We start from the raw sequence: 57,438 nt of genomic DNA on the forward strand, positions 1-57,438 counted from the left end.
TTTAATTTTAGCTCTAAATTCCTGAGAGAAAAAATCAGACTTGACACCATTATTTGGTTTAATAGTCAAAGTAACACCCTCATCTACCCACACATCGCCAAAGTTATATAAATATTACGTGGATTTTAGGTTTTTGCCAATTTTTTTACTTTTTCTGTAAGTTCGGAAAAGGCAGAGTGGTCCTCATTAGCAAGTAATGCTAACTCTTTACGATTAATTTTTATGTTTAATTTCTTAAGTCCATTCATAAATTGGCTATAGGGAATACCCTCTTCCCTACATTTTGCATTTATTTGAATGATGGCAAGCTGGCGTTGTTTCCTTTTTTTCTTCTTTCTATCTCTATATGCATGGGAAAGTGACTTCATAACTTGCAACCTTGCTGAGCGATATGAAGTACCCCTCTTACCCCAGTATCCCTTGGCAAGTTTAAGCCACTTCTTCCTACGCCGCCTTGTCTTTGGTCCACCTTTTGCCCTCGGCATTATACCTCCTACAAGTAAGGAAGACGCCTTCTAATCCTCTTCTCATCCCCTATACTTACAACTCCATGTCCCCTTAACCGGCGCTTCCTTTTCTTAGTCTTTCCAGTTAGTAAATGTGAATGAAACGCCCTTCTCCTCTTTATCTTCCCATGAGCGAACTGTTTAAACCTCTTTTTTGCTGTGCTACTTGTCTTTAACTTTGGCATCTCTACTCCTTTTGGGGACTAATAAAGCAGTTGCTATCTTGCCATCAATCGTTGGAGCCTGTTCTATAGTTGAGATTGAATCAAGAGATTTAGCAAAGTTCCATATCAACTCTTTGCCACGTTCAGCGTACATTATTTCTCTTCCCCTAAACTTAAGTCTTATTCTAACTTTATCGCCACGGGTAAGAAATTTTTCTGCATGCTTTAATTTTACTCTTATGTCTGCTTCTTGTGTTTCAAGTCCTAATTTTATTTCCTTTGTTTGCATCACCCTATGTTTATGCTTTTCACTCTTACTTTGTTCATATTTATACTTCCCATAATCCATTATCTTGCATACAGGTGGATATACATTTGGGACAAGCTCAACAAGGTCAAGTCCCTTTTCTGCTGCTATCCTTAGAGCTTCATCACGCGATACTACTCCAAGTTGCTTGCCGTCAGAATCTACAAGCCGTAACTTTGGAATCCGGATGCTTTCGTTTATCCTTAAATCTTTCAGTCTATAAAGTCTTGGCTTCAATTTTTTTATTTAATAAGTCAATAAAATTGCTGAGTTTAAATGAACCAATATCGCCTTCCACTCTTGCCCTTACTGAAACACTATTGGTAGACTCTTCTTTCTCACCTATTATCAAAATATAAGGAACCTTGTTTATAATTGCCTCCCTTATCTTATGTCCTATTTTATTAGGTCCTATATCAAGTTCAACTCTTATCTTATGCGCTTCAAGTTGTGCTAATACATTTTTAGCATAAGCTTCTACACCTTTGCTAACAGTTGCCACTACTACTTGTACAGGTGATAGCCATACTGGGAAAGCTCCTTTATAATGCTCAATTAGACAACCAAGAAATCTTTCAAGTGACCCAAGAACAGCTCTATGAATCATAATGACAGGATGTGGTTTGTTATCTTCACCTATATAACTTAAACCAAATCTTTGTGGTAAATTGAAGTCAAATTGAATTGTAGTCCCCTGCCACGGTCTCCCTAATGCATCTAAAAGCTTTATGTCTATTTTAGGACCGTAAAATACTGCCTCACCTTCAGCTCTTTTATAATTTAATCCTTTTAGTTTAAGCACTTTAGCTAATACTCTTTCTGCATGCTCCCAATCTTTATTTGAGCCGGCGTATTTTTTATCCATACCTTGCTCACCAACTGATAAATCAACTTGGTATTCACTAAATCCAAATGTCTTCATCATATACTGGGCGAGTTCTAAAACACCAATAAGTTCATCCATCACTTGGTCTTCTCTACAGAAAATATGAGCATCATCTTGTGTAAATCCTCTTACCCTTACTAATCCATGTAGGACACCAGACCTCTCATATCTATAAACAGTGCCTAATTCAGCATATCTTATTGGTAGCTCTTTATAGCTACGAATTTTAGACTTGTAAATTAATATATGATAAATACAGTTCATAGGTTTTAAAACATAATCTTCGTCACCAAATTTTAGGTTTGTCATATGTTCATAAAATTCATAATGACCAGAAGTATGCCATAAATTTGATTTTGCAATGTGTGGAGTAGAGACAAATTTGTATCCCCGTTTAATATGCTCCTCTTTCCAAAAATCTTCAATTACCCTTTTTACTATAGCGCCATTTGGATGCCAGCAGACAAGACCAGGACCTGCTTCATCAAAAATACTAAATAAATCAAGCTCTTTACCTAATTTCCTATGGTCTCTTAATTTTGCTTCCTCAATTCTTTTAATATGATTATCAAGCTCAGCTTGAGTTGGATAACTTACTCCGTATATACGCTGAAGCATTGGATTATTTTCATCCCCTCTCCAATATGCACCTGCTACTTTAAGCAACTTAAACGCCTTAATCTTACCAGTCGACGAAATATGCGGCCCAAGACAGAGGTCAGTAAAAGCACCATTAGAATAAATGGAGACGGTCCCGGATAACTCATTAATGAGCTCAATCTTGTAACTCTCACCTTGTGCCTTGAAGTAATCAATAGCCTCCGTTTTATTTAGCTCTTTCCTTGTAAATTTGTAATCAGCCTTTATTAGCTCTTTCATCTTTTTTTCAATTTTGTCTATATCTTCTGGAGTAAAAGGACGAGGAGCGTCAAAATCGTAATAAAAACCGTCCTCTATAGCCGGTCCTATACCTAATTTAACTTTAGGAAATAAGTCTTTAACTGCCTGTGCCATTATATGGGCAGTAGAGTGCCAATAAATTTTCTTACCCTCTTCATCTTTAAAAGTGACTGGCTTAACTACACTATTCTTATTAAGCATGTACGAGAGGTCTTTTAGCTCACCGTTTACATATGCAGCAATAGCATCGCTATCAGCTATCGCATCTGCTACTTTTGTACCCTTAGGATATTTTTTATCTTTCACCATCTTTAATTTATCCATGATGATGTTCTCGTTGTCTATCAAGGTATGCCTTTATCAATCTTAACACCACGTATTTTTGAGATAAACTCCCTCACCTCTTTTATCAAGCTCTCTACAATAAAAACATCTGCAGATTTAAAGTCTTCTCTTGCTTGTTTCAATGTATTTTCTATCTCTTTTCTCATTTATATGGGCACTAGAGGAGTTGAACCTCTGACCTCTACCATGTCAAGGTAGCGCGCTAACCTACTGCGCCAAGTGCCCAAAGCGGGCAACGGGACTTGAACCCGCGACCTCGAGCTTGGGAAGCTCGCACTCTACCAACTGAGTTATGCCCGCATATTCAATTTTCAATCTGCACTCAATATAATTAAAATCTACTTAATTGTCAAGAAATAATTTAGCTCATCACAAAAAGTATAGCAAATATAAGCTAATAGCTAATTAGGTGAAAGATAAAAAAAAGATAAAAACTTGACAAGGCGAAGAAGTAGTAGTAAATAATAGGTACATGAGAATTTGTCTTGTTTATACGAGCCTCATAGCATTGCTTGTTTTGGGATTTGTAGGACATGGGGTGGCGGGTCAACTTACTATAGGGGCAAAGGCTTCTATATACGACCCACCAGGGGAGGCTGGACCTACTCCTATGCTCGGAGCGTATGTAAGCTACAGTATTACTCAATATCTGAGTGCAGAAGGAGCAGTAGAATGGACGCAATATGATAATACTACTCTTATACCTATGACTGTTAATATGATGTATCATCCATTAGGCAAAAAAGTATTTGACCCATATATTGGGGGCGGAGGTGGATATTATTATGAAAAAACTGGTGATGATATAGAATCTACTATTGGGTGCCAGTCACTTATTGGACTTAAGTGGAACCCAACTCAGGACTTTGGGGTTAGTTTTGAAGCAAAGTATATTATACCAGATGTCAAAAAGCCAAGTAAAGGTGGCTTTTCTTATGGTGGAGCAATAACAGGGACAATGACAACGAGGCTTTAAGAGCTTGAATTCATACAAAGTAGTTCTACCCTATATCTTATCTCAATAAAATCATTATGCAAATTACAAAGATTGAAATCCAAAAAAGGAATCCAAACAGGCGCTCAATATATGTAGATGGTAAATTTGTAGCCGGTGTTGACATGGAAGTTATCATATCTCATAGACTAAAAGAGGGGATGGAAATTACAAAGAGTGAACTTGAGCGTATAATTTATGGAGAATCAAAAAGGAAAGGTAAAGAATATGCACTGAATTTACTCTCCTACAGGGCAAGGTCAAGTAAGGAGATTAAAGATAGACTGAAGAAAAAGGGATATGAACAGAGGTGTATAAGTGAAGTTATGGATGAGCTTGAGAAAGTTGGGCTTGTTAACGATATTGAATTTGCAAGAACATGGATTAGGGAACGCGGTAAATCAAGGGGTACTTTTAAGCTGATAAGTGAGCTAACAACAAAGGGAATTGCAAAAGAAGTAATAGACGAGGTATTATTAGAACGCAAGACTACAGACACTGAAGTTGCACAGAACTTAACTAAACACTGGATTAAGTCGCATAAATATTTAGATGAAAAAATACTTAAACGTAGATTATTTAATTTCTTATTAAGACGTGGTATAAGTTATGATACAATAAAAGAACTTGATATATTCAACCGCTAAAGACTTACTTCTACGATTCTATCTTTTAGAAAGTATAAATAGGATAATGTCTGCAACAAGGACTTGACTTTTTTTGATAAATTGAGATAATGTAATTATAGGAATCTAATTTGTAATCTGTAATTTGTAATTTGAAATTTATGAGATATGGGTACATATAGTAAGTTTGAAGAATTACCAGTATGGCAGAAGGCAAATGAACTGGTGACAGAAATTTACAAGGTTACTAATAATGAGGCTTTCAAAGTAGACTATGGCTTAAAAGAACAAATACGGAGAGCAGCTGTATCAATCTCCAGCAATATTGCTGAAGGTTTTGAGAGAGAGTCAAAGGAAGAATTTATCTACTTCCTTTATGTAGCGAGAGGGTCTGCAGGTGAAGTCCGTTCTCAACTATATGTGGCAAAAAATCTGGGTTATCTATTAGAAGAGGAGTTTAAACGAGTAAATACTCTATGTGAGTCAGTTTCAAAACAGATAAGTGGATTTATTGATTATTTAAAAAAGACCAGTATAAAAGGGCAGAAGTTTATTAGCCCAGGTGCAAAGGAGAGACAAAAGTTTTGGGAAGAGCTAAAAAAATACAGTAAAAAATGATTACATATTACAAATTACAGATTTACGGATTGGGATGTAAGGAATAGCAATCTAATTTGTAATCTGTAATTTGAAATTTATTACATATATGAACCGTAGATACGCTCCATATTATCTATCTTTCTTTGCCACGAAGCTTAGATAATTTGGTGGAAAAATACACAAAGTGACACAAGGATGTCAATTGAATTGTCTCGTGGAAGGATTTTCTGTATGGACTCATGCCCGTGTTCTTAAGGAGATTGGAAGAGATGAAGAAGGGAAGAAGATTGAGATTTTAATCGGTGCATTAGCAATGGAAGAATGGGGTATAGTACCTATTCCTAAAGAAAGGAGTTTGTTGAGTATTGAGTGGGTAAAATAGGGTGGGTATTATGGAAATTATCGTATATTTTACGGGTAGCATTTTCTTCATAGCTGCACTTCTGTTTGTATATTACACTTTCCGCAATGCATATATATTCAAAAAGGGGCTTGGTCATAAGGCAATGGCTGTGGGTGCTATTACTTCCATACTTTCACTTGTTCCATTCACTATAAACTACTTTAGCCCTACGAATTTGCCTATTATGGGCTTTTCTGGACTCTCTCTATGGGTAGCTGCTGCTTTTTTAATTACTGTTGGTGGCATTATAAGGGGGAGAGATATACAAAAAGTGCATAAGGCTCCTTTGTTGAATATAGTATTTATAATACTACCGAATAGTAAATTTTATTTTATAGGTATAGTTGCGCTTGTATTTATTGGGCTACCATTCAATGTAGTAAGTACATTTTTTGGTGCTGTCCAACTTGATTGGATGGATGTAGTCAATGTGAGTAGTTGGGCGTTTTGTTTTGTAAATTTAGTAATTGGTGAAGCAATACTTTATTATATTACAAGCCCAATAGAAATAGAAAAGACAATGAAAAGGGAGCGGCTTCCTCTTAAAGATGACATAGTTGCTACATTGATATATACTGATTTGATAAATAATTTTATATCAGCTTCTATGACAAGATGGAGTAGCCATATTGTTAATGATGTCTTAAGTGAATGGGTTATTAAGCATCCAGTGCTTTTTGACGGCTGTCATATAGATAATAAAATAGATGTATCCACTGTTCTAAAAAATTGTGGTAGAATTGATGGAACTGATAGATTAAATACAGTCTTAAAAGAGTTTTCATCTCTTTTATCTCATTTTGTTAAAATTTACAGTGCAGCCACATCGGCTACTTATGCCAATAAAGTGTTAGAAGATACCTTCATATCTATAAGAGAGTCGTACGGCAGGACCTCAGTAATCTTTGACATTCTGCGGTCGCTGCCTGATGGTGTTTTAGAAACTCATAAACTTGCCCTTTTAAGCAAAGAGGAATTAGAGTCAAAAGTTGAATCCCGCACCATAGAATTAAGGAATGCATTAGAAAAGTTGAGTAAAGAGAGGGAGACAGCTAAAAAATTAGCTGAATTGGAGCACCAAAGAGCAATGGAATTAAAGAAAGCAAATGAAGAAATTGAAAAGCAGAGGGAGTACTCAGATAGTATTATCAGGTCTATGATTGATACCCTGATTGTAGTAACTCCGGATGGTAAAATAAGGACAATTAACCGGGCGACTGAGGACCTTTTAGGGTATAAAGCTGATGAACTGGTTGGTAAACCAGTTGCTACTATTTTTGAAGAAGAAGAAATACCATTTAAGGGAACAAGGTTGAAGAAGTTATTAGAAAATGGGGCTATCACACAATATGCTATGACTTATAAAGCAAAGGATGGTGAAAAGATTCCAGTCAGTTTTTCTGGTTCAGTGATGCGAGATAAACAAGGTAATTTATTGGGCATTATTGGTATAGCACGAGATACACGTGAACTTAAGCGTTTTACAGAAAAGCTAATAGAGACGAGCAAGATGACTGCTTTAGGTCAATTTGTAGCTGGTGCTGCACATGAGATAAATAATCCGTTGAGTATAATAACTATGGCTACACAGAACTTACTCTCTAAGTTTAAAAAGGCATCACCTGAAGCACTTACCCAAAAAGAGCTCAATAACTTGATAGAGCACTTGGAAATGATAAACAGGCAGTGTATGAGATGCAGTGACATAACTCATAGCTTACTCACTTTTGCAGGTAGAGGAGAACAGATAGAAAAAGTTCCTATGAGTGTAAATAAAGTTATAGGAGAAGCACTCCGTATAATGGGTCATCAGTTACAACTCTCTAAAATTAAAATAATAGATAAAAGAAAGCCTCTGCCTAAGGTATTAGGTAATAGTTCACGATTAACTCAGGTTTTTATGAATTTAATCTTGAATGCACGTCAGTCTATGCCTAAGGGAGGAAACCTAATTATCAGGACATTTAAGATAGGAGATAAAATAAGGATTGAAATTACTGATACTGGTGAAGGTATTTCTAAAGAAAACTTAGATAGAGTATTTGAGCCATTTTTTACTACAAGGAAGACAGGAGAGGGGACTGGCCTTGGTCTATCCATTGCCTATTCTATCATTAAAGAGCATGGCGGTGATATAGAGATAGAAAGTAAATTAGGGAAGGGGACTAAAGTTATCATCACCTTACCAGTAATTCAGCCATAAAAATACGAATAGGATATTAATAGTTGATGATGAAGTTGACATTTTAAAGATGCTGTCTAACTACTTGAGAGATAAGGGCTATACAGTAACCACTTGTAGTAGTGGTCGTAAAGCCATTAATAGGGTAAAGAATGAATCACCCGACCTTGTCCTGATAGATATAAGGATGATAGGTCTGAGTGGTGTAGATACAATTAAGCAAATTGAGCGCATCTGCCCTAAAACGCAATTTATCATTATAACTGGCTATGCAATTACTGAAGATGTTGCCTCTCTATTAGAACAAAATAAAAGAGTGCATGGGTATCTGTTTAAGCCATTTGATTTAAATGAGCTGCTAAGCAGAATAAAAAATATACTATAAATTTTTGGGAAACTCCAGACATTTTCTCATTGACAACTATTATTAAGTGGGCTAACATAGTAATGTGAGGTAAAAACAGATGAATGAATTTACTGGTAAGGTACACAGTGACCCAAAGATTTGTAGTGGTAAGCCCTGTATTAAGGGGACACGCATTCCTGTCCATCTTATTCTTGACTTATTGGCTGCTGGTGAAAATTATGAAGGTATAAAGAGAGCATATCCTAATCTTAAAGATGATGACATTGAGGCCTGTATAAAATATGCTGCCTTCTTAGCCGATGAGGAAGCGGGTGTGATTGTATGAATATTATCGCTAACAAGAATGTATTTGAACCAATTATTGAGTTTCTAAAAACTGAGGGTCATAATGTAATAAATGTCAGGGGTACATCTCTTTCAGGTGCTTCAGATGACGAGATATATAAATTAGCTGTCAAAGATAAGCTTATTATTCTCACTATGGATAAAGACTTTGAGCGCATTGTTAGATTTTCGCCTGAGTGCTGTGGTAATAGTAGTTAAGCTTTACAGGATGTTAGTAGATAAAGCTACAGATATATTTAAACGATACTTTAAATCTATGAGTGAGGATGAGATAACTGGGCGGCTTGTGATTATAACCAAGGACGGTATACGATTTAGGACTTTAAAAGAAATAACGGAATAAGAACATAAATAGAATACAGGAAACAGAATCCTCTTGTCCACTGTATCTTAAATTTTGGGCTTCGAACTTGACATTTGGATTTGTAGAATTTATTTACAATTTTTGTCACTATTGTGAATAATACAAGATACTAATTACTACTTAAAACTACATCACACTGTCCCAATAATCCTATAATTTACTGACAAAATTTGTCACTTTCAGGGTGTAGGGGTTTGATTAATCAGACCCATACAAAATTAAAATTTTTGTTTGTAGGAATAGAGTTACGAAATTTTCTAAACTTACTGACACAAGATTTGCTGTAATATTTGATAAAGGAGGTGAATAGAGATGGCTGTAGAGAAGGCAATAGCGTCTTCGAGCTTAGTCGAGGTTGTCGACAGAATCCTGGATAAGGGTATAGTCATCGATGCCTGGGTCAGGATTTCATTAGTAGGTATCGAGCTACTTGCCATTGAAGCCAGGGTAGTAATAGCTTCTGTTGAGACCTGGCTAAAGTATGCTGAAGCAGTAGGTCTATTACCAGCAGAGGCAGCATAAGAGGTATCACCTCAAGCTCGAGACAAGCGGAATTTGGCAACCTCTCTACTGACAGGTAGAGATGCCCTTTGAGTGTACAAAAGTGCTTGTGCCCTTTTGTAGACCCAAGTGTGGTAAGAGCTTAAAGTGCATCTTCTGCCAAATATATAATATAAGCTAAAGCAAATGAGAAAGATACTAAAAAGTTCCTCCGATGAATCGGAGGTAGGGGTTGGTCATCCGACCCGTATGGCCGAGGAAGGTATCCCTGCCATAAGGAGGTAAAAATGGATAGGAGGGCGGATGATATAAGGAATCTTGCTTCAGAGATGGCGGCTTCATATGAGGAGCGAAAGAAGGGGGTTGCCGATCTTATACAGGGGTTTAGGGCTGATAATGAAGCAGCGGCTAAGGAGTGGAGGAATCTGAGAACTCTCATGGCAAGAACGAAAGCAGGTAAGGTTGTAGGGGTGAAGCCAAAGGTAGCGAAGCCACCTGTCCCGGAAGCTGTCGGGATAGAAGATAGGATTTTGGATGTAGTTAAAAATAGACCCGGAATAACACTCAAAGAGATAGGCGATGCTTTAGGATTACACTTTGTAAGGATAGCAGCTGATACTAAGTCACTTGTTGAATCAGGCAAGCTTAGGAAGGAAGGCAAGTTATACTATTTGAGGAAGTAAAAAGATAATGGGGAGACAAAGATAAATTGGTCCGCTTTTATCTTTGTTTCCCCTATTTAGGCTAGGAGGAGTGTGTCCAAAAACTTAAAAATCACCGCCAGGAGGGTGTTTTCAGATAGTCGGCTAGTTAGATAGGTGGGGAGATAATTATTTATGGCTCAAGACATACGCAGTGTAGTTGATGATATAATTACAACTTATGAACTAAGGATAAAGGAGATAGGTGATAAATTAAAAGAAAAGGGAACTCAACTTATTGACTACTTTAGAAACGAGCGTACTAATCTAACTCATGAGTTAGAATCTATATTAGCAAAAAAAATCATTTACGTAAAAAAGACTTTAGATTAATGATGCAAGATATTGAATCATATCAAATGGAGAGAGAAGCTAAACTAAAGCAACTTATTGGAAGCATTAAGGGAGATGAAGTTAGACGAATTCAACGTCTAAGGGAAGCGATTGCAATAAACCCGAACCCTAAAGCTATTGATATAATAGCATCTCCAGGAAAAGAGAAGTTAGTTAAAGAGGAGCTTGGCGAGTTTGAGAAAGAGAGAGAAGAGCTTTGCCTTAATTTAAAGCGACTGTTAGAAAAGGCTGATTCCTTAAATATAAAGGATTTTAAAAAGACATTGAAGAAACTGAAAGCTAAAAAGAATGAAACTGAGTTTAAAGAAATGACCAAGAGCATTTTATTTGAACAGCAAAAATTGCAAAAAAAGGTATCTATTATTTTATTGATAAACCATTTGGGGTAGAAAAAATAACAAAGGCTATAAAAAGGTACCTTAATAAGAGAGCAAGATTTTTTAGTTAACCCGCCTACGCAGGTAAATTGATAAGTGAGAAAACTAATCTATGTCCCTATCATTCATAGTGAGGATGATATGGGCTCATTAGCTGAGTTTATGAAGAAAGAATATAAGAGAAAGTATAGCCGACAAAAATGGGAAGAACATACTAAAGCTATAAAAGAGATATGGAATAAGATTAGAGAAAAAGTTATTGGGCTTGACTTAGAATGGCAGAAAGTTAGAATATATCAAGATGGTTTACCTGTGAATGGTAAAGAGCAGTTTATTGTTAAGACATTAGCTGAAAAGGGTAATCTGAACTACAAACTTATTTTGGAGTTAGTCAAAAAGGGTGCTAGAATAGAAGGGACAGAAGATATGGAGCTTCTTAAGGCTGAATACGCTAATATATTAAGAATTGCACAAGCTAAAAATATAACTGAGAGAGATAGATTAATTGAACAATGTAATCAGGTAGCTAGTGATTTACTGGTGAAGAGAGACAGATTTATTGCAAACAGGATAAACGAAACTTTAAAAGAAGGTGAGACAGGCATACTATTTTTGGGTATGATGCATCAGGTGCATAAGTTAATTCCGAGAGACATTGTTCTTACATATCCATTAAGTGGATGACAGAGATTTTTTCTGGCGGCACCGGGATTTGAACCCGGGTCTTATGGCTGAGAACCATATGTCCTAGACCGGACTAGACGATGCCGCCGTTATCATTGATGTAAACTGAAATCAGTCTCAGCCAGATTCAGTCTATCTCAATGATTAAATATCAAAAATGGCCTCAACAAAGCCTAAATCTGTGTTAATCTGTGGCTCCACTCTTTTTTATTCTTTTCTTAATTTCCTGTTCAAAGCCTAAATCCCCAGGAGTGTAATATTTACTACCCTTAAGTTTTTCTGGTAAATAGCTTTCCTTAACCCAGTGATTTTTGTAACTATGTGGATACTTGTACCCTTTACCATAACCTATGTTACGCATAAGTTTGGTTACAGGATTCCTTAAATGTAAAGGAACTGGGAGTGAGCCGTATTTTTTCACATCCTCTAATGCATGTCTGTAGGCAATGAGTGCAGTATTGCTTTTTGGTGCAGTTGCAAGATAGATTGTTGACTGTGCCAAAGGTAAAAAGCCTTCTGGCATACCTACAAGTTCAATTGCTGACTTACATGAAGTAGCAACCACAAGTGCTTGCGGGTCTGCATTTCCTATGTCCTCAGATGCAAAAATTACTAACCTACGTACAATAAATATAGGGTCTTCACCGGACTCTATCATCCTTGCTAACCAGTAAAGGGCAGCGTCGGGATCACTACCACGTAAGCTTTTTATGAATGCAGATATTAAATTATAATGCTCTTCACCCTTTTTGTCATAAAGTAAAGGACATTCTTGGATAGCTCTCTTAATTGCAGATAAGGTTACATTCTTTTTTCCATTCTTTGGGGCAGTTGTGAGTGCGACAAATTCAAGAATGTTTAATGCAACACGTGTATCACCATCGGCTACACGAGATAAGTATTCTTTTGTTGATTCTTTAATTTCTAAGTTATGTTCTTTTAGCCCCTCATCAAGTTTAATAGCTCTATTAATAATTTTGATTATCTCATGCTCACTTAGCTTTTTAAATATGTATACAGTGGTACGGGATAGAAGTGGTGGTATTAGTTCAAATGATGGGTTCTCTGTAGTTGCCCCTATTAAAATGATTGTCCCATCCTCAACATATGGCAGGAAAGCATCTTGTTGCGCTTTATTGAAGCGATGTATCTCGTCAATAAATAATATTGTCCGCTTCCCCTGACCTCTATAAAGTTTTGCCTCACGTGATACTCTTCGCACATCGTCTATACCAGAGAGAACAGCGCTGAAGCTTACAAATCTGTAATCTCTCAATTTTGCAATAATTCGTGCAAGAGTAGTCTTGCCACTTCCGGGTGGACCCCAGAAAACCATACTCGGTATCTCACCTCTCTCAATTGCTTTTCTTATAGGACCATTTGGGCCTACAAGATGGGATTGACCAACAAATTCAGTTAGAGTCTGTGGTCTTACGCGGTCAGCTAATGGGGAGCCAACAGATTGGAATTTTTCAAAAAGGTTCATTAGATTATTCGCTTAGCTCAGAATGACAGTGTATGTATTTTATACGAATGGCTCTCTTACATGCTTTATTTGGGACCAGGTCAAGACTGGCCCATCTTTACACACATATAGCTCACCTACACGACAGTGGTTACATTGACCTAATCCACATGACATATTTCTTTCCATTGATAAATATAAATCAGCACCTGAAAAGCCAGCCTCAAGTAATCTTTTAGTTACAAATTTCATCATTATTGGTGGCCCGCATACTATAGCAACTGAGTTATTAAAATCAACTGGTATCTCATCAAGAATTACGGTTACAACACCAACCCTACCATTCCAAGTTTCATCCCCTACATCCACTGTGAGTAAGATGTCAACATTTTCAAGTTTATCCCATTTGGGTAAAAATTGTTTATATACAATATCTTTAGGACTCCTCGCCCCATATCTTATATATATTTTTTTGTAGTCATTAATATTATGTACAAGTGCTAAAAATAGCGACCTTAGTGGCGCAAATCCTACACCACCACCTACAATAAATACTTCTTTTCCTCTAAACTTTTCAAGTGGATACCTTTTTCCATAAGGACCACGAATGCCAACTAAATCACCTGGTTTCAAGTTAAAAAGTGCAGTAGTTACCCTACCAACTTTCATAATAGTGAATTCCAATTTATCGTTATCAAATGGTGATGATGAAGGTGTAAACGGAGCCTCACCAACTCCAGGGACAGTGAGTTCAGCAAATTGACCTGCCTCAAAATTTATCGGCTTCGGAGATATAGTAAAAGTTTTTATCCCCGGACTCTCTTCTACAATCTCAGTTAATCTACAGGGCAGTGATTCGTAAGGATTTATAATAGTCATAATTTTACAACTTTAATAGTATTTTCCTTATATCTATTTTCCCCATACAGCCTGAGATACATCTACCACACCCTGTGCAAGCAAAGAAGCCGTGATACTTATAAAAATAATTAAATTTGCACTCAAATCTGTTCTTAAACCTTGAAGTAAAGTCTGGCATCGGATTAGCTCCACCTCCAACTCTTGCATAAGCAGCATAGTAGCAAGCATCCCAGATTCGGACACGCTCATTCGACGGTTCATCGTAAAGTAGGAAGCAGTAACAGGTAGGACAACACATTAAACAGCCACAACATTCAACACAACCAGAAGCCTCAGATAGGCAGAATTTTTGCTCATTGACATTGACTCTTTCATATAAGTCTTCTTTAAACCTATCTGGATTAATTTCTTTCAACTTATCAAGTGCTTTTTTTCGAGAAGCTTCCCTTTGTTCCAAATCTTCAGGAGATGTGTTTTCAAACCATATTTTGTTTTCCTCTATAATGGCTTCACCTTTTGGTGAAAGTGGTTCAATCACATATCCACTTCTAACAGGAGTTACGTTTAAATCAGCACCTTCATCAACCCATGGATTAAGTCCTAACAAGTTACAAAAACAAGTAGGCTCTGGTTGTGGGCAATCTGCTGAAATTAGGATTGTAGTTTCCCTCCTTTTCTTATAGAATGGGTCAACAAATTCAGAATCAAGGAAGACTTTATCGTATACCTCAATAGCTTTCAAGTCGCAACGCTTAATTCCTACAATTGCCTGTGGCTTTATTCCCTTTTCCAATGGCTTATCAAATGAGGCTACAGACTCTATTGGTTTAAATAGAAAGTGCTTCACTGGCTCTACTGTCCGAATATGCTCGAAGCTAATTGTAGAAGTATCCTCTGAACTAAACCTGTGAAAGTGTGGTCTTTCCTGTTCAATAGTAGGGATAAAGACTTCATACTTTTCTATAAGCCGCAAGAGGAGGGGTACAAATTTATCCAGAGGCAAGAAATACGTCTCCATATTATTTTAAATGCCTCATTTTAATTTGAGTGCAGGTGTGTTTAAAACAATTTCTTTTAGATTTTGTGCAAAGTTAGTCTTTGAAAGTTTACCTACATTTCCTATTGAGGCTTCAAGTCCTTCATCAAAATCTATCTCACCAAGTAGAGGGATATTGAATTTTTTTATTTGTAGGGATAATTCATGAATTGTCCTTACAGGCTTCATGTTCTCAATAACCCCAATAATCTCGACCTGTCTTGCCTCTTTAAGCATTTTTATCACCTTTTTGACAGTCTCCATCGTCACTTTAGACGGTGTAGCTATTATAATGAATTCAGCTCTTTTTATCAACCGAATTACATCTAATGTTGCATCCCCAATACCCGGTGGCATATCAATAATTAGAAAATCTAATAAACCCCACCGTGTGATACTTAGCAATTCTATCATTGCATTTGAAATATCAATGCCTCTCAGTGGCGAAGGCTTATCAGCAGCATAATAAATGATAGATATAAACTTAATGCCATAAATTTCAGGTGGTATAACTCCTTTATCTTCTTTTGGATAAATTCCTCTTATTCCTAATATTATATCAATAGATGGACTACAAAAATCCAAATCCAGTAGCCCAACTTTGTATCCTAATTCTGTCAAAGTCAATGCTAAAGTAGATGCAATTAAACTCTTACCAATACCACCTTTACCACCTGAGACAGCAATTAACCTCTTTATATTTCGTAATCTTTCATCAATTATATTTAAGCGCGGATCCATAATCATTATTGTATGGACACGGCACGCCGTGTCCATACAACTATTTTGTTCCTTCAATAGACTCTATAAAGATACCTCGTCCTTTTATAAATTCAAAGTCAGGACTACCACATTTAGGGCACTTAATATAGGCATGTGCGACTTCGGGGACAAAATGTATTGATTCGGATTCTTCATCATTTAATTCCATATCACCAAAAGCCCAATTATGTTCACAGACTCTACATTTTAAAATAGCTTTTTCTGTTCCGATCTCTATTTTTGCTTTTCTAAGTGGAGTAGGAGTTTGATTAATCAAACCTCTACATTGGACAATTTCCTTTAGAGCAAATCTAAATATCTCCGTATCTATTTGCTGTAATTCGCCCATCTTAATTTTAATCTTATCAATCCTTTTAAGTTTTTCTTTTTCTGCTACCCCAAGTGCAGTAGAAACAACTGCCTCTGCTAATGCCCATTCATGCATATTGAGTCTTTGTAGGGGTTTGATTAATCAAACCCCTACAATAATGATTCAGTCTACATCAATGCTTATGTTTCTTAAGTGCTTCTTCTACCAATTTTATAGCACAGTATTTGCCACACATTGTACAGACATCAGGCTCCTTTGGGCTACGTTCTTTACGCACTTTGCGTAAGAACTCAGGGTCTATTGCAAGCTCTATTTGCTTCTTCCAGTCGAGCTTTTTCCTTGCCTTAGACATTTTGAGGTCCCATTCCATAGCTCCTTTTACTCCCTTCACAATATCACCTGCATGGCCGGCAATCCTCGTTGCTATCACACCACGCCTTACTTCATCAAGTATAGGCAGTCCAGCATGCTCAGCCGGTGTCACATAGCATAGAAAATCTGCCCCTGCAGCTGCTGCTATTGCACCACCTATTGCTGATGTTATCTCATCGTATCCGGGTGCTATATCTGTGACTACTGGACCCAGAACATAAAATGGGGCATTGTGACATAACTTTTTTTCAAGTAATACATTTGATTCAACTTCGTTGATAGGAATATGGCCAGGTCCCTCTATCATGACTTGTACTCCTTTGGAGTTAGCTCTCTCTTTAAGTTCACCAAGTGTAACCAGTTCATGAATTTGAGTTCTATCAGTAGAGTCAGCAATTGAACCCGGTCTAAACCCATCCCCAAGCGATAAAGTGAGGTCATACTTGTATGCAATATTAAGCAATCTATCAAAATATTCGTAAAGTGGATTCTCTTTATTATTTGCCAGCATCCATGTTAATAGGAATGCACCTCCTCTTGAGACCACATCCATAACCCTGCCCTCATACTTTAGCTTCTCAAATGCAGATAGAGTAACACCACAGTGGACGGTAACGAAGTCAACTCCATCTCTTGCATGTCGTTCTATGGTATCAAATATATCATCCGGTGTCATAAATATTATTCCACCTTTCTTTTGGGCTGTCTCAATAGCTGCTTCATATATAGGGACTGTACCAAGTGGTCCTTTGAAACTTTTTCTTATAAGTCTCCTGAATTCTTTAAGGTCGCCACCAGTTGACAAATCCATAATTGTATCGGCACCCGCTTCCTCCGATATTTTTGCCTTCAGTTCTTCAAGCTTAAGGTCTGCACAATCTGGTGAGCTACCAATATTTGCGTTTACTTTTGTTCGTAACCCCTTGCCTATCCCGACAGGACGCGCTAATTGGTAGTTTGAATTACATGGGATAACAATTTCACCATTAGCTACACCATGAATTATCGCCTCTTTTGTAACACTCTCATCGAGTGCCACCTTTTCCATCTCAGGTGTAGTCTTACCAAGTCTTGCATGTTCAAATTGAGTCATAATTAAATTATAAATGAAAAAGTTGCATCCAAATACCAGATATAATGGGGACAGACAGATTATCGTCAATTTTAATTGAGATTAATTCAACTAAAGTAGCAACTACTGCACCGATAAATATGATTGTCAAATTAAGTGATACTCTTGGTGAATTTAATAGAATAAGTCCAATTATAAGGCAAGCAATAAAGAATGCTAAACTGCCTTCAACACTTTTTTTGCCACCAAAAAATTTAGTTCTACCATATTTCACTCCTACAATCCCTGATGCAGCATCTCCAAATGCATTAAAAAGTAAAGCAGCGATAGCAATACCACTGCTGAAGAAAACAATAGGAATAAGTGAACCTATCAGAAAACAAGACTCACCAAGAATCTTACCGGGCTGTTTCTTGAAAATCTTACCATACCACCTTGATGTTATGTAGGGCCAGAGACCTGGGTGTTTGTGGCGTTCTACTTCAAGAATGATTATAAGGATAAGGAAAAAGATAATTATACCTATAGGAATAAATTTGACACCCGGAAATTTACCCATAGGGATAGGGTTTCGTGAGACAAAGTAATAGACAACCGGAAATATGCAGCCCATCACTAATCTATACCCTTTTCTTATCAAAATAGACATTATAAACTATTAGGCTTAAGTTTTCTCTTTTCTTGCATTTCCTTAATTGTTGGTATATTAGCAATTATAGCCACAATTAAAAATACAATGATAAATGGAGTAAGCCATATTCTTTGGGCCCAGTATATCCACACTATTAAGCTAAACACAACTGCAAATGTGGTTATTATCACCTTCGGGTCTCGTGGTTTCCTTTGAACAAAAAAATAAGCAGCTACGGCAATAGGTAATATCTTGGGTATAAGGTAAAAGAATACACCACCAGAAGTAGATACTCCTCTCCCTCCTTTAAATTTATTGAAGAGCGGCCAACAGTGGCCACAAAATGCAGCTATCCCAGTAAGACCTACAAAAAATGAGTGTAGGGGCGAGGTAACCTCGCCCCTACTAATTATAATCCATCTCCCTGTGAGCATTTTTGCACTTATAAGCATAGCAATAGCACCCTTAGCAGTATCAAGTAACCACACAAGAACTCCATAGGGCTTACCAACTTCACGAAGCACATTGGCAGCACCAGGATTTTTTGTCCCCACCTCCATGATATTAATTCCTTTTACAAGTTTACTTATGGGTATCGCAAATAGAATTGACCCAATAATATACCCAATTATAATGCTCAAAAATTCCATCTAAAAAGCAAATGTAACAAGTGACAGCGAATAAGACGAATACTTTTCCGTAGGATTCTGCGAAAATCTCATTCCACCTATTTATTTTTCTGCTTTGGGTAACATTCCCTCTGGAGACGGCTGACTCTTGGATTCGTGACTACGGGGTGTGAAAATAGGAGTAGTTGACTTTATTAGCTGTTTAGCTTCTGTAGCCGCCTTTTCACTCGAGGTATCGCCTCTCATTTTGCAGTTACCATCAAATATTACCCCTTCTTCTATTACAAGTTGTTTACATCTCATATCTCCTATGAGGATTGAGCCAGATTTAAACTCAAGCCTCCCATTTGCAAAGAGGTTGCCATTTATTTTACCACCTATTAAGCCATCTTTTGTATGTATTTCGCCATTGACTATGCCAGATTTACCTATGATGATGGACTCTGTAATCTCTATGTTGCCATCAACTATACCATCTATATGAATGCTGCCCTCCACTTTTAGCTTCCCGTTAATTGAAGTCCCCTTGCCTATAATATTTGTGATTACAGCTTTTGGTTCCCTCATACGACCTCCTATTTAATTAAATAACGCTCAGGGTTCTGAGGTACCCTATTTAACTGCACCTCATAATGAAGATGAGGTGCAAAACTCTTCCCCGTTGTCCCCACAAATCCTATTAAGTCACCACGGCTAATCTTACTACTATTTTCTACATTTACTCTTGCAAGATGTCCATATACTGTAGTAAATCCATTATCATTTGTAACCTCAACTAAATTACCAAGCGATTCATCAAACCCAACAAATTCAACAACTCCATCCATTGTTGCAAATACTGGAGTCCCAAATGGAGCAGCAAAATCAATGCCAGGATGTTCAGGTGAAAATCTCCTTGTTATCCACCCCTTCACAGGATAAATTGACGGGATTAACCTTTGCTCTTTTGCAGCTTCTTCAAGAATAGTTTTAACTTCATCATCCGCCTCAGATGAAGGGTTTGAATACAATTCCTGCCTATTAGCAGAGGGGTCTAACGTAAATTGGGCTGTTAGTCTTTCCTCAGTTAAGTTTTGAGTTGTTTCAGTATGCTCAATACCAAGCATATTTGCTATTTTAACAGTCTTAAGTTTGAACTCGTTAAACTCACGCTCAAATGCAATTAGTTTCTCATACTCTTTACGAAGTTTTTGGTTCTCATCCTTTAAAGCTTTTATTTCCAAACTCTTCTTGAGTATATTCCCATATTCAAAAATTAGCCACCCCGCACCACCAAATATACAAATAAATATACCACATAATATCCAAGCAACAAGCTGTGAAATCGTATAAGTTTTTGTCCTGCCACCAGAACTTGAAACTATAAGAATAGAAAATCGCCTACGCATCCGGAACTCCAGGTGGGCCACGCATACACTCTGATAGGTTAACCAGCTTTTTTACATAATTAATTAACCTACCATTTGTACCCAATTCTTTTGCTATTTCACTTTCTTTTAACCCACCATTAAGCCCAACTAATATAAGGTCAAGCTTTTCATAACTTAACCCAAGTGCCAATTCATCTTCTATTCCAGGGATAAGGTCAGGGACTGAAGGCTTCTCAATAACTAATTTAGGCACTCCTATAAATTCTGAAAGCCTTCTAATCTGTGTCTTGTAAAGATTTAAGATTGGCATAATATCAGCTGCACTATCCCCATATTTAACAAAAAAACCTGTAAGGTTTTCTGTCCGATTTGCAGTCCCCATAACCAAGTAGTTTAATTGTTCACCATAATAATAGAGGTAAACCATCCTTACCCTATGCTTTATTCTATAGTATGCTTGAATTTTACGTTGCCAATTGAACTTCGTTCCTTTTAACCCTCCTATAAATGGGGAGAAACTCTTTGGAAAAAGTGAATACCCAAATTTTACTAATTTAGCTACTTTATCACGTTTTGAGAAAGTATCTTTAGGAATGATATCGTATATCCCAAAAGCATCAAGCACAGGTGTTATATCAATAGTCTTTGTGCGTATCCCATAAGTTTGGGCAACAAGTTTAGCATCCTCTTCACTCTTTGGGTCGCTATCCTGGTCCGGCATAATAAGTCCAAATACATTTGAAGCACCAAGTGCCATCACCGAAAGCCCACAAACACAAGCTGAATCAATTCCACCAGAAAGCCCAATGATAGCACCATTTGTTTGAAATCTGTTAGCACTCTCTTTCATAAATGAGGATATCTTATACGCAGCATATTCTGGGTCAAAATCAATTTGCTCCCTTAATCCCATTATTTTATAATCATTGAGATAGACTGAATATCCATGATTATCTGTCTACATCAATGACATATTCACTTCAGTTTACATCAATGCCATAAATTGTCAAGAAAATAAAAAACGCCACTCCTTTTAGACTAATGTCTCATTGCGAGGATGAGTGCGATCGCCACTATCGCTGCTGTCTCTGTACGTAGCCTCCTTTTACCAAGTGATACTGGAATTACATTGTCCATTTTAGCAAGTCCTATCTCTTCTTCTGTAAACCCGCCTTCAGGTCCAATAAAGATTGCAATGCTATTTTCTTCTTTGCCGCTCCGGATGCGGCGCTTAATTACATCCTTTATATGAGTTATATTTTCCTTCTCATGTGCGATAAGTGATAAATCAAATTGGGTTAAGTTCTTTACGGCTTCATCAAAGCTTATTATTCTATCTATTACTGGCAAAATTGTCCCCTTGGATTGCTTCATTGCACTTATTGCAATTTTATTCCAGCGACTTAGCTTTAATTTTTCACTCTTTGGTATAGATACGGAGTGTATTGTAGTTATAGGCACTATTCTGTAGATTCCTAATTCAGTTGTCTTTTCTACAATTATATCCATTCTTCTACCTTTTGGGATTGCTTGAAATAAAGTTACCTTGCATCGCGGGTCACAGCAGCCTTCTTTTTTATCTAATATAGAACAAATTATATCATTCTCCTTATAATCTTTTATAGCCACGATATACTCAAAGCCTACACCATCTACTACTTTTATCTTATCCCCTATCCTATAGCGTAACACATTTTTTATATGATGCGATTCCTCATCAGATATTATCAAATGGGCGGCAAAAATATTTTGAGGCGGTGTATAAAAGTAATAATCCATCCTGTTAGACTCTTAGACTTTTAGACTGTTTTAGTAGCCCCATATTTCATGCAGGTAAGTTGACCTCCTGCATCTCGGGCATAGTAATCTAAGATGACCTGACCTGTAAGGGGACACTTTCAGGTGAGATGGAGGAGCTTCCCCGATAAATCGGGGTTCAATTGTACCTAATTCTTTGCTTAGTATAAGCCATAGAGTTGGGTTATCATATGCCAACTCCCCTAACTTTTTAGCAATCCATTTGAGCTGTGTTTTTGGAGCTATGACCTCACCACACTCATCGCATAAAATAAGCTCAAACTCAGTTTTAGTTTCATACCCATCTTTTGTAAGCTGTGCAATGTCATATTCCTGAGTATGCTTAAGTGCATCAGTCGGACAGTAGTCAACACATTGACCACAATAAATGCAACGTTCCTGATGGTAGATTAGCGTACGTATTCTTTTATCTTTATCATCCTGTACTTCTCTTGCCTTTGATGGACAAACTTCAACACAGGCACTACAACCAATACACTTTACCTCATCAATTGCCATTATGCCCCTAAACTTAGCGGCTGCCGGTGAAGGTGCATATGGAAATTTAACAGTATAGGGTCCTTTGACAAGCGCCCTTATCGCCTCACCTAATTCCCTAATTTTAGGTCTTTTCATATCACTCTTTACACACTCAGACTTTTAGACTGTTTTTCCTCTTTAATTCTTCTGTTTTTTCCCATGATAGCTTTAATAGCTCCTTGCCTGATAATTTTTTCCCTTTATAATAAGCAGTAGCCATCCGTTCTGTACAACAATAACATGGGTCAACTGATGCAAGCACCAATACAGCGTCTGAAATAGTATAGCCTTTGACAGCTACCTCATTAGATGGCACATTCATATAACTTGGGGCACGTACCTTATATCTAACTGGTATATTTGAACCATCTGAACGTACATAATGAAATACCTCCCCTCTCGGCGCCTCTGCCCTGCCAATCCCTTCACCAGGAGGTATGTCTTCAACTCTTGTTTGTATCTCACCATGGGGCATCCTTTTCAAGCATTCTCTTATTATCTTTATGGATTCAATGCATTCCAAAAGTCTGACCTTTGCCTTAGCAAGTAAATCGCCTTCTTCAAACACTATAATATTCCATGGAATAAGGTCATAAGCTGCATATGGGTCATCTTTACGTACATCAATGGCAAGCCCAGAACCACGCGCTGTAGGACCTACAGCTCCGTATCTGATAGCCTCCTCTTTGGTTAGGACTCCTACTCCTTCAAGCCTACCTGCTATTACAGGGTCATCCAGAATAGCCTTTATAAACATATCAGTCTTAGATTCAAGCAGGTTCATAACCTTATCAATCTCCTGCATATCTTTATCCTCAATATCACGCCTTACCCCTCCTACTTTCATCATCGCATAATGGTTACGGTTACCTGTAATTAATTCAAACAGCTGTAGAATAGGCTCACGATAGCGCCAAAACCACATCCATACAGTATTGTAGCCCATAAAGTGGCCAGCCAAACCTACCCATAAGAAATGTGAATGAATACGCTCAAGTTCAGCAATTATTGTGCGTATATATTTAGCACGCTCAGGTATCTCAATATGGGCTAGGTCTTCTACTGCCTGAACACATGCAATAGGATGAGAATTTGAACATATACCACATATCCTTTCTACAAGGAATGGGATTTGTTCATATGTCATCTTCTGTGCTAGGTATTCATGACCACGATGATTGTATCCTATGTTTATCTCCAGTCCAGTTACTTTTTCACCTTCAACCTCAAGTTTGAAGAATTCAGGCTCATCTTGGAGTGGGTGATACGGACCTACAGGTATAATAGTCTTCATTCTCCTCTCCTCAACGGATATCTGCTACTTTGCCACTCTTCTGCAGTCAGTAACGGTTTCAAATTAGGATGACCTTCAAAATTGACCCCCAATAGCTCATGTATTTCACGCTCAATCCAATTAGCAGCCGGTAAGAATGTAGCAAGTGAGTCTATTTTTAACTCATCCTTTGGAACAATTACACGTATCGAATAAATAACTCCAAAGGAATCAAGTGAAAAGTGGTACAAAAGCTCAACCCCCCTCCTTGTATCAGTTCCAGTTACTGTAGATAGGCGCATCCCCTTTTCTTCATACAAAAAATGAGCCATATCAGTAATTTTCTTCCTATCAATCTCAATATAAACACGCCTGGGAGAATGGGGAAGCCAACTCAAGACTTCAAATTTTCCTCTAATTTCCTTTTCTAACTCATCCATTATCATTTAGACTTTTAGACTCTTAGACTTTTAGACTGTTTTTCCACTTCATAACTTACTCAACACTTTGACAATACCCATGATTATAGCCTCAGGTTTAGGTGGACATCCCGGAATATATGCGGCTACTGGCAAGTATTTGTCATATGGACCTACTATATTATACGAACCACAAAATATACCACCAGAACAGGCGCAACTGCCAACTGCAATCACTAAACAAGGTTTAGGTGTTTGTTCGTAAATCCTTAAAACTCTCTCTTTTGCCTTTAGGTTAAGTGCCCCTACTACAAGCAACACATCTGCATGACGAGCTGAGCCAACAAGTCTTATCCCAAAACGCTCAAGGTCATATCTTGGAGTCAGTGCATCAAGTATCTCAATATCACAATTGTTGCATGAACCACTTGATACATGGAATACCCATATCGACTTCTTTAAAGCCCAGCTCATCTTCTCCTCAAGAACGGGAGACGAGACACAAATTTTCTCCCAACCTCAATTTTTTCAATCTCCTCATCAGTCAAAAATTTCAATGCACCAGAGACACAGGTTGCAACACACCTAGGCCCATCTTCTCTATCTTTACATAGGTCGCACTTTTGTGCCAAGTGTCGTATAAGTGGTGAATCTAATACTCCGAACGGGCATGCATATATACAAGAACCGCATCCTATACAAAGGAAGCTGGCACGCCTCACAATACCAGTTTTATCATCTTTTGTAATTGCTTCTTGAGGACAAGCTTTTGCACACAATGGGTCTTCACAGTGACGACAAGCTAAAGGGAGATAAGCCATAGTCTCTATCTCACTTATCCCAATACGACCTTCGCCTTTAAATGCTGACTGGCATGCTGCTACACAACTACGGCACCCAACACAATAGTCTAAATCAAGTACTATCCTTTTTTGCATAACTCAACCGCAAATGCACGCAGATAGACGCAAATTTGTAATCTGTAATTTGTAATCTGTAATCTATGTTTATCTGTGTTCATCAGCGTTTATCTGTGGTTTCAACCTATCAAGAGTAACCTCAACTGGTGGGAAGCTACAAATACCATCATCAACAATCAACTCAAAAATAGACCTCGTCTCAGGTAATTCTGTAGGAATAACGGAAACGCCGGTAGGCACTCTATTGCTTATATTTACTTTAAGAGGACCCATTTTTTTTGTATTAGATTTCAAAATTATTGTGTCTTTTTCCTTAACTCTTAACTTCTCCGCATTAACTGGGTTAACCTTAACTTGAGGTATAACCTCTTGCGGTTCTTTCCAGTTGGATTCAAATAAACCTCTAAACCCATAAGCAGGCTTCTCACCAATAAGATATAATTTATCAGGTTTTTTGCGCTCTGAAAAAGGAGGTATCCTATTTAAACTATTTAAAATTTTGGAAACTTCAATCTCCTTTTTATATGGGTTTTGAGGCTCTCCGGTGAGCTTAATAGACAATTCTGTAGCCAAGCTGTTAACAATGGATTCAACAGTTTTTGTCCCACTCATTGGCTCAATAACTGGGCATATTTTCCTATTACCCAATACAGTTGAGATTGTGCCGAATTTCTCAAGATTTAAAGCAGCTGGCAAGAATAAGCCGGGCAAGTCTTTAATATTTTTATCATCTGGGTAAAAAGTTGCTGTTGAGACAAGTAAGTTAAGTTTCTTTAAAGCAGGATAAACTTGAGGATAATAAAATGGGAATAGCTCACCAAAATTTAAAAGCACTTTAACTTCGTGGCCCTGAATTTTTTCCAAAATTTCACCAAATTCAAGTTTCCCACATCCGACTACTGATTCGCTAAGAGGTAAGAATCTCTTGTCATTTGAAAGTAGTGATATAAAGTATTGTAACGCACCTGAAAACAGGAGTGGGTCAATAACTCTACCAAATGCTGTACCCGCAATGACTACACCCTTTTGTGCTTCATTCAACGATTTAGCTACAGATTCTAATACTGAGTGAGAAACTCCAATCTTATCAAAAAGAGAAAGCTGATGAGAGAAGACTTCAACCTGCTTACCAGAAACAATATTTGACATCTCAAGTACAGCAATAGGCTCATCACCAGGTGCTACCTGTATAAATGTATCAGCAAAGCCAGCAGTATAAGTGCATACGGAATCAATTACAAAAATACGATTATTGCGGTCTTTATATCTTGCATCAAGAATAGGTTTAGAGATGATTGGAAACTGGCTGAATATATCGCCTACAATCAAAAATACCTGTGATTCACTCACATCATCAAGAGTTGCTGTTTTTACTCTATGTAGCAAATAATTAAAATAAAATTCAGGTTCAATGTAGCTTGATGCAAGATTTTCAATTCCTAACGCTTTGCCAAATTCAAAAACAAGTGAGTATTCTTCAAGTGTAAGATTTGTATCAAATGTAATCGCAATCGGAGGTACGTTTTTCCTTTTTAATACTTTAGCAATTTTCTTAAATGCTTCAGTCCACGAGATTTTTTTACCATCCTCTATTGGTGATGTAATCCGGTTTGGGTGGTCAAGATATAGGGCTGCCCCATTGCCACGAGGACATAATCTGCCATCATTAGGCTTACTCCCCTTAATATATTCAACTTTTATCCTTGTAGCATCAGCTACAATTCCAAGTTCACACCCAAGTACACAAAATGGGCAAATAGTCTTATTAACCACCATCATTAGATTTTATTGTGAATAGTTGTTTTTGTCAAATAAAAATGGTGGCAATAAATTGGGAAGCGATAGATCAAATGACTTTAGCCAGAACCTCTGATAAAATACCTGCCTGCCGTCGGGCATGGTTGGTAAAATGAGGGACTGGCGATGAACGAGAGCGATTTTATTTACCATATGAGAGTGAAAATATTTGAAGAAGCTGATAAACAGGAGACTTCTATAGTTTCTCTTTGTAGGAGGTATCATGTGAGTAGGAAATGGTTTTATCTGCAGAACTCGTGAGAAGAAATATCATTGTTGGGCATACTGGGATTTACAATGTTTTGCGAAGGAGGGGACTAAATACAGCAAAAAAGCGGTTGGAATGGGTAAGAAAATTAAATGGAGAAATTGTGACTCTTGATGAACTTGCCAGAGATAAAGAGAAATCTAAAACGAACCATATAGAAGCAACTTATCCGGGGCAGTTAGTGAGTGAGAATACTTTCTATATTGGTTGCTTGTGATTGTTTTTCTTCTTTTGGTGCTGCGAAGATTTATGCTAACAAGACCGCGGATACTTCCTGTGATTTTGTGGGAAACCATCTTATCAAAAAATTCACAGGAGTGAGAATAGAAAGACTTCTTACAGACTGTGGGACAGAATATACAACTTGGCATGAGTCTGCAAAGCCAAACCATAAGTTTGAGAAAATGTGTCATAGGCTTGGGGTTCGGCATACTACTACCAAAGTGAGGCATCCATGGACCAACGGTTATGTTGAGAGGTTAAACAAAACTCTCTTAGATGAATTTATGGACGATTATAACTATAGAAGGACCCATCAGGGGTATAAGTTAAAGGAAAATGGCTACAATATACCAGCTGAGGCACATTTATCAAAAAACCTAAAAAAGACTTGACAAAGGAGGTGAGAGGCGATAAAATAGGAACAGATAAGATGATTCGTGGAATGCTGTGCAGAAGTAGAGGGGAGGTGATAGAAAAAACAATCCTTAGAGGAGGGAATAATTTTACCGGAAGAGGAAGTGAAAAAGAGGAGGTTCTGGCATGTCAATTTGTAACCATATCTTAAAGCCAGGACATAGGGAGGTGTGGAATGGAACGAAGGTTTTGGTTCATTTTAGCAGTATCAACAGTTATTGGGTCTAGTGTATACGGTCAGTTTGTATCGATTGATGGATTTGATGACCCACCCGGTAATGGCTATTTTGTGAAGGATTCTGTATGGGTAACAGGGATTGCTGATTTCTCAGCTGTAGATAAAAATGTGCAATGGGTGATGGTAAGATTCAGGAGGGTAGATAATTCCTGGCTTGGTGCATGGCGGCCTGCCTCTCCAACTGATGGTCATTTCGATGAAGAAGTTGAGAGCTGGTATATAAATCTACCTATGGATGATACACCATTTCCAAGTGATGGCACCGAATATGTGATAGATGCATGGGCATGGGCTGGAGGCTGGCCTGGTAGCTCTGCCTCAACCACCTATCAGCCGAGTGGTAATCTCAAGTTAGACCGAACAGAGCCCTCTACAACTATCACTATACCACAAGATACGAGTTGGGTCAATCAAGCATTTACTATACAGGGGACAGCCACCGATAATCTTTCAGGAATCTATTATATTGAAATAACTATTGTAAGAGTATCAGATGCTACAATCTTAGTAAATCACCAACTTGTCTCCTATAGTGGTACCCCCACGGCTCGTACCTGGAAGTATACCTGGATAGTCCCTACCGATGACCCAGACAGGACAAGATACAGGATTACCATTGAGGTATGGGATGATGCCCGCTTTGACCCTTATGGTAATACCTCATCTGAATACAGGTCTGCCAATTACGCAACCCATACCATAGTAGTAAATAAAGATGATACGGCCCCGACTTCAACTATTCTAACCCCACCCAACGGAGATACAATTACAGGCACTATTCGGCTAACTGGAATATCCGATGACAATGATATGGCAGGTGTAGCCTTAGTTGAGATAAACACGAGCGATGGCACTGGTTGGAAAGTAGTTCACCCATTATCAACCCCTGGTCAATACACAAACTGGTATTATGACTGGAATGCTGGCTTTTTGACTGATGGCAATTATACAATTCAAACACGTGCCTACGATAATTCACTCCCGCCTAATATAGAATCTTTGGGGCCAGGTATGACTCTGCATGTCGACAATACTGCACCCACCTGGGTAGCTTTAAAGGGTCAAGATGGGGATGTAGTCTATCACAATGGGGAAACTGTGACCCTCCTTGCAACATTAGATGCACCCGGCTACTTGTTGACTTGTGACTTTAGCAAATTAGATAACCAATGGATAGAAGGCAGTGAACAATTTACTGATAATGGTGATAACACTTATACAATTGTGTATAGGATTAGTGAATCTAACACCCAATTGAATGGAACTTATACAATAACTGCAACTGCAAAAGACTTTGCCGGTCGTGTAACTTCAAAAACAGTTAATCTTGAACTTAGCAACAGTGGCCCTAATATTCAAAATTGCTTAGTTGAGTATCCATTTGGTCAGACAGCCGTCCGTTTATCTCAAAATATAAAAATAACTTCTTTAGTCACCGCTACCGATGCTCCTCTAAATCCTGACTCCATCTGGGTAGATGGCACAAGTCTTAATGATATGGCTTTCATAAGAATGTGGGATGATGGCACCCATGGTGACGCTGTAGCTGGTGATAATGTATATACGAGTGACATAACAATCTTATCCGATTCCACTGGCGTTGTGGAGTTCACTCTTCATGCAGCTGATGTGATACCTAATTTTTCATCTAGGACTGGCAAAGTAGTTCTTGACAATACCTCTCCAAAGCATAGATTGACCTGGTGTGGAGATGCTGATAAGATATACAAAAATACTGATAGAGTTACAATTGGCACAAAATGGGATGGAATAGATTATCTGGTAACCGCTAACTTCAGTAATCTTGATTCTAATTATGAGCCTGGAATGGAGCAGGTCACAAATAATGGTGATAGCACTTATACCATTGTGTATATCATAAGCTATTGGAATACAACAGCTGATGCCTCTTCCATTCTAATACCTGTAACTGCTTGGGATGCGGTTGGTAATGGACCTGTGATAGACTCTTCTTATACTGTAGCACTTTATAATTCATCTAAGCCTGTTACAGTTACTAATCCTGAAGCTGGTGCCTATGTAAAGGAAGATGCTATGGTTGAGTGTACGTGTCCTGATGTAACCTGTGCTGTCCATTTTCAGGTATCTCCTGATTCAATCCACTGGTATAACCTAAGTGGGACACCTGATACTTCTACAATAGATTCAGATGGTGGTAATGGGTGGAATGCAATCTGGCATACTCAATTATTTGAGGACGGTCCATATTATATTTTTGCTAAAGCATATGATGAAAATGGTTATCTAATTGCAACTGGTTCATTGTATGAGACCGTCATAGTGGACAACACTCCACCAACTCTAAAAATTAGTATATCACCATTACCTCAAAATGGTGACTCTACCAATGGCGAGGTATATGTAGACGAAATTCTACTTAAAGGAGTTCATTCAGACTTAACAAGTGGTGTAGAGAAGCTAATAATCGAGGTTAAGAATGATAGTGGTGACAATATAAATAACAGTCCAATTTTAATTCCAGCCAGTGACAGTACATTCTCGAGGTGCATCAATCTAATTGAAGGCAACAATTATATAACAGTGACTGCTTTTGATAAGATTGAGAATACCTATACTGACTCATCCTTTCTCACTTACATCTCGCCCGCCGTATCAAAAGAGATTGGCCCCGAAGGTGGTACAATTGAAGCCCCTGATGGCGCAATGCTCATAATACCCCCAAATGCGCTCCTAAGGGATACAAAAATATCTATAAAACCTGTTCCAGCCAATGAACTTACCCCATGTTCTGATCCTGCGGTTACATTACTCAGGGTAGCGCATAATTTTACCCCTGATGGTCTTATCTTTCATAAACCAGTAACAATGATTCTTCCTTATACTGAGGCTAACTTAGATTTAGATCAAGATGGTAAGCCCAACTATCCTGAAGACTCTTTATCTGTCTTCTTCTTTGATGGTATAGAGTGGCTTAAGGTGGGCGAGCCTGATAGAGATCCAGTAAATAATACTCTTACTATAGATGTAAATCACTTTACTGTGTTTGATTTGGGGGTAGATAGGAAAATTTTACCTACAAGTCTTAAAGTAGGCTTGACCAAGAATCCATTTATTCCAAAAGAAGGTACCACCATCTGGTTTTCGCTCCCAGAGCCTGGCATTGTCACTTTGGAGATATACGATTTGGCAGGTGATATTGTGGCAACAATTGTAAGAGAAAAAGAGTTTAGGGCAGGTGAAAATTCTCTCAGGTGGGATGGGTTATCCGATTTTGGTAGATGGGTAGGGAGTGGAATTTATGTCTATGTGTTGGAATACAAGAGTATTAGTAGGAAGAATGACGCTATCATAAAGAAACCAATTGGGGTGATGAAATAGTAAACCTAATAACCAGGAGGTCAAGATGTGTAGAATAATTTCGGTCTTTTTTTGTTTCTTTACAGGTATGGTATCTCTCTTTGCAGCGCCTATCGAGATTGGTATTGGGGCCAAATCACAAGGTATGGGTGGTGCATTTGTAGGTATAGCAAATGATGCCAGTGCCACCTACTGGAATCCTGCTGGATTATTGTGGACAAAATCAGGTGAAGCCCGCTTTATGCACTGGATATTATCTGATGTTCCAGGCATAGGTGTAGATTGGTTTTCATTAATCCATCCAGATGGTTGGGGTATAAGCTGGCTCCGAAAGGGGGCAACCCTTGAGCAAGGTAAAGATAATGTTATTAAAACCTCAATGGCAGAGAATACTTATTCCGTCTCTTATGGAGTTCGTCTTCTAAAGATATTGAGTATAGGGATAACAGCTAACAGATTTTCAATTAACTCTGATATTAGTGGTGCGTCTGGATTTGGCTGTAATGTAGGAATTTTGTATATCCCTATACCTCGCTATCCATTTCAGGCTGGCTTCCTTATACGAAACATAAGTGCAAATATTGGAGACGAAAATTTTCCCACCACTTACAGGATAGGGGTTTCCGGTAGAGTTATAGAGAATCTAACTTTAGCACTTGACTTAAGCACTAAACATGGAGTAAATAGGGCAAATCGTACCATAATTCACTATTTTGGAGGACTTGAATGGCAAATTGTTCCCCAATTTGCACTCCGCGTTGGTAACAATGATAATAACCCCATTAATGTAGGATTTGGCTTTGAGCTAGGTAAAGTGCTCCTTGACTACGCATACTCAAGTATGAAGGAAGGCGGTCTTACTAATTCTCACAGGATAGAACTTGGGTACAGGTTTTAACTTAATAAGAAAATAGGCAGTTGGATCTCATTGTAGGTATACCTTCTTTTTGTGAAGCTGACGCCATTGGCTTTAAAAGGTTATGTCAGTAATTTTGTGTAAACTTGTCCTGATGAAAGGTCAGGATTCAACATAACCTTCCTTTCCCATAAATTCAAAACCTTCTCTTTGCTAGGGTGGATTAGCCCTGAACTATAAGTCCCCGCTCTCTTATCCTACATCACCCCCTTTTTGCAAAATCCTTCCACCATAGACGAAACAACCTAAAACTGAAACTATCTTAATAATAAATTGAATCCTCTACCTGTCAAGAAAAAAATTGGGCTCTGTCCCATTGTCGTGTCCACAAATTTAAGGTGTGGAAATAAGAAAGTAGTAAAGTTTTATAATAAATGGGGCACCTGTGAACAATGGATAAAAGAAGGCAAGTATGCGTTAAACTGGACGCAGTTATCATGCCAGAAGTTTGTGGAGAACGAGGGTAGGCTGAAGTTATTTATCCTGGCATATAATCTGGGTAATTTCTTAAGGACACTCGTGTTACCTGATGGGATAAAACATTGGTCGTTAAGAACAATTCAGTTAAAGCTGATAAAGCTCGGTGCGAGATTAATAAGGCATGCCCGATATTACTGTCTATTATTAGCTGAGTCTTGTATCAGTGAGAGGCTATTTTCTTGCTTGATGCGTAATATCAAGCGACTTTGTCCTGCGACCGGGTGAACTTGTTAGTTTCAGGAAAAGATGGTTGGTTAGTTTGACAAAAAACACGGAGGAGTATTGTCTAAAAAGGCTTACCTGCACCATATGAATAAGTGGAGCCTACAATGATATAACCGCCATCAGCTGTCTGTTTGATTAAGCGTCCTTCATCACTATAAGGGCCGCCAAATGTCCTTGTCCATAGTGTATCACCACCTGTGTCCGTCTTTATAAGCCATATATCCTTTATATATATATGAGCCCGGCAAAGAAATAACCTAATAAAAGCCAAGGTGCCATCTCTAATAGTAAGCTCAAGGACTCAATTAAGATACCTTTTATTTCATTGATGTAGACAGAAAACTCATTTTATTTATAACGACCATTTTAATAACGGATGTAAAAAGCTAATAAGCTAGCTAACCAGAAAAACAGAAGTGAAGTCACAAGTTTTATAGACACAGCATGCTTTCTCCAGAATAGGGTCAAATTTATAGATGTCGTCCCTCTATATGATGCAGTAAATACAATTGCTAATGGAAGGATAAATCCAAAGTTGTATAAAAATAAATAAGCTAATCCTTTTAGCTTGAGTGAAGACGACTTGACCACAAACAGGATAGTAGGTAGGTAAACTTGACCCGTACATACAAATTCACATATAGATATAAGAAAACCAATAATTGCAGCTGATAGAATATAACTTCGCATCTCCATCTTTTGACGGATGATATCATCTATCCTTTTCTTAAAAAATTTAGGTAATTTCAGTTTGGCTTCTTCATAGTTACCGGCTCTTAGTTTAAAGTAATCGTAGATACTTAACCCGCCAAATACTACAGCTAAAATTGCTGTTATAGAAAAAATTGCCTTCCGGAATATTGGGATAAACTCGCAATTTCTTATAAACTGAAATATTCCCATACCAATAAGAAAGTATGTAATAAACACAGAAGAAGTAAAAGTTATACCTGCTAATAGTAACTCCTTGCCCTTTTTACCAATAAATGATAGAAATGATATGAATAGAACAACTGTAGCAATAGCACACGGATTTACTCCATCAATTAGACCTGCAAATATAACAGTTAAAACACCCATCGTATTAAACCTGTCCCTGATATCTATTTCAGATTTATCTTTAACCTCTTTAGCTTCTTCCCAGGGTATTTTTGTCCCACTTATTTTGTATTTTTCAATAAGGTCTATTATCTTTTTTCTGTTAATCTCTTTACCTATCAAAAATTCCTCTCCAATAAAAACTGCTGGAGTGACAAGTCTTCTCTTTTTTGGTACATTGTATAATTGGCACAAGGCTTCGTTTAGCTTTTTATTCTCTATGTCTCCAATATCAAACTTTTTAATTGTAAGATTGGTATACTTACTCTCTAAGTATTTTAGTTCATAATTTATCCTATCGCATTCTCTACACATTTTTTTATAAAAGTAGGCTATATATATCATCTTTGCAGTTGTATCTTGAGTAGGAACAGCTCTTTTCATTTCTATCTCAGGGAACTCGCACCCCGTCTCTCTATACCGCTGAATTATCTTTTCTAAATTCTTCTTTATCTCCTTATCACCACCAAGTATATATTCTCCAACAACTACAACAGGAATTTCATTATTTGTATCTTTGTACTTTTCTTCAAGTCTTACCAGCAGTTCATAGTTATTAGGTTCAGTGATTTCAAAAGATTTCATATTAAGATTATATTTTTGTTTAAGTGGTGTAATAATCTTTTTAATCACTTCTTGACAATACTTACAATCCTCTGAATAAAAGAAATAAAACTTTATCTCAGGGGACTGTCCCCGGATGGGGACTGTCCCCGTTGTAAAAATAAATGTAAATACTAAATACTTTCTCATCAGTATCTCCATCTAATTGCATTACGAGGACAGACTCGCTTACATTCTGCACATCTTATACAATCAATATGATTGAGCTCATCGTATGGCTTAATTCCTGTAGGGCATACATTAACACATAGACCACAATCATCGCAAAGCTTCTTATCTATGCGTAGCCCAATTAAGCTTATTTTATTGAAAATAGAATATATAGCACCCAAAGGACAGGTAGTAATACAAAATGGTCGCTTTGAGATTACAAATAGAAACAAAAATATACATAGAATTGCTACTTTAATCACAAAAAGACTGCCTGAGGTCGCACCTCCAACTAAACTCCTTATCTTTTGACTTGCCAACACTAATGGGACACTAGCTTGCAACGTCCCCTGTGGACACAGTTTTGAAAACCAGTATTCACCAGTAAAATAAGGAATAAGAATAGCTACACTAACAAGCCAAATATACTTGAGATATCGACTCCAATTTGGTAGTCTAATCTTAAACGACCTTATTTTATACATCAAATCTTGCACTAACCCAAACGGACATATAAAGCCACAAGCCATCCTACCAACTAAAGTGCCAAGTAAACCAAGCCAGCCAATAAGATAGAATGGGAACTGTCTAATAACTACAAAGTGCTGTAAGGTCCCAATAGGACAGGCAAAGACTGCGAGGGGACAAGAGTAACAATTTAAACTCGGAACACAAAATCCTTTTAACACCCCTTGATATAGCAACTTACCAGTAAATGCCTGTACATAAGTGTTAGGAATAACAGCACCAAGTATTTGTATTATCCTCCTCTTACTCATTGTCTCTCTCCACTCTCATTCTGAGCGAAGCGAAGAATCTCAATTGATGTAAACTGAGTTCTTTATTCACTGTATTCCAATACAAGCAAGACAAATTGTAATTGCATTATTTAAAACCTCACTAATCTCCTGCCTGAAAATACCAATGATAAACACTGCAAAGAATAAAAGTAGTAAAAAGAAAGAAAATCTCCTTAAGACATGTCTTATTCTCATACTCATCTCTTAATTACATATTAAAATGCAAAATTATAAACCACAAGATTAACACAAGATTAATTCTTTCTCTCTTGTAAAAATCTGTGCAATCTGTGGTTTCTATTTGAATTTTGATTTGTCATTTTTATTTTTGATTTTTGATATTTGATATTAATTCCTACATTTACCTAATTACAATTATTTTCTTTGTTATACTGTTATCACCAGCTATAAGCTTACAGAAATATACACCGGACTCAACCTCATTCCCGGCTAAATCTGTACCATCCCAGGAAACAGCAGTGATTAGTGATAAGTGGTTATCCGAAGGATCCTGTGGAGTGATAAGTGAGAAAGACTTAACTAATCTGCCAGTTAGGTCATAAATTTGTAGTGTAGGGGTTTGATTAATCAAACCCCTACCTAATCCCTGAGCCCTAATAACAGTTTTCTTCCTGAATGGATTAGGATAGACTTCTAATACCTCGTCATCCGGTATTCGGATTTCGGATTTTATCGTCTCTTCTACTCCCTGAGCATCAACCTTTATTAGATAAACATCAAACCCTCCTGCACCATATGAATGAGTCGCTCCAGCTATAATGTAGCCACTATCTTTCGTCTGTGCTACTGAGTTGCCATAGTCATCATCGGTTCCACTGTATGTCTTTGTCCAGATTGTGTCACCAGTTGAATTTACCTTTATTAGATAAACATTACCAAATCCTGCACCGAATGAGTAAGTATATCCAGTTATAATATAGCCACCATCCAATGTTTGTGCTACTGAATAGCCACGGTCAGAATCAGGCCCACCATATGTCTTTTCCCAGCCCGCTACTGCTATCTTGGATAAAAGTGGCAACCAAATTATAGCCACCACTGTCATAGCCTTAGCCATTAGTTTATACATCGTATTACCTCCTTCAGCATGACATAAATCAGAAATCCTAATTTCTAAATTCTAAACAAATCCCAATATCTAAATTCAAAACCCATTTTCTTTCATCTTTTGTTTTGGTCATTCGATATTGTTTAGGATTTAGAATTTCGTGCTTAGGATTTTTCATATACTTTCAAAATCTCTGTAATAACAGGTTTAAACTTTGTATTCTTAGCTATCTTGGTATTAAGTGGTTTCAAGCACAGTAAATAAGCTATTAAAAACACAAATCCACCTATTACACCAAAAGTTTCAGTCCCTATTATTCCCTTTACTACTCCAAACCCTATCCCAAAAGCAACTAATGGAAGGATAAAAAGTAAGAATGCAGAAAGCAAGGTGCTTTTAGGACTCGTCTCTATTCTCACTAACTCATTAACCTTTATAAGTAGGGACACGCCATGGCGTGTCCCTACAACTGCCTCAACTACCATCTTATTTCCGTGAGGATTACAAAACATCCGCGCCGTACACTTCTCACAAAAACCCTTAGGCTCAATCTCTACCTTAGCTAATTTTTCGCCAGAGGTGCAACCTCCTGATATCTCTATAACTCTACCTACTTCTTCCATATCGTTGAGTTATTATTTGCTAAATTCGCTATCATTAGGGTAATTTGTTCATATATAATCTTACTTTAGTGCAGTTCTAAGGTCATTTATTAAATCATTTATATTTTCAATCCCTACCGATAGTCTCAACAGTGTATCTGTAATCCCCATTTGTATACGCTTTTCTACTGGTATTACTGCATGGCTCATTGTTGATGGATGCTCAACAAGTGACTCAACTCCACCAAGACTCTCAGCAAGTGTGAAAACCTTAATCCTTTTAAGAAAACTCTTTACTTCATCAAGTCCGCCGCTAATTTCAAATGATACCATACCACTCATCCCCCTCATTTGCTTTTTAGCAAGCTTATATTGGGGATGTGAGGTTGCACCCTTCGCAGATTTAAGATACGGGAAATAAACCTTTTTAACCTTTGGATGTGAGTTGAGAAACTCAGCTACCTTCATTGCATTGTTAAAATGAGCTTTCATCCTTACTGCAAGCGTTTTAAGTCCCCTCAAAACAAGCCATGAATCAAATGCTCCAGGCACTCCACCAACAGTACCTTGACAGAATTTCAATCTTTTGTAATGCTTTTCATTATTTGTTGTTATTGCACCCCCTATTACATCACTGTGGCCACCAAGATATTTTGTTGTACTATGAACTACAATATCTATACCAAAATCAACAGGTGTCTGAAAGTATGGGGTTGCAAATGTGTTATCAACTACAGTAATTAAGCCATATTTTTTACCTATCTTTGCTACAGCTTCGAGGTCAACAAGCCTCAGCAACGGATTTGTAGGTGTCTCAACCCATATCAACTTGGTATTGGGTCTTATTTCTTTCACAACATTATCTAAATCAGTCGTATCAACAAAACTGAACTCAAGTCCATACTGTCTGAAAATATATTCAAAAATTCTGTATGTGCCTCCATAGATATCCCAGGTTGAAATCACATGGTCACTAGCTTTTAAAAGATTCATCACAGTATTTATAGCCGCCATCCCAGACGCAAATGCAAGCCCATATTTACAGTTCTCAAGACTTGCAATACACTCCTCAAGTGCCTTTCTTGTTGGATTTTGTATTCTACTATATTCATACCCTTTGTGTTTTCCTATACTCTCTGCCAGAGGTGCGACCTCTTGTGCATATGTAGAAGTCTGATAAATTGGGACCACAACAGAGCCTGTTGCCGGCTCTGGCTCCTGTCCTACATGAATAGCTCTTGTCTCAAACTCCATCATTGATGAGGTGCGACCTCGAGTAGACCGAGAATTCATTTTACCTCCTACATAAATCCTTGTGCTTTCATCCAATCATCGTTAAAGATTTTACTCAAATACTTATGCCCGCTATCCGGTAAAATAGCAACTACAATTTGAGGTGATACCTCTTTTTCTTTTTCCAATTTTTTCGCCACTTCAATAGCTGCCCACACTGCTGCACCACTGGAGCCACCTGCAAAAATACCTTCCTCTTTTAAAAGTCGTCTTGTCATAATAAAAGAATCCTTATCCGATACCTGAATCATATCATCAATATACTCAAACTTCATAGTCTCACACAACATCTCCATACCTATGCCTTCAACAAGGTAAACTTTTGGCTCAATAAGTCTTTTATACTTAAAATAGTCACAATATACTGACCCGATAGGGTCTACACCAATTACTTTAATTTCCGGATTTTTCTCCTTTAGAAATTTGCCAACCCCTGAAATTGTACCACCTGTCCCAGCTCCTATAACTACATAATTAACTTTGCCATCAGTCTGTTCCCAAATTTCTGGTCCCGTAGTTTTATAGTGTGCTTCAACATTCTTCTCGTTGTGATATTGATTTATCAAGTAAGAATTGGGTGTTTTCTCAGCAATACGTTTAGCTACCTCATGATAAGACTCAGGTGAGTCAGGTGCAACATCAGTAGGGCAGACTATTACCTCTGCCCCAAATACTTTAAGTAAATCAATTTTCTCTTTACTCATCTTATCCGGGATAGTAAAAACTGCCTTGTACCCCTTAACAGCTGCATACATAGCTAAGCCAACACCTGTGTTGCCACTTGTATTCTCAACAATTGTGCCACCAGGCTTCAATAGGCCACACTTTTCAGCCTCCTCTACCATATAAATTGCCATCCTATCTTTCAGTGAACCACCGGGATTAAAGAACTCAAGTTTTGCTAAAACAGTCGCTTTTATACCACGAGTTACTCTATTCAATTTTATAAGCGGAGTATTACCTACAGTTTCTAAAATATTATTATACCACATTAAATGAATCCTTTCTCTCTCATCCACTCATCATTGAAAATCTTACTGAGATATCTGCTTCCACTATCCGTAAAAATAGTGATAACGACCTTATCACGAGGCAACCCCTTCGCTACTTTAAGTGTAGCACATGCCGCTGCTCCTGAAGCGCCTCCGACAAAGATTCCTTCCTCTCGTAATAACCTTCTTGCCATAAGAAATGCATCCTTATCAGAAACTTGAATTACATCGTCAATTAGCTCAAATTTTAAAGTCCCAGGTAGTAGATGTTCACCAATCCCTTCCATCAGATAAACTTTAGGTTCTATAAATTTTCTATGCTTAGCCCAGTCATAATATATTGAGCCTACCGGGTCTACACCTATCACTTTAATCTTTGGGTTCTTCTCTTTTAAAAATTTACTTACTCCCGAAATTGTGCCACCAGAGCCCATACCAATAACTACATAGTCGACTTTCCCTTCAGTCTGTTCCCAAATCTCTGGCCCTGTGGTTCTGTAGTGGGATTCAATATTTTTCTGGTTGTAGAACTCATCTACTAAAAAAGCATTCCTCTCCTTAGCAATCCGCTTAGCAACTTCAAAATATGAATTAGGTGAATCCGGAGGAGTATCGAGTGGGCAAGCTATTACCTCTGCTCCAAGTGCTTTAAGTAAACCAATTTTTTCCTTACGTGTTTCATCAGGTATTGTAAAGATTGTCTTGTATCCTTTAACAGCTGCATATATGCCTATACTAATTCCTGCATTACCTGATGTGCTCTCAACAATAGTATCCCCTTGCTTCAAAAAAACCAACTTCTCAGCATCTTTAAGTATATAAAATGCCATCCTATCTTTTACTGAGCCACCAGGGTTGAAGAATTCAAGCTTCGCTAAGATAGTAGCTTCTATACCACGAGTCACTCGATTCAATTTTACAAGTGGAGTATTACCTACAGTCTCTAAAATATTATCATACCACATTACTCCTCCAGCTTCTTTATCTGTTCCTCTAACTCATAAATAAGTTCATTTCTTAGAGTAATCTAAAATACAACTGGCAAGCCCAAATCTTGCATCCTGAAAGCGTGCATTCACTATTTACTACCACTGACGCAGTATAATCTGGTATATCTGTTAATGCGGACCAGCCAAACACATTATTCCTACTCAGCGTACTTGTTGTAATAACCCCTTTCCCTGGAACATCAATCTGGACTGCTAATTCTCCCTCAATACAAATAAAGAACTCACCACAAGAGCTACCTTCATCAACAATCTTGGTGCCCGCCTTGCAGCTCCTTTCAATTGCCAACTTTTCTACAGAATTTATCTCCTCAATAGATAGTTTTCAAATACTCTTGTCTTTTTAAGTAAGTCTGCTTATTTCATATTTACCCTCCTTGCCATAGCTCCTCTTTTATTCTCAAAATATCATCTTTTTCAGGTTTGAATGGAAAGTTTCTAATCTCATCCCCCGGTATTTCATTTGCATACGGTCTGTTGCAAGCAACCTGACCATCATTACCAGGGCAGCCAGCTGTCATAAATGGAATACCTGAATCAATAATCCTTGACAACTTATCCACAGGAAGTCCAAAATCTCTAACCCTTTCATCTTCATCAAACCCCATTTTCCAAAATGAAGAAATGCCCTCATCTATCAAATACCTTGCAATCTGTACTCGTCTGTATTGTCCAATTGGTGGTTGTGGAAAATTTGATAGCATAGAGTCTTTTTCTGGAAAGAATGAGAACAAGTGAGTCAGACCACCAATGTCATATACCTTTTGAATAGTAGCTACCATTTCTTTTTCAGTTTCACCTAATCCAACAATTAAATGCGACCCAACCATGCGTTCCCCAAAGATTTCTACTGCCATATCAAAGCATTCCCAGTATCTATCCCACCTATGCGGTCCTTTGACATATTTACCTCTCAATCTTTCAAATAGCATAGGTGTAGCCGCATCTATAGATATTCCAATACGGTCTGCACCACTATCTTTAAACGCTTTAAGGTCATCTTTGTTTAGTATAGTAGGTGCAATAAGTAAAGATATTGGAATATCCACTCTATTCTTGATAATTCCTGTAATCTTTACAATATCATTCTTTGCTCTTATATTTGTGACCATTGAGATACATATCCTCTTAACCCTTTCCTTTTTTTCTAATATACGCTCTATTATCTCATCTACTTTATAAGTAGGCCATTCTACTCTTATAAAACTTTTATTTTCATATTTGCCGTATCTACCCATAGAAAGGCCACAATAAGCACAGTTCCCTATGCAGCCTTCTTTATAGGTTAATAACAAGTTGATACAGTATAACTTTGCAGCCCGATAAAACAGACCCGGCTTTAAATCTAAAGTTATCGCCGCCGCTGAACTCATCCTCAAGTATTCGGGACTCTCATTAATCATTGATTTAGACTAATGTAGGGGTTTGATTAATCAAACCCACAATGAATGGGACTGAGCAACAAGTCTTTTGATATTGTATTTCTAATTCATACTCCTTTGCTTTTCTTATTGCTGCTTCTGACACTAATGCGATTCTATTAAATCCATGCTCCACAGCTAATACATCAATCTTAGGGTTATTCCTTGGACGCGCACAGCCCAAAGCTATAGGAGTATTGGGCATTTTTATTCTAAGCGTTGCCATAATTTTAGCTATAGAGTTAAGGCTTGGTAACGCTATATTTTCCATAGGAGTTCCTAAAAGTGGCATCAACACAACTACAACTACACAGGCTACCTTATATTTACTAACTATATTAATAGCTCTGTATTCACCTTTAATTTTGCCATAATGTAAACCAATTATGATATGAGGCACAATAGGAAGCCCAGCATTTTGTAATGCATCCAATGACTCTATTATCTTGTTTATGCCAAAATCCACATGATAGACCTTTTGCAATGTCTCATCGTCCCCTATTACATCAATAAGGGCTTGGTCTACACCTGCATCTTTTAGTTGCACTGCTATCCCAGTGTCTATTATTCCACTATGTATTGAGATAAGTAGACTCGTTTTTTCTTTTATTTCTTTTATAGCAGGGATAAAATTAGCCCAAGGTAAACTGCCATCTTTTTGGCTTCCACCAGTAATCAGACACCCTATGTTACCATTTCTTTCTAACTCTATGCATTTTCTTATTAGTTCAGCTGGTGTAGTCGCAAATATCATTGACTTAAGCATCTTTGAATTACAGTGGTCACAGGTAAGCTCACATTTATCACCAGTTATTGATATAGCAGGATATTTACCCCATTCACTATCACATCTGAACATACCAGGGTGATAGAAAGTTATATTCTTGCCAAAGTTATGCCAAGATAGTTCTCTTGCTTTATTAAGCAAATCCGTTATTTCTACCTCGCCGTCGGGTAGGCGGATTTCGTCATTCGTCATTATAATACTCTTTAAATGCAACCCAGCATTTCCTGACCACACTCCAAAAGTCATTGCGAGTCCCGACAAAGGGTGGGACGAAGCAATCTTCCATAAACTTCCTTTTTACACATGCACGTGTAAGTTCAGCACCGAATATTTTACGCCATTCGTGTTCATATTCTGATAGTATATCAAGATTACCTTCTCTTATTGACTTGGCAGCTACTCGACCTGCAATTTTGCCACATATAACAGCTTGAGGTATTCCACCACCAGTTATAGGATGAGTCTGACCTGCAGCATCACCTACTAAAATTGTATTCTCCTTATATGTCCTCTTCAAAGGACCACCTACTGGAATTAATCCACCTGTAACTGAAAGTTGGCTACCCTTAAGTTTACCACCGCTCTTTAACTTATCAACAAAATATTCCAATAACTCACTCAATCTCTCTTGATTGCTAAGTTCAAGGCTAAAACCTTGAGTTACATCTTTTAAATTTGGAATTTGGAATTTGTAATTTGTATTTTGTTTTATTCCTATTCCTACATTTGCAATCTTACCTTTTGGAAACAGCCATCCATAACCACCAACAAATTTATGGTCAAAGTAGACTTCAGTCCAATCCATCACAGTTGTGAGTGGCATTTCATATTGCAAAGCAGTAACAAAAGTTGTATTAGTTTCACCTACCCAACTCCCAACTGTAGATTGTGGCCCATCAGCTCCAATTATCACTTTTGCATAGAGTTCTAAGTTTTTACCGTTTTTCTTACCTGTCGGCAGACAAGTATTTACAATTATTCCATTCTTTGTTTTAGAAATACACAATGTATTAAGTAATACATCTACTCCAATATTTTGTGCCCTTTGTACTAATTCTTTATCAAAAATAGCTCTATTTAATATATACCCGGGGGATTGTGTCTCAAAACATTTTCCCAAAATGTCATTGCGAGTCACGACCTTTGTCGGGACGAAGCAATCGCCATCCACTATGTAAGTTTTCATTGAATTTATTTCCTGTGCAATACTATCAGCTGTAAATTTTACCTCTTGTGATAGTAATTTAGGTACAAACTCAGCACACTGGACAGGCTCACCTACAACCTTCCTCTTTTCAAGCAATAATACTTTTGTACCTAATTTAGATGCTTCATACGCAGCAGATGCTCCTGCAGGACCAGCACCTACAACCACTATATCATATCGTTTCGTCATTCGGCATTTGGATTTCGTTATTGAATTGCATCCATAACCTCTTTTAACAACCCAATGTTTAGCTCAGTTTGACTCTCAAACCTGCCTTTATATGCTTCTTCAACCTTACCTAATTCGTAACAAGTAGTGTTATCTATATCAATCAATATTCCACCTAACCCTATATCCTCAAGTTCTTCTCTATGCTTTGCATAAAATGGCTCACAACAGCACCCAATATAAGAGGTGATACCGTCTCTTTTATACCTTTTAAGGGTTGACATTAGATGCTCAAAACTTACTATTGTTGTGACCATCATAGACCGCTCTCTCCCAATCCTATATGCCTCACCAACACTACATTTGCCACACTCAGTGCAGAAATCTTTATATCTAAACTTGCAAACTTTCAGTTTTGCACAATATGGAAGAAGTAGGGGCAATTCATGAATTGCCCCTACATGCTGAAGAATAATTTTAGAGAATGTCCCATTAACAGTGAATACTCTATTCCCCAATGGAAGCGGGATACCAAATTTTACGAGTTCAATTTTTTCCAATGCCTCATTAATTGCGGAGATAAAATCAGACGGCTTGATTCCAGGTATCTTGGGTAGGGACACGCCATGGCGTGTCCCTTTGAAAAATTGATTGATTTTATTTTGGACAGTTATTTTATCTGCCCTTATATCTTTGAGAATAGCTTCCAAGTCAAATATTGCCCTCTTTGGATACGCAAAGAAATCGCCTGTTATGAGTGCACTCTCTATCTGATTACGCTTCGTATTAACTACAAGTGAAGTCCTAATCAATCCACCTTCTGCTTTATAAACTGAATGTGCAACTTGGCGAGTATACGCTGGCTCTTTAACTTTATTAATCCATTTATTTGACTTAAATTTATTTAGTTTTTGGTAAAACAGCAACTCTTCATCTTTTGTCAACCCACCCTTAATCAATTCAATCCCAAATTCTTTTTCAAACCCCTGTTTTAGTATTTGTTTTATAGGGGACTGTCCCCGAATGGAGACTGTCCCCGAATGGGGACACCCAAGTTCCCATTTTAGACAAGTAACTCGTTCTTTAACAGAGTCAATCTCTTTATCTTTGAGCTTTTCTATAGGAATACGAAGTGCTCTAAGCATTGTATTAACATCAAAGTCTACAAGGAGCGTACCTTGAAATAAAAATGCCTCTCCTTCTTCTGTGCCACCTGTGCCAGAAATCTTTCTACCATTGACTTCAATATCATTTCTAGGCCGAAATTTTGCATTTATCCCTAATCTCTTGAGCGCATAAATAACAGGTTGACATAAATCCTTAAAGAAAGATTCGTTTACAATACTGGTTTTAAAAAATGACTTCTCACAGATAATCTCCCAGCCAAGCTGTGACTCATCAAAATAAATTGCACCACCACCTGTAATTCTTCTGTTCACATCTATACCATTTTTATTGCAGAAGTCAAGTCTAACCTCTTGTTCTACGGTCTGATGATAACCAACTAATACTGCAGGTGGATAAAATTGTAAGAACCTAACAGTATTTGGAGAAAGCTTTTTACTTTTAGTCTCAAGCAATGTCTCATCCATTGCCATATTTTCAGCCGCTGTCCTCACCCCTGTATCAAGTAACCGCCACTTACTCATTTCTAAAATGTCATTGCGAGCGACCCTGAACTTGTTTCAGGGGAAGCAATCTCATTTTTTATTGAAAAAGCCCAGTTGATAAATACCGCTCTCCAGTATCAGGTAAAATCACTACTATTAGCTTACCTTTGTTTGCATCTCTTTTTGCAACTTGTAGTGCTCCCCAAACTGCAGTACCTGATGAGATTCCTACGAGCAAGCCTTCATCCTTTGCTAACTTTCGTGTCATATTCATTGCCTCTTCATTTGTTACTTGTATTATCTCGTCAATGATATCAGTGTTTAAAACAGCTGGCACAAACCCTGCCCTTATTCCCTGGATTTTATGAGGACAGAGCTGTCCACCAGATAGGACAGGAGAGTCCTTTGGCTCAACAGCTATTGCTTTAAATTCAGGTTTTCTATTTTTAATCACTTCAGCAACCCCGGTAATAGTGCCACCAGTCCCTACACCAGCAACCAAAATATCTACTTTACCATCTGTATCTCTCAAAATCTCCTCTGCAGTCGTCTTTCTGTGTATTTCTGGGTTAGCTGGATTCTTAAACTGTTGTGGGATGAAGTATTTTGGGTCAGAGAAAGCAAGTTCATCTGCCTTCTCAACTGCACCTTTCATTCCTCTCTCTCCTGGTGTTAAAATAAGGTCTGCCCCAAATGCCTTGAGTAAAGCCCTTCATTCAACACTCATTGTATCAGGCATTGTAAGACATAACTTATAGCCTTTAACAGCGCACACAAATGCTAATGCTATACCTGTATTACCACTTGTAGGCTCAAGAATAACAGTATCTTCTTTTATAAGGCCAGCTTTTTCGGCTGCCTCAATCATTGCTACACCTATTCTATCCTTTACTGATGACAACGGATTAAAAGACTCTAACTTTGCTACCGCTTTCGCTTTTACCCCTTTAGTTATTTTATTCAACATCACCAAAGGAGTATTGCCAACTAACTCAGTCACATCCTTAGCAATCTTCATTTCATTCTAATTAAAACTTTACAAACTAATATTTAATTTTAATTTAAAGCCCTCAAATGGTGTAAGGTAATGGCAGACACCAGCAGAACAAACATAGCCACCCTTCTCTTTACCATACCAGCTATCAAAAGATACTTTATCAAGCTCAGCTCTTATTCCTATTCCATACCATTCTATACCAGGTGATTCTTCAATTACTTCTTTAGAGCGGCGTGTATAATTTGAATACACTGTTAAAATGTCAAAGACTGGAATTCCTACAGTTAACCCAATATCAAAGAAAGGTATAGTATCCCTAAATGTTACACCTTCTATTTTTTTCATAGAAAAAGTAGCTTCAATATTTTTAAAATTGCTATAAAGTTCAGTGTCTAACTCTCTACGTTTATTAAAATGTGGGGCAACGTCACCACTTAATGATAAAAATTTTAACGACCCATTAAAGTTTCTAAAATCAGCCCCTAAATAATATTCAAGTATTTTCTTATCTTTCTCAATTTCAGTAGTGTCTTTAGTATCTATCTCTGAATATGAGCCCTCAAACACAACTTCTCCTATTGCCTTATTAACATTAAGCTGAAAACCAATCTCATCCCGTCCATTATTTATTGAGTAGCCACTCCTATTAAGAATAGGCATCAAGTTATATCTGTATGCCATATCACCTATCCCTAATTTATTATAATTTATGAACTGAATATTTATACCATATGGGTATATATCTAAACTTGAATACACTCCACTACCACTTTGGGGCTCAAAATCTATCCTATCCCAGCCACTTTTTTTAGCCAATTCCAAGTAAAAGGAAAACCAATCCTGTGAATTAAATTCAAAATCTGTCCCCCACAAGTTTGTATATAAAGTATCACCAGTCTTAAGTCGCATTCCTCTACCAGATATTAAAAATACCTCTCTCAATAATAAATTGGTTGAAACATTGACCCCAAATATAGCATCAGAAGTGTCGTTTAAAATCTTATAGTTCTTCTGTAATCTATCAATTTCATAAGGAGTCCCATAAATTTCTGATAATTTAATCCATGGTAGTTTTGTCTCAATCTTTATACCCTCAATGTAACGCTCTCTACCCATTGCTTTAATAGGTTCCATACCAAGAATAAGCCCGTGACCTAAACTACAATAAAAATCACCTATATCCACAGAAATTAAGCGGCTATCAAACCCAACATCTTTCCATACTATAGCTAATCTACTTGTATCTTTAATATGAAATTTTTTGTCCCAATAAGTGTTATATAAGAGCCCTATTTCGCCCCTTAAATTATAGCCAGCTACTCCTATACCTGTCTGCCGACAGGCAAGATAAGTCTCAGCTTCAGTAATAGCACTGGTATCTACTTTTCCACTTATTTGCTCATACCAAGCCCCATACCAAGTATCAAGTGTCTTCCTAACTGTAACCTCAAAAGCTGAACTAAATGCTGGAATCATTGAAATTAACAGAAAAAAATTAATCCAAGCCTTCCGGCTTTTCAATAACTGACTGTATCTCTTTATAAAGTAATTCTTCATCTCCCTTTCTAAACCCGATACAATGATACAAAATTTCTCTATTTTTACCAATAATAAAAGTACACGGTATTACTTGCACTTGAAAAAGTTTTGCCACTTTTTGGTCATCATCATAAAGGATTAAGAAATCCCATCCACGCGATTTAACCATTAGAGGGACATTCCTCCTGGTACGAGTTTCATCTATATTAATACCAACAAAAGTTACATCTTGAGGTGATACCTCTTTGTTTAACTTCTTAAAAGTATCAAGCTCCCTTATACACGGCTTACACCAGGTAGCCCAAAATTCAATAACTACCAGTCCTCTATTAACAAGTGAGTCAAGCACTACCTCGTTTTTATCTAAGTCATTGAGAGTAAAATTAGGGGCAACTCGAGTCCCGACAAGTTGGGACTCTGGAGCAAGTATTAATAATAAAAAAATTATAATATGACTCCTATCTCAAATGTTAAGTTTTATGTGTTTTGTTGTTCTCCTCCTGAATGAAGTGAAGAATCGCATTCTGAGTTTTCCTTCTTGTCATTCTGAGCGAAGCGAAGAATCTACTTTTGGAGGGGCTTCACTATGCTCAGCATGATATTTTGAGGTATCATCTCATCACAATCATCTTCTTTATTATACTTCTGTCACCTACTATAAGCTGACAAAAGTATACACCTGATTCAACAAATTTGCCAGTCCCATCTTTACAATCCCAAGTCACAGTAGTTGAGTTTGTTGAGCTCATTGAGTTTATTGAGTTAACTAATCTACCGGTAATGTCATAAATTCTAAGCAAGTAATTTGAGTCTTCAGCTAAATGCAAAATGCTAAATACTATATGCGTCTCCTTGCTGAATGGATTAGGATAGATTTCAAGTCCACAGGATTCTACGAATTTTGAGTTTTGAGCTTTGAGGTTTGAGTTCTCTTCTATACCCAAATCCATGATATGCGATTTAGCTCCTTGATATATTTCTTTAGAACCAGCCTGAACAAATACAACAATGTCACAGTTGTCAGCATCCCAGCCCGGATTTACTGTAAAATTCCTCGATTTATCAATTGATTCGCCTGCCTCTATTGAGATTGCCTCACCACTTGCGTTTGGTATCATATCTCTTACAACATCAAACAAGCTATCCTCATTTTGCCAATGATATTGGATATTAGTCTCAGTAAGCACAAATTGTAGTGTCCCACTTACCTGATTTTCACTTGTATTAGTGATGTGCGCATCAACTGTACCTTGCATTGTTGCCTGATTGTAGGAGCCACTGAGTGCAATTAAGAGCGGTGATGGTATGGTTTTGCGGGTATTGAACGCATTCCGATACTGGTTATAGTTGCCTGAACCTCCACCTACATAATTGAGAACGCCATCAAACCACATGTGAGGAATACTGGAGATATTGTAATAATTTGCTCTTGCCGAAGTCTCACTTGTTGAAAACGGATCATTAAGGTGATACTCCATCACAGCCATAGAGTCGCCTACTTCCTTTGATAACCTATGAATTGCCCTTGCTGAATAAGGACAACATCCACACCAAGTCGCAGTGAACCCTTCTGCTACTACCACTCTTTGCTCACCTCTCACATTTATAGTAAAACACAAAAAGATTGCCATCAATAAAATTTTGCCAACTTTCATCTCTCCTTCCTAGTTAAAATGCTTACCATATCAGCATTACCTACCTCCCCTCAGTCTCTATTCACCCTCATAAGCCCCACCTCCTTATCATCTTAATCATCTTATCCAACCCCCTCCAATCACTGTATCATTGGTATAAAATACAGCTAATTGACCCGGTGTTATAGCTCTTTGTGGGGTTTTGAATTTTACCAAGATTTCGTTTCCTTTATTTTGGATTATTTTAGCTTCTGCTGGCTTATGATTATATCTTATTTTTACATAAACATCCATCTCTTTGAAGTGATACCTCTTATCAAGCTTTCTAACACTTATCCAATTCAAGTCTGTAGCAACCAAGTGACTTGAATATAAATCAGCTTCATCTCCCACAGTAACTGTATTTGATTTAGAGTCTATCCGTGTAACATAAAACGGCTTATCACTCGGCTTCCTAATTCCTCTACGCTGTCCAATTGTATAGCCTATAATCCCATTGTGTTTACCTATAACTTTACCAGTTTTGTCAATGATAGCACCTTCCTTTAATCCCGACTTCACGGGAAAAGAAACTCTATTGCATATAAACTTAGCGTAGTCATTATCCGGAATAAAGCAAACTTCTTGTGATTCATTCTTTTCTGCTACTTTAAGTTGTAGTTGAGCAGCCATTTTTCTTACTTCCTCTTTTGTATAATTACCAAGAGGAAATAATGCCTTGCTTAAACTCTCTTGTGACAGCATAGCAAGAAAATACGATTGCTCTTTACTCTTGTCTTCACCTTTCTTCAAAATATACCTTTCAATTCTTGAATCCCATTCTACTTTTGCATAGTGGCCTGTAGCTATGAAATCTGCTCCAATAGATTTTGCCTTCCCAAGAAGTAATCCAAACTTAATCTTCTGGTTACATACAACACAAGGATTAGGTGTCCGTCCATTTAGGTATTCATTTACAAAGTAGTCGACTACTTCTTTTTTAAAAGCCTCCTTCATATTTATCACATAATGTGGTATACCCAGTTGGGCTGCTATCCTTTTAGCATCATACACATCTTCAACTGAACAGCAGAGGTGCGACCTCAACCTTGAGCCACCATCATCCCACAGTTTCATAGTAAATCCGATAACTTCATAGCCCATCTGTTTCAAGATAGCAGCAGTAGTAGATGAATCTACTCCGCCACTCATTGCAACTACTACCCTTGGCATAATTTTAGACTAAATCGTAAAGAGACCTATACTGACTCCACTCTCTTTACCTCTGGTATCTTCTCTTTAAGCTTTGTCTCAACAACCTTAGTGAGAGTCAGCTGAGCCATAGGACAACCACCACATGCTCCTGTAAGCCTTACTTCCACTATTCCATCCTTTACCTCAATAAGCTCAATGCTCCCACCATCCATGGCAAGCATTGGTTTTATATCCTCATTTAGCACCTTTTCTATCTTTTCTCGCATCTTTTCCTCCCGACCGCCTCTTTTTTAAATTATAGAAAAATATACCCTAACCCCAAAGCCATTAAGAAATAACTAATAAGTAAATGCATAGAATTTTAAGCCCGAATTCCTTCCTTAAAGCCAGAATAGTTGCATAGCTTGTGACAGGGCCTGCAATAAGTAATACCATGCCTGCCCCTATATTCATTCCTTGTGAAACAAATGCATGAACTAATGGAACACTTCCAGTGGAGCACATATACATAATAAGTCCAAATATAAGTGCAAATAAATAGCCAATACCGCCGGGTAGCCAATGTTTGATAAAATACACAACCGGTGTAATTGTGGATATAAGGGCAGCCAGTAGAATTCCTATGATTAATTCGAGCCCAATTTCTTTTGGCATATCAATATTTTACTGGCTCTTTTATAAATGTAGCTTTACAGTGTGGAGAACAAAAATAGTAGCTTTTGCCATTGTACTCTGTAGTTGTAGCAGTAGCCTCTACTATATTCATTCTGCAAACTGGGTCATTCACTAACCCTTCTTTAAAAGCTGTTCTTTCTGGATTAATATTTAGAAAGTTGCCAATTGTGCCAATAACTATTCCAAGAAGAATGACCGAGAAGAAAAGAAAACCTGTAAACCTTATACCAAGAAGACTATAGGTTACGAGTAACGCTGTTATTGAAGTAGCTGGTGTTGCTACTAAAAATGCAAGAACTGGCCCAAGTTTTGCCCCCCTTTTATATAAACCTAGTCCTATGGGAAGAGTACCTATACAACAGAGAGGGAGTAAAGTACCAACAAAAGTTGAGTAAAGAATTGGAACTATCCCACCACTACCCAAATATTTTTTTATCTGACCAATAGGGACAAACTCATGTATCAACCCACTAAGAAAGAACCCGATTACTAAAGCAGGCAGTACTTCAATAATATACTGCTTAAGAACAAGTAAAAATTGAATTCCTATCACTTTTTACCTATTTTCCTTCAATACTTTAGCTAGTACTTTGCTTTTTAGATAATCTTCAATTGTTGATTTCTCACTCTACCATTCATTGCACAAACTACCCTCATAGTAAAATCAAATATCAAAATTTAATTTTCTATTTTGCACTTCGCATTTTGCATTTCTTCTGGTAATCTTCAATTGCTGACTTAACACCATCCTCTGCTAATACTGAGCAATGGACCTTCTCTTTAGGTAAGCCACCCAAAGCTTCTGCTATTCTCTCATTAGTTATTTTTAGCGCCTCCTCAACAGTTTTACCTTTTATCATTTCAGTCAAAATGGATGATGAAGCCACTGCTGCTGCACACCCAAAAGTCTGAAATTTAGCATCCTCAATCCTGTCATCTTTCACTTTTATATAAAGCTCCATTATATCACCACAAACTGGTGATGTAACCTTACCTACACCATCAGGGTTTTCTATCACACCCACATTTCTTGGATTCCTGAAGTGTTCTAAAACTTTCTTAGTATATTCAAAAGCCATAAATTAAATATATTCTAACATCCTATCAAGTGATATCTTTGCTTTCTCTCTTATTGGCTTAGGTATTTCCACCTTATACCTCTCCTCTTTCAGTGCAAGATATACATCAAAAAGTGTAATAAACTTCATACTGCGACACATACGAGCAGGTCCTGCTGTATAAAATGTTTTACTCGGGTTCTCTTTCTTTAACCTATAAAGGATACCTTCTTCAGTCCCTACTATAATCTTATTAGCACCAGAATTCTTCGCAAACTTAACCATCCCATTAGTACTTAATACCTCATCTGCTAAATCAATAACTTGTCTCCTACACTCTGGGTGGACAATAAGCTTTGCATCCGGATGCCACTCTTTTGCCTCTTTAACAAACATAGGTTCTATCAGCTCATGCACATAACAAAAGCCATTCCATGGTATAATCTCTTTATCTGTAAACCTTTGTACCCAGCTTGCAAGATTCCTATCAGGGACAAATATTATCTTTTTTGCATTAACATTTTTAACCACATTAACTGCATTAGCAGATGTACAACAAACATCAGTCTCTGCCTTCACATCTGCATTTGTGTTTACATACGAGACTACTATAGCATCTGGGTGCTCTGCTTTAAGTTCCTTTAGTTCAGCTACTCCTACCATATCAGCCATAGGACAGCTGACATCACTTCTCGGAATTAAGACAGTCTTCTCCGGTGCAAGTATTTTAGCACTCTCAGCCATAAATTTGACACCACAAAAGACGATAATTTTACACTTTACACTTGCCGCCTGTCTTGACAGATCAAGTGAGTCCCCTATGTAATCAGCAATCTCCTGTATCTCGGCTCGCTGATAATTGTGGACAAGTAAAACAGCATCATTTTTTTCTTTTAACTTTATTATTTCACTTTTTATGTCCATCTTGTATAATCTACCCTCGCCGTTCATCGTGGAAAAGCGAGTGTTTTATTCTTGCTTGTCTTTTTTGTTGGGCTTAAAGAAGTCGCAATCCCTGCAAGTAGCCATAATTAATCACCTCCTTTCCTTAGCTCCAGATTGCACAGATTTTTAACCACGAATATACACGAATACACACTAAATTCATAAGACTATTCTTTCCTTTATTTATGTCCATTCGTGGTTTCATCATTTATCCGTGAAATCTGTGGCTTCATTTCTAAACATATCCTTTATATTATGAGAAAAAAGTCTTAGCTAAAAGCCCTGCTATTGGTGGCAAAATGAATGTAGATGCCACCCTTATTAGCACAAATTTAGGTCCTAATATACTTATTTCAAGTGGCAGCCTACTAACAGTCCCCATTCCCCATGCTGCTATAAGGGTGACAAGACAGGACGCACTCGCCCCTATCTTATAAAAAGAAGCAAGTATCGGGAATAGTGCATAAGGACTTAGAGGAATAAGAAAGCCAATCAACCACCCAATCATAATCCCCTTAAAGCCAGCTTCTTTACCTAACCATTTAGCAATAATATCTTTAGGAATCAAAACCTGCACCATTCCTGCAACGGCAAATGAAGCAATGAGAAGTGGTAAAACACCAAGAAAAGTTTTACCACTAAATTTAAGTCCCTCAATATATACGCCACGAGAATAAGCAAATACTGTTAGAACTACAGCTATCCCAAACATTATAATAGTTGTAAGCATTTTCCCCTATTAGCGAGGCTGAAGCCTCACGCTACATATTTATCTTATGATTTCAATTCTTTTACGAACTTTCTCGTCTTATCACCTTCGCTGGTGATAAGGGCTTTTGTTTCTTCTCTTGTCTCCTTTATAAGTTCACTTATCTTCTCTATAAGTTCCCTCGTTTTCTTACCTTCTTCCAATATAGCTCTACCATTTTGTATAAGGAATTTGGTGAACACAATTGAAAGAAAAGCACCAAATATTACAAATATTATCGGGATAGCTAAATTCATCGCCCATCCCTTTTATAATTTAGATACATCTTATCACCTCCAGATGTACTATGCCTTCATTATATCTCCTTTATTTCTTTGATGTTCATCCTACCTCAATGTTTACCCAGCTCATATTATGGCCTGGGTTTACCAAAAGGTGATATTTCTCTAAGCCTATTAACAACACCAGGAAATACATCAATCACTCGCTCTATATCCGCATCTGTATTATCTCTGCCAAGACTGAATCTTAAAGATGAGTGTGCAACTTGAGGTGGTATTCCCATAGATAGTAGGACATGGGAAGGCTCAAGTGACCCAGAAGTACAGGCAGACCCTGAAGATGCAGATATACCTTCATAATCCAAATTCAATAACATAGATTCACCCTCCACATATTTTACACAAATTGATAGCGTCCCACTAAGCCTATTTTCTGGATGTCCTGTTAGAATAACATCCGGTATCTTATTCATTATACCATTATACAACTTATCCCTTAATCTTTTAAGCCTCGTATCTTCTTCGCTCATTTCACTCCCTGCTATTTCACACGCTTTACCTAGCCCTACAATGCCTGGAACATTTTCAGTACCAGCCCTACGATTGAATTCATGATGACCACCATGGATGAGTGGGTCAACCTTTGTCCCTCTTTTAATATAAAGTGCACCTACTCCTTTGGGACCGTAAAATTTGTGTCCTGATAAAGAAAGTAAATCTACACCAAGCTTGTTAACATCTATAGGAATCTTACCCGCTGTCTGCACTGCATCTGTATGGAAATATATACCACGCTCTTTTGCAAACTTTGCAATCTCCTGGATTGGCTCAATTGTGCCGACTTCGTTGTTAGCATGCATAATAGTGATTAAAATTGTTTTATTAGTAATTGCAGCCTTGAGTTCGTCCAAATCAACAACCCCATATTTATCTACACCAACATAACTTACATTAAATCCCTGCCGCTCAAGCCACCTGCATGGGTTAATTACTGCATGATGCTCAATCTTTGATGTAATTATATGATTGCCCTTATCCTTATTTGCATAAGCAATTCCTTTAATTGCAAAATTATTTGCTTCAGTCCCACTTGCTGTGAACACAATTTCCTTTGAATCCGCACATAAAAGTTTAGCTACTTTATCTCTTGCATCTTCAATGGCTTCACGCGCCTCACTTCCAAATTTATATATGCTTGATGGATTACTGTATAACTCATTAAAATATGGACGCATCGCATCAATCACTCTTGGGTCAGTAGGTGTAGTAGCATTATGGTCAAGATAGATAAACTTAGCCATCCTTCCCCCTCTGTTTGTATTCGTCCAAAATATCTTGCAAGCTCATATCATTAAGAATCTTGCTAAATTCCTTACTTAACCTATTCCATACAACTCTTGCTACACAGTTATTTATTCTATCACACTCTCCGGTTGAGGTTTCACCTCTTGGCACACAGTTTGAAAGCTTAATAGGACCCTCAAGTGCATATAAAATATCGCCTACCTTTATTTTCTTAAGTGGCTTTTTAAGTTTATACCCACCACCAGGTCCTCGCACAGATTCAACCAATCCCGCTATATTAAGGTCGTGAAAAATTCTCTCCAAGTAAGCCATAGGAATACACTGTTTTTCAGATACACTCTTAACCGAAGTAGGGGCTTGATTAATCAAACCCCTACCTTGCCCATTTTTAGCTTGCCTCGCCAAGTCAAGGCGGGCAAGCTCAATCATTGCCCGTAGCCCATATCTACCTTTACTTGAAATCCTCATATTTTAATATTATAAAATACTCTACCATTTTTGTCAAGTATTTTTAAAAAAGGAGTGTACTGAAAAAAGTATAAAAATTGTCACTCTGAACGAAGTGAAGAGTTTCCGGATTCCGCATATTTATTTAGTAATAGAGATTCTTCGCTACGCTCAGAATGACAGTTTAATGGTATTTTTCAGCACGCTCTTGAAAAAGTACCAAAGTTTGATACCCTCATTGATAGCAACTTACCTAATCAATATGAGTCCTTTAGCTGCCCTGTAACCATTGGATTCAAGATGGCAAAAATAGATACCAGCTGGTAGCATTTTACCCTCGTTATCCTTGCTATCTCAGTTTATGGTATAATAGCCGGCGAGTTGCATTGCAGATGCTAATCTTCTCACTACTCTACCCGTAATATCGTATATTCTGATGTCTACATAGCTATCATTTGGAAGCCCGTATCTAATACTTGTCAGCCCAGTTGTAAGATTAGGATAGTTTTGTGATAGACTGTAGACAGATGGTAACAAAGAGTGTAGTAGTTGAGATTCATCAAGCCCGACAATTGGAATCATATCAAAAAATAGTAAACCACCCGATTCTATATAATTAGCACTTGCCGCTATCCCTGTCACAGATTGACCTACAATATCGTATAACAAGAAAGAACTTGAACCCGCCTTACCACCAGCAGAAAATCCATTCTCTCGCATAATATAGTTCTGTGCTAAAATAGGAGTGGTAAGAACGAGAGATAAAAAGATAAATAAACTTGCTATTTGAGGTGCTACCTCTTTAGTCTGATTCAGTTTTTGCACCCCATACGGACTACATTT

At 37.5% G+C, this 57,438-nt stretch carries 71 protein-coding genes, 3 tRNA genes and 1 pseudogene; 20 read left to right on the forward strand and 55 right to left on the reverse strand.

The features are described 5' to 3' along the window. Nucleotides 1–125: 125 nt before the first annotated feature. The 7 genes from rplT to QMD71_01990 all read right to left on the reverse strand — a co-directional run bounded on the left by rplT (nt 126) and on the right by QMD71_01990 (nt 3,408). The gene (gene rplT / locus QMD71_01960; GenBank protein MDI6839615.1) at nt 126–485 is read right to left on the reverse strand and encodes a 50S ribosomal protein L20; all 360 of its coding nucleotides are present in this window, start codon (nt 483–485) and stop codon (nt 126–128) included. Nucleotides 486–493: 8 nt separating this feature from the next. Further along, entirely contained in the window at nt 494–691 is a 198-nt protein-coding gene (gene rpmI, locus QMD71_01965; protein MDI6839616.1) for a 50S ribosomal protein L35, read from the reverse strand. Continuing rightward, on the reverse strand, nt 669–1,214 hold the full coding sequence (gene infC, locus QMD71_01970) for a translation initiation factor IF-3 (protein MDI6839617.1): 546 nt from the start codon (nt 1,212–1,214) through the stop codon (nt 669–671). Before infC ends, rpmI begins: the two co-directional genes overlap by 23 nt. Next, nucleotides 1,195–3,087: a threonine--tRNA ligase gene (gene thrS, locus QMD71_01975; GenBank protein ID MDI6839618.1), complete on the reverse strand. Its 1,893-nt coding sequence runs from the start codon at nt 3,085–3,087 to the stop codon at nt 1,195–1,197. The genes infC and thrS overlap by 20 nt, the downstream gene beginning before the upstream one ends. Before the next feature lie 20 nt (nt 3,088–3,107). Beyond that, entirely contained in the window at nt 3,108–3,254 is a 147-nt protein-coding gene (locus tag QMD71_01980; GenBank protein ID MDI6839619.1) for a hypothetical protein, read from the reverse strand. A gap of 5 nt (nt 3,255–3,259) precedes the next feature. Then, a tRNA-Val gene (locus tag QMD71_01985) sits at nt 3,260–3,333 on the reverse strand. Nucleotides 3,334–3,335: 2 nt separating this feature from the next. Beyond that, nucleotides 3,336–3,408: transfer RNA gene (locus tag QMD71_01990), tRNA-Gly, on the reverse strand. Nucleotides 3,409–3,580: 172 nt separating this feature from the next. Between QMD71_01990 and QMD71_01995 the strand changes: the two genes are divergently transcribed. The 14 genes from QMD71_01995 (at nt 3,581) to QMD71_02060 (ending at nt 11,606) form a co-directional block, all read left to right on the forward strand. Next, on the forward strand, nt 3,581–4,084 hold the full coding sequence (locus QMD71_01995; protein ID MDI6839620.1) for an outer membrane beta-barrel protein: 504 nt from the start codon (nt 3,581–3,583) through the stop codon (nt 4,082–4,084). Between the two features lie 56 nt (nt 4,085–4,140). Then, the gene (locus QMD71_02000) at nt 4,141–4,749 is read left to right on the forward strand and encodes a RecX family transcriptional regulator (GenBank protein MDI6839621.1); all 609 of its coding nucleotides are present in this window, start codon (nt 4,141–4,143) and stop codon (nt 4,747–4,749) included. A gap of 147 nt (nt 4,750–4,896) precedes the next feature. Further along, nucleotides 4,897–5,346 (forward strand): four helix bundle protein, encoded by a 450-nt coding sequence (locus tag QMD71_02005; protein ID MDI6839622.1) that lies wholly within the window; start codon nt 4,897–4,899, stop codon nt 5,344–5,346. 196 nt (nt 5,347–5,542) lie between these two features. Beyond that, a complete protein-coding gene (locus QMD71_02010; GenBank protein MDI6839623.1) occupies nt 5,543–5,710 on the forward strand; it encodes a hypothetical protein in 168 nt (55 codons plus the stop codon). 10 nt (nt 5,711–5,720) lie between these two features. Further along, complete coding sequence (locus tag QMD71_02015; protein ID MDI6839624.1) at nt 5,721–7,934, forward strand: ATP-binding protein; 2,214 nt, start codon at nt 5,721–5,723, stop codon at nt 7,932–7,934. A gap of 19 nt (nt 7,935–7,953) precedes the next feature. Then, nucleotides 7,954–8,298 carry a response regulator gene (locus QMD71_02020; protein ID MDI6839625.1) on the forward strand — a complete coding sequence of 115 codons (345 nt, stop codon included), beginning with the start codon at nt 7,954–7,956 and terminating at the stop codon, nt 8,296–8,298. A 79-nt stretch (nt 8,299–8,377) separates the two neighbouring features. Further along, a complete protein-coding gene (locus QMD71_02025; protein ID MDI6839626.1) occupies nt 8,378–8,605 on the forward strand; it encodes a DUF433 domain-containing protein in 228 nt (75 codons plus the stop codon). Continuing rightward, nucleotides 8,602–8,823, forward strand: a complete 222-nt coding sequence (locus tag QMD71_02030; GenBank protein MDI6839627.1) for a DUF5615 family PIN-like protein — start codon at nt 8,602–8,604, stop codon at nt 8,821–8,823. The genes QMD71_02025 and QMD71_02030 overlap by 4 nt, the downstream gene beginning before the upstream one ends. 10 nt (nt 8,824–8,833) lie before the next feature. Continuing rightward, the gene (locus QMD71_02035) at nt 8,834–8,968 is read left to right on the forward strand and encodes a hypothetical protein (GenBank protein MDI6839628.1); all 135 of its coding nucleotides are present in this window, start codon (nt 8,834–8,836) and stop codon (nt 8,966–8,968) included. 333 nt (nt 8,969–9,301) lie between these two features. Continuing rightward, a complete protein-coding gene (gvpA, locus tag QMD71_02040; GenBank protein MDI6839629.1) occupies nt 9,302–9,511 on the forward strand; it encodes a gas vesicle structural protein GvpA in 210 nt (69 codons plus the stop codon). Between the two features lie 266 nt (nt 9,512–9,777). After that, nucleotides 9,778–10,173, forward strand: coding sequence for a hypothetical protein (locus QMD71_02045; GenBank protein ID MDI6839630.1), 396 nt, complete (start codon nt 9,778–9,780; stop codon nt 10,171–10,173). Nucleotides 10,174–10,326: 153 nt separating this feature from the next. Next, a complete protein-coding gene (locus QMD71_02050) occupies nt 10,327–10,524 on the forward strand; it encodes a hypothetical protein (protein ID MDI6839631.1) in 198 nt (65 codons plus the stop codon). A 26-nt stretch (nt 10,525–10,550) separates the two neighbouring features. Then, nucleotides 10,551–10,934: a hypothetical protein gene (locus QMD71_02055; GenBank protein ID MDI6839632.1), complete on the forward strand. Its 384-nt coding sequence runs from the start codon at nt 10,551–10,553 to the stop codon at nt 10,932–10,934. An 84-nt stretch (nt 10,935–11,018) separates the two neighbouring features. Next, entirely contained in the window at nt 11,019–11,606 is a 588-nt protein-coding gene (locus QMD71_02060) for a hypothetical protein (GenBank protein MDI6839633.1), read from the forward strand. Nucleotides 11,607–11,619: 13 nt separating this feature from the next. Here QMD71_02060 and QMD71_02065 read toward each other — a convergent pair. The 19 genes from QMD71_02065 to QMD71_02155 form a co-directional block, all read right to left on the reverse strand. Continuing rightward, a tRNA-Glu gene (locus tag QMD71_02065) sits at nt 11,620–11,694 on the reverse strand. A gap of 96 nt (nt 11,695–11,790) precedes the next feature. Continuing rightward, a complete protein-coding gene (locus QMD71_02070) occupies nt 11,791–13,092 on the reverse strand; it encodes a replication-associated recombination protein A (GenBank protein ID MDI6839634.1) in 1,302 nt (433 codons plus the stop codon). A gap of 39 nt (nt 13,093–13,131) precedes the next feature. Next, the gene (locus tag QMD71_02075) at nt 13,132–13,950 is read right to left on the reverse strand and encodes an FAD/NAD(P)-binding protein (GenBank protein ID MDI6839635.1); all 819 of its coding nucleotides are present in this window, start codon (nt 13,948–13,950) and stop codon (nt 13,132–13,134) included. 4 nt (nt 13,951–13,954) lie between these two features. After that, the gene (locus QMD71_02080; GenBank protein MDI6839636.1) at nt 13,955–14,950 is read right to left on the reverse strand and encodes a 4Fe-4S dicluster domain-containing protein; all 996 of its coding nucleotides are present in this window, start codon (nt 14,948–14,950) and stop codon (nt 13,955–13,957) included. Nucleotides 14,951–14,965: 15 nt separating this feature from the next. Next, nucleotides 14,966–15,745, reverse strand: a complete 780-nt coding sequence (locus tag QMD71_02085; protein ID MDI6839637.1) for a P-loop NTPase — start codon at nt 15,743–15,745, stop codon at nt 14,966–14,968. Between the two features lie 4 nt (nt 15,746–15,749). Further along, nucleotides 15,750–16,175, reverse strand: a complete 426-nt coding sequence (gene hypA / locus QMD71_02090) for a hydrogenase nickel incorporation protein HypA (protein ID MDI6839638.1) — start codon at nt 16,173–16,175, stop codon at nt 15,750–15,752. Nucleotides 16,176–16,233: 58 nt separating this feature from the next. Continuing rightward, a complete protein-coding gene (gene thiC, locus QMD71_02095; protein MDI6839639.1) occupies nt 16,234–17,526 on the reverse strand; it encodes a phosphomethylpyrimidine synthase ThiC in 1,293 nt (430 codons plus the stop codon). Nucleotides 17,527–17,533: 7 nt separating this feature from the next. Further along, nucleotides 17,534–18,118, reverse strand: a complete 585-nt coding sequence (locus QMD71_02100; GenBank protein MDI6839640.1) for an SEC59/DGK1/VTE5 family protein — start codon at nt 18,116–18,118, stop codon at nt 17,534–17,536. A 35-nt stretch (nt 18,119–18,153) separates the two neighbouring features. Continuing rightward, a complete protein-coding gene (locus tag QMD71_02105; protein MDI6839641.1) occupies nt 18,154–18,777 on the reverse strand; it encodes a glycerol-3-phosphate acyltransferase in 624 nt (207 codons plus the stop codon). Between the two features lie 90 nt (nt 18,778–18,867). Beyond that, nucleotides 18,868–19,332 (reverse strand): polymer-forming cytoskeletal protein, encoded by a 465-nt coding sequence (locus tag QMD71_02110; protein MDI6839642.1) that lies wholly within the window; start codon nt 19,330–19,332, stop codon nt 18,868–18,870. A gap of 8 nt (nt 19,333–19,340) precedes the next feature. Then, entirely contained in the window at nt 19,341–20,153 is an 813-nt protein-coding gene (locus QMD71_02115) for a M23 family metallopeptidase (GenBank protein MDI6839643.1), read from the reverse strand. Continuing rightward, nucleotides 20,146–21,048 (reverse strand): NAD(+) synthase, encoded by a 903-nt coding sequence (nadE, locus tag QMD71_02120; protein ID MDI6839644.1) that lies wholly within the window; start codon nt 21,046–21,048, stop codon nt 20,146–20,148. The genes QMD71_02115 and nadE overlap by 8 nt, the downstream gene beginning before the upstream one ends. Nucleotides 21,049–21,173: 125 nt before the next feature. Then, nucleotides 21,174–21,914, reverse strand: a complete 741-nt coding sequence (locus QMD71_02125; GenBank protein ID MDI6839645.1) for a 16S rRNA (uracil(1498)-N(3))-methyltransferase — start codon at nt 21,912–21,914, stop codon at nt 21,174–21,176. 30 nt (nt 21,915–21,944) lie between these two features. Next, a complete protein-coding gene (locus tag QMD71_02130) occupies nt 21,945–22,568 on the reverse strand; it encodes a 4Fe-4S binding protein (GenBank protein ID MDI6839646.1) in 624 nt (207 codons plus the stop codon). A gap of 16 nt (nt 22,569–22,584) precedes the next feature. Continuing rightward, a complete protein-coding gene (locus QMD71_02135; GenBank protein MDI6839647.1) occupies nt 22,585–23,766 on the reverse strand; it encodes a nickel-dependent hydrogenase large subunit in 1,182 nt (393 codons plus the stop codon). Further along, a complete protein-coding gene (locus tag QMD71_02140) occupies nt 23,763–24,191 on the reverse strand; it encodes an NADH-quinone oxidoreductase subunit C (GenBank protein MDI6839648.1) in 429 nt (142 codons plus the stop codon). The genes QMD71_02135 and QMD71_02140 overlap by 4 nt, the downstream gene beginning before the upstream one ends. A 42-nt stretch (nt 24,192–24,233) precedes the next feature. Then, on the reverse strand, nt 24,234–24,638 hold the full coding sequence (locus tag QMD71_02145; protein MDI6839649.1) for an NADH-quinone oxidoreductase subunit B family protein: 405 nt from the start codon (nt 24,636–24,638) through the stop codon (nt 24,234–24,236). Beyond that, the gene (locus tag QMD71_02150) at nt 24,635–25,102 is read right to left on the reverse strand and encodes a 4Fe-4S dicluster domain-containing protein (protein ID MDI6839650.1); all 468 of its coding nucleotides are present in this window, start codon (nt 25,100–25,102) and stop codon (nt 24,635–24,637) included. Before QMD71_02150 ends, QMD71_02145 begins: the two co-directional genes overlap by 4 nt. 69 nt (nt 25,103–25,171) lie before the next feature. Next, nucleotides 25,172–26,863, reverse strand: a complete 1,692-nt coding sequence (locus tag QMD71_02155; protein ID MDI6839651.1) for a hypothetical protein — start codon at nt 26,861–26,863, stop codon at nt 25,172–25,174. Between the two features lie 254 nt (nt 26,864–27,117). Here QMD71_02155 and QMD71_02160 point away from each other — a divergent pair, with 254 nt between their 5' ends. From QMD71_02160 to QMD71_02185, 6 genes are all read left to right on the forward strand, one after another. Further along, nucleotides 27,118–27,366, forward strand: a complete 249-nt coding sequence (locus tag QMD71_02160) for a hypothetical protein (GenBank protein MDI6839652.1) — start codon at nt 27,118–27,120, stop codon at nt 27,364–27,366. Further along, nucleotides 27,335–27,763: a DDE-type integrase/transposase/recombinase gene (locus tag QMD71_02165; GenBank protein MDI6839653.1), complete on the forward strand. Its 429-nt coding sequence runs from the start codon at nt 27,335–27,337 to the stop codon at nt 27,761–27,763. The genes QMD71_02160 and QMD71_02165 overlap by 32 nt, the downstream gene beginning before the upstream one ends. An 8-nt stretch (nt 27,764–27,771) precedes the next feature. After that, complete coding sequence (locus tag QMD71_02170; protein ID MDI6839654.1) at nt 27,772–27,936, forward strand: hypothetical protein; 165 nt, start codon at nt 27,772–27,774, stop codon at nt 27,934–27,936. 24 nt (nt 27,937–27,960) lie between these two features. Beyond that, nucleotides 27,961–31,383: an Ig-like domain-containing protein gene (locus tag QMD71_02175; GenBank protein ID MDI6839655.1), complete on the forward strand. Its 3,423-nt coding sequence runs from the start codon at nt 27,961–27,963 to the stop codon at nt 31,381–31,383. A gap of 25 nt (nt 31,384–31,408) precedes the next feature. Continuing rightward, nucleotides 31,409–32,260, forward strand: coding sequence for a hypothetical protein (locus QMD71_02180; GenBank protein MDI6839656.1), 852 nt, complete (start codon nt 31,409–31,411; stop codon nt 32,258–32,260). Nucleotides 32,261–32,599: 339 nt separating this feature from the next. Further along, nucleotides 32,600–32,983 carry a transposase gene (locus QMD71_02185; GenBank protein MDI6839657.1) on the forward strand — a complete coding sequence of 128 codons (384 nt, stop codon included), beginning with the start codon at nt 32,600–32,602 and terminating at the stop codon, nt 32,981–32,983. Between the two features lie 61 nt (nt 32,984–33,044). Here QMD71_02185 and QMD71_02190 read toward each other — a convergent pair whose 3' ends face one another. The 29 genes and pseudogenes from QMD71_02190 to QMD71_02330 all read right to left on the reverse strand — a co-directional run bounded on the left by QMD71_02190 (nt 33,045) and on the right by QMD71_02330 (nt 57,420). Continuing rightward, complete coding sequence (locus tag QMD71_02190) at nt 33,045–33,254, reverse strand: hypothetical protein (GenBank protein MDI6839658.1); 210 nt, start codon at nt 33,252–33,254, stop codon at nt 33,045–33,047. A 95-nt stretch (nt 33,255–33,349) separates the two neighbouring features. Further along, entirely contained in the window at nt 33,350–34,834 is a 1,485-nt protein-coding gene (locus tag QMD71_02195; GenBank protein MDI6839659.1) for a hypothetical protein, read from the reverse strand. After that, nucleotides 34,834–35,634: a 4Fe-4S binding protein gene (locus QMD71_02200; protein MDI6839660.1), complete on the reverse strand. Its 801-nt coding sequence runs from the start codon at nt 35,632–35,634 to the stop codon at nt 34,834–34,836. The genes QMD71_02195 and QMD71_02200 overlap by 1 nt, the downstream gene beginning before the upstream one ends. Nucleotides 35,635–35,700: 66 nt before the next feature. After that, complete coding sequence (locus QMD71_02205) at nt 35,701–35,850, reverse strand: CD1871A family CXXC motif-containing protein (protein MDI6839661.1); 150 nt, start codon at nt 35,848–35,850, stop codon at nt 35,701–35,703. Between the two features lie 166 nt (nt 35,851–36,016). Further along, nucleotides 36,017–36,745, reverse strand: coding sequence for a T9SS type A sorting domain-containing protein (locus QMD71_02210; GenBank protein ID MDI6839662.1), 729 nt, complete (start codon nt 36,743–36,745; stop codon nt 36,017–36,019). 143 nt (nt 36,746–36,888) lie between these two features. Then, on the reverse strand, nt 36,889–37,347 hold the full coding sequence (locus QMD71_02215) for a SoxR reducing system RseC family protein (GenBank protein ID MDI6839663.1): 459 nt from the start codon (nt 37,345–37,347) through the stop codon (nt 36,889–36,891). Nucleotides 37,348–37,407: 60 nt separating this feature from the next. Then, entirely contained in the window at nt 37,408–38,580 is a 1,173-nt protein-coding gene (locus QMD71_02220) for a PLP-dependent aspartate aminotransferase family protein (protein MDI6839664.1), read from the reverse strand. 47 nt (nt 38,581–38,627) lie between these two features. Next, nucleotides 38,628–39,638, reverse strand: coding sequence for a cysteine synthase family protein (locus QMD71_02225; GenBank protein MDI6839665.1), 1,011 nt, complete (start codon nt 39,636–39,638; stop codon nt 38,628–38,630). Beyond that, a complete protein-coding gene (locus QMD71_02230; GenBank protein MDI6839666.1) occupies nt 39,611–40,576 on the reverse strand; it encodes a cysteine synthase family protein in 966 nt (321 codons plus the stop codon). Before QMD71_02230 ends, QMD71_02225 begins: the two co-directional genes overlap by 28 nt. Nucleotides 40,577–40,628: 52 nt before the next feature. After that, nucleotides 40,629–40,907: a cyclic nucleotide-binding domain-containing protein gene (locus QMD71_02235; protein ID MDI6839667.1), complete on the reverse strand. Its 279-nt coding sequence runs from the start codon at nt 40,905–40,907 to the stop codon at nt 40,629–40,631. 79 nt (nt 40,908–40,986) lie between these two features. Beyond that, nucleotides 40,987–42,021 (reverse strand): radical SAM protein, encoded by a 1,035-nt coding sequence (locus tag QMD71_02240; protein ID MDI6839668.1) that lies wholly within the window; start codon nt 42,019–42,021, stop codon nt 40,987–40,989. 4 nt (nt 42,022–42,025) lie between these two features. After that, nucleotides 42,026–43,018 (reverse strand): radical SAM protein, encoded by a 993-nt coding sequence (locus QMD71_02245; protein ID MDI6839669.1) that lies wholly within the window; start codon nt 43,016–43,018, stop codon nt 42,026–42,028. Continuing rightward, entirely contained in the window at nt 43,008–44,222 is a 1,215-nt protein-coding gene (locus tag QMD71_02250) for an NAD(P)/FAD-dependent oxidoreductase (protein ID MDI6839670.1), read from the reverse strand. Before QMD71_02250 ends, QMD71_02245 begins: the two co-directional genes overlap by 11 nt. 17 nt (nt 44,223–44,239) lie before the next feature. After that, nucleotides 44,240–45,850: a DUF116 domain-containing protein gene (locus QMD71_02255; protein MDI6839671.1), complete on the reverse strand. Its 1,611-nt coding sequence runs from the start codon at nt 45,848–45,850 to the stop codon at nt 44,240–44,242. A 58-nt stretch (nt 45,851–45,908) separates the two neighbouring features. Continuing rightward, nucleotides 45,909–46,829: pseudogene (gene cysK / locus QMD71_02260) on the reverse strand (cysteine synthase A). An 18-nt stretch (nt 46,830–46,847) separates the two neighbouring features. Beyond that, nucleotides 46,848–48,284, reverse strand: a complete 1,437-nt coding sequence (locus tag QMD71_02265) for a hypothetical protein (protein MDI6839672.1) — start codon at nt 48,282–48,284, stop codon at nt 46,848–46,850. 19 nt (nt 48,285–48,303) lie between these two features. Further along, nucleotides 48,304–48,777, reverse strand: a complete 474-nt coding sequence (locus QMD71_02270; protein MDI6839673.1) for a TlpA disulfide reductase family protein — start codon at nt 48,775–48,777, stop codon at nt 48,304–48,306. A gap of 181 nt (nt 48,778–48,958) precedes the next feature. Then, a complete protein-coding gene (locus tag QMD71_02275; protein MDI6839674.1) occupies nt 48,959–50,002 on the reverse strand; it encodes an Omp28-related outer membrane protein in 1,044 nt (347 codons plus the stop codon). A gap of 96 nt (nt 50,003–50,098) precedes the next feature. Further along, nucleotides 50,099–51,193 carry a tRNA 2-thiouridine(34) synthase MnmA gene (mnmA, locus tag QMD71_02280; GenBank protein ID MDI6839675.1) on the reverse strand — a complete coding sequence of 365 codons (1,095 nt, stop codon included), beginning with the start codon at nt 51,191–51,193 and terminating at the stop codon, nt 50,099–50,101. A gap of 26 nt (nt 51,194–51,219) precedes the next feature. Continuing rightward, nucleotides 51,220–51,441 carry a NifU family protein gene (locus QMD71_02285; GenBank protein MDI6839676.1) on the reverse strand — a complete coding sequence of 74 codons (222 nt, stop codon included), beginning with the start codon at nt 51,439–51,441 and terminating at the stop codon, nt 51,220–51,222. 61 nt (nt 51,442–51,502) lie between these two features. Continuing rightward, a complete protein-coding gene (locus QMD71_02290; GenBank protein MDI6839677.1) occupies nt 51,503–51,829 on the reverse strand; it encodes a permease in 327 nt (108 codons plus the stop codon). A 1-nt stretch (nt 51,830) separates the two neighbouring features. Then, nucleotides 51,831–52,403: a permease gene (locus tag QMD71_02295; GenBank protein MDI6839678.1), complete on the reverse strand. Its 573-nt coding sequence runs from the start codon at nt 52,401–52,403 to the stop codon at nt 51,831–51,833. A 133-nt stretch (nt 52,404–52,536) separates the two neighbouring features. Then, nucleotides 52,537–52,929: a Fe-S cluster assembly scaffold protein NifU gene (gene nifU, locus QMD71_02300; GenBank protein MDI6839679.1), complete on the reverse strand. Its 393-nt coding sequence runs from the start codon at nt 52,927–52,929 to the stop codon at nt 52,537–52,539. A 3-nt stretch (nt 52,930–52,932) separates the two neighbouring features. Beyond that, nucleotides 52,933–53,832 carry a quinolinate synthase NadA gene (nadA, locus tag QMD71_02305; protein ID MDI6839680.1) on the reverse strand — a complete coding sequence of 300 codons (900 nt, stop codon included), beginning with the start codon at nt 53,830–53,832 and terminating at the stop codon, nt 52,933–52,935. A 274-nt stretch (nt 53,833–54,106) separates the two neighbouring features. Further along, complete coding sequence (locus QMD71_02310; GenBank protein MDI6839681.1) at nt 54,107–54,583, reverse strand: permease; 477 nt, start codon at nt 54,581–54,583, stop codon at nt 54,107–54,109. A gap of 44 nt (nt 54,584–54,627) precedes the next feature. Beyond that, the gene (locus QMD71_02315; protein MDI6839682.1) at nt 54,628–54,858 is read right to left on the reverse strand and encodes a hypothetical protein; all 231 of its coding nucleotides are present in this window, start codon (nt 54,856–54,858) and stop codon (nt 54,628–54,630) included. A gap of 116 nt (nt 54,859–54,974) precedes the next feature. After that, entirely contained in the window at nt 54,975–56,144 is a 1,170-nt protein-coding gene (gene nifS / locus QMD71_02320) for a cysteine desulfurase NifS (protein ID MDI6839683.1), read from the reverse strand. Continuing rightward, complete coding sequence (locus tag QMD71_02325) at nt 56,137–56,616, reverse strand: Rrf2 family transcriptional regulator (protein MDI6839684.1); 480 nt, start codon at nt 56,614–56,616, stop codon at nt 56,137–56,139. Before QMD71_02325 ends, nifS begins: the two co-directional genes overlap by 8 nt. A gap of 333 nt (nt 56,617–56,949) precedes the next feature. After that, nucleotides 56,950–57,420, reverse strand: coding sequence for a hypothetical protein (locus QMD71_02330; protein MDI6839685.1), 471 nt, complete (start codon nt 57,418–57,420; stop codon nt 56,950–56,952). Nucleotides 57,421–57,438 lie beyond the last annotated feature (18 nt).

The sequence above is a fragment of the bacterium genome, from assembly GCA_030018315.1.
Classification (GTDB): Bacteria; Hydrothermota; UBA3073; order JACQXS01; family JAGMCI01; genus JASEGA01.

Excerpts from the sequence above, each read along its gene's own strand:
- QMD71_02205 (MDI6839661.1), bottom strand. The coding sequence starts at position 35,850 with ATGAGAATAAGACATGTCTTAAGGAGATTTTCTTTCTTTTTACTACTT.
- QMD71_02000 (MDI6839621.1), top strand. The coding sequence starts at position 4,141 with ATGCAAATTACAAAGATTGAAATCCAAAAAAGGAATCCAAACAGGCGC.
- QMD71_02140 (MDI6839648.1), bottom strand. The coding sequence starts at position 24,191 with ATGATAATGGATGAGTTAGAAAAGGAAATTAGAGGAAAATTTGAAGTC.
- QMD71_02195 (MDI6839659.1), bottom strand. The coding sequence starts at position 34,834 with ATGAGAAAGTATTTAGTATTTACATTTATTTTTACAACGGGGACAGTC.
- nadA (MDI6839680.1), bottom strand. The coding sequence starts at position 53,832 with ATGGACATAAAAAGTGAAATAATAAAGTTAAAAGAAAAAAATGATGCT.
- QMD71_02030 (MDI6839627.1), top strand. The coding sequence starts at position 8,602 with ATGAATATTATCGCTAACAAGAATGTATTTGAACCAATTATTGAGTTT.
- QMD71_02005 (MDI6839622.1), top strand. The coding sequence starts at position 4,897 with ATGGGTACATATAGTAAGTTTGAAGAATTACCAGTATGGCAGAAGGCA.
- rpmI (MDI6839616.1), bottom strand. The coding sequence starts at position 691 with ATGCCAAAGTTAAAGACAAGTAGCACAGCAAAAAAGAGGTTTAAACAG.
- QMD71_02210 (MDI6839662.1), bottom strand. The coding sequence starts at position 36,745 with ATGTATAAACTAATGGCTAAGGCTATGACAGTGGTGGCTATAATTTGG.
- QMD71_02055 (MDI6839632.1), top strand. The coding sequence starts at position 10,551 with ATGGAGAGAGAAGCTAAACTAAAGCAACTTATTGGAAGCATTAAGGGA.
- QMD71_02245 (MDI6839669.1), bottom strand. The coding sequence starts at position 43,018 with ATGACGAATGACGAAATCCGCCTACCCGACGGCGAGGTAGAAATAACG.
- QMD71_02220 (MDI6839664.1), bottom strand. The coding sequence starts at position 38,580 with ATGGAGTTTGAGACAAGAGCTATTCATGTAGGACAGGAGCCAGAGCCG.
- QMD71_02160 (MDI6839652.1), top strand. The coding sequence starts at position 27,118 with ATGGTTTTATCTGCAGAACTCGTGAGAAGAAATATCATTGTTGGGCAT.
- hypA (MDI6839638.1), bottom strand. The coding sequence starts at position 16,175 with ATGCATGAATGGGCATTAGCAGAGGCAGTTGTTTCTACTGCACTTGGG.
- QMD71_02150 (MDI6839650.1), bottom strand. The coding sequence starts at position 25,102 with ATGCAAAAAAGGATAGTACTTGATTTAGACTATTGTGTTGGGTGCCGT.
- QMD71_02180 (MDI6839656.1), top strand. The coding sequence starts at position 31,409 with ATGTGTAGAATAATTTCGGTCTTTTTTTGTTTCTTTACAGGTATGGTA.
- QMD71_02085 (MDI6839637.1), bottom strand. The coding sequence starts at position 15,745 with ATGGACACGGCGTGCCGTGTCCATACAATAATGATTATGGATCCGCGC.
- QMD71_02285 (MDI6839676.1), bottom strand. The coding sequence starts at position 51,441 with ATGCGAGAAAAGATAGAAAAGGTGCTAAATGAGGATATAAAACCAATG.
- QMD71_02135 (MDI6839647.1), bottom strand. The coding sequence starts at position 23,766 with ATGAAGACTATTATACCTGTAGGTCCGTATCACCCACTCCAAGATGAG.
- nifS (MDI6839683.1), bottom strand. The coding sequence starts at position 56,144 with ATGGCTAAGTTTATCTATCTTGACCATAATGCTACTACACCTACTGAC.
- QMD71_02290 (MDI6839677.1), bottom strand. The coding sequence starts at position 51,829 with ATGCCAAAAGAAATTGGGCTCGAATTAATCATAGGAATTCTACTGGCT.
- QMD71_02070 (MDI6839634.1), bottom strand. The coding sequence starts at position 13,092 with ATGAACCTTTTTGAAAAATTCCAATCTGTTGGCTCCCCATTAGCTGAC.
- thiC (MDI6839639.1), bottom strand. The coding sequence starts at position 17,526 with ATGACTCAATTTGAACATGCAAGACTTGGTAAGACTACACCTGAGATG.
- QMD71_02015 (MDI6839624.1), top strand. The coding sequence starts at position 5,721 with ATGGAAATTATCGTATATTTTACGGGTAGCATTTTCTTCATAGCTGCA.
- QMD71_02050 (MDI6839631.1), top strand. The coding sequence starts at position 10,327 with ATGGCTCAAGACATACGCAGTGTAGTTGATGATATAATTACAACTTAT.
- QMD71_02275 (MDI6839674.1), bottom strand. The coding sequence starts at position 50,002 with ATGAAAGTTGGCAAAATTTTATTGATGGCAATCTTTTTGTGTTTTACT.
- QMD71_02200 (MDI6839660.1), bottom strand. The coding sequence starts at position 35,634 with ATGAGTAAGAGGAGGATAATACAAATACTTGGTGCTGTTATTCCTAAC.
- QMD71_02080 (MDI6839636.1), bottom strand. The coding sequence starts at position 14,950 with ATGGAGACGTATTTCTTGCCTCTGGATAAATTTGTACCCCTCCTCTTG.
- nadE (MDI6839644.1), bottom strand. The coding sequence starts at position 21,048 with ATGGGATTAAGGGAGCAAATTGATTTTGACCCAGAATATGCTGCGTAT.
- QMD71_01980 (MDI6839619.1), bottom strand. The coding sequence starts at position 3,254 with ATGAGAAAAGAGATAGAAAATACATTGAAACAAGCAAGAGAAGACTTT.
- QMD71_02130 (MDI6839646.1), bottom strand. The coding sequence starts at position 22,568 with ATGAAAAGACCTAAAATTAGGGAATTAGGTGAGGCGATAAGGGCGCTT.
- QMD71_02115 (MDI6839643.1), bottom strand. The coding sequence starts at position 20,153 with ATGCGTAGGCGATTTTCTATTCTTATAGTTTCAAGTTCTGGTGGCAGG.
- QMD71_02145 (MDI6839649.1), bottom strand. The coding sequence starts at position 24,638 with ATGAGCTGGGCTTTAAAGAAGTCGATATGGGTATTCCATGTATCAAGT.
- rplT (MDI6839615.1), bottom strand. The coding sequence starts at position 485 with ATGCCGAGGGCAAAAGGTGGACCAAAGACAAGGCGGCGTAGGAAGAAG.
- QMD71_02325 (MDI6839684.1), bottom strand. The coding sequence starts at position 56,616 with ATGAGGATTTCAAGTAAAGGTAGATATGGGCTACGGGCAATGATTGAG.
- nifU (MDI6839679.1), bottom strand. The coding sequence starts at position 52,929 with ATGGCTTTTGAATATACTAAGAAAGTTTTAGAACACTTCAGGAATCCA.
- QMD71_02110 (MDI6839642.1), bottom strand. The coding sequence starts at position 19,332 with ATGAGGGAACCAAAAGCTGTAATCACAAATATTATAGGCAAGGGGACT.
- QMD71_01995 (MDI6839620.1), top strand. The coding sequence starts at position 3,581 with ATGAGAATTTGTCTTGTTTATACGAGCCTCATAGCATTGCTTGTTTTG.
- QMD71_02315 (MDI6839682.1), bottom strand. The coding sequence starts at position 54,858 with ATGAATTTAGCTATCCCGATAATATTTGTAATATTTGGTGCTTTTCTT.
- QMD71_02075 (MDI6839635.1), bottom strand. The coding sequence starts at position 13,950 with ATGACTATTATAAATCCTTACGAATCACTGCCCTGTAGATTAACTGAG.
- QMD71_02025 (MDI6839626.1), top strand. The coding sequence starts at position 8,378 with ATGAATGAATTTACTGGTAAGGTACACAGTGACCCAAAGATTTGTAGT.
- QMD71_02155 (MDI6839651.1), bottom strand. The coding sequence starts at position 26,863 with ATGATGGTGGTTAATAAGACTATTTGCCCATTTTGTGTACTTGGGTGT.
- mnmA (MDI6839675.1), bottom strand. The coding sequence starts at position 51,193 with ATGCCAAGGGTAGTAGTTGCAATGAGTGGCGGAGTAGATTCATCTACT.
- QMD71_02045 (MDI6839630.1), top strand. The coding sequence starts at position 9,778 with ATGGATAGGAGGGCGGATGATATAAGGAATCTTGCTTCAGAGATGGCG.
- QMD71_02125 (MDI6839645.1), bottom strand. The coding sequence starts at position 21,914 with ATGGATTATTACTTTTATACACCGCCTCAAAATATTTTTGCCGCCCAT.
- QMD71_02310 (MDI6839681.1), bottom strand. The coding sequence starts at position 54,583 with ATGCTTACAACTATTATAATGTTTGGGATAGCTGTAGTTCTAACAGTA.
- QMD71_02035 (MDI6839628.1), top strand. The coding sequence starts at position 8,834 with ATGTTAGTAGATAAAGCTACAGATATATTTAAACGATACTTTAAATCT.
- QMD71_02250 (MDI6839670.1), bottom strand. The coding sequence starts at position 44,222 with ATGACGAAACGATATGATATAGTGGTTGTAGGTGCTGGTCCTGCAGGA.
- QMD71_02265 (MDI6839672.1), bottom strand. The coding sequence starts at position 48,284 with ATGATTCCAGCATTTAGTTCAGCTTTTGAGGTTACAGTTAGGAAGACA.
- QMD71_02255 (MDI6839671.1), bottom strand. The coding sequence starts at position 45,850 with ATGAGTAAGTGGCGGTTACTTGATACAGGGGTGAGGACAGCGGCTGAA.
- thrS (MDI6839618.1), bottom strand. The coding sequence starts at position 3,087 with ATGGATAAATTAAAGATGGTGAAAGATAAAAAATATCCTAAGGGTACA.
- QMD71_02240 (MDI6839668.1), bottom strand. The coding sequence starts at position 42,021 with ATGATTAATGAGAGTCCCGAATACTTGAGGATGAGTTCAGCGGCGGCG.
- QMD71_02175 (MDI6839655.1), top strand. The coding sequence starts at position 27,961 with ATGGAACGAAGGTTTTGGTTCATTTTAGCAGTATCAACAGTTATTGGG.
- QMD71_02100 (MDI6839640.1), bottom strand. The coding sequence starts at position 18,118 with ATGGGCTGCATATTTCCGGTTGTCTATTACTTTGTCTCACGAAACCCT.
- QMD71_02230 (MDI6839666.1), bottom strand. The coding sequence starts at position 40,576 with ATGTGGTATGATAATATTTTAGAGACTGTAGGTAATACTCCACTTGTA.
- gvpA (MDI6839629.1), top strand. The coding sequence starts at position 9,302 with ATGGCTGTAGAGAAGGCAATAGCGTCTTCGAGCTTAGTCGAGGTTGTC.
- QMD71_02215 (MDI6839663.1), bottom strand. The coding sequence starts at position 37,347 with ATGGAAGAAGTAGGTAGAGTTATAGAGATATCAGGAGGTTGCACCTCT.